General features: G+C 66.9%; 58 protein-coding genes (2 of these 58 running past the window's edge). 38 read left to right on the forward strand and 20 right to left on the reverse strand.

Annotation, left to right across the window (positions count from 1 at the left end; translation table 11 throughout):
* The 3 genes in view from FYJ91_RS13920 to FYJ91_RS13930 are tightly spaced (at most 40 nt apart) and all read right to left on the reverse strand, a layout consistent with a single transcriptional unit that may run on beyond the window.
* Positions 1-732, reverse strand: the 5' portion of a protein-coding gene (locus FYJ91_RS13920; RefSeq protein ID WP_149522869.1) for a patatin-like phospholipase family protein. 105 nt of this gene lie to the left of the window's left edge; the window shows 732 of its 837 coding nt (coding positions 1-732); its start codon is at positions 730-732; its stop codon lies beyond the left edge, outside the window.
* Positions 733-772: 40 nt separating this feature from the next.
* Entirely contained in the window at positions 773-2,203 is a 1,431-nt protein-coding gene (tldD, locus tag FYJ91_RS13925) for a metalloprotease TldD (protein ID WP_149522870.1), read from the reverse strand.
* A gap of 19 nt (positions 2,204-2,222) precedes the next feature.
* The gene (locus FYJ91_RS13930; RefSeq protein ID WP_149522871.1) at positions 2,223-2,432 is read right to left on the reverse strand and encodes a zinc-finger domain-containing protein; all 210 of its coding nucleotides are present in this window, start codon (positions 2,430-2,432) and stop codon (positions 2,223-2,225) included.
* A 228-nt stretch (positions 2,433-2,660) separates the two neighbouring features.
* Between FYJ91_RS13930 and FYJ91_RS13935 the strand changes: the two genes are divergently transcribed.
* The 3 genes from FYJ91_RS13935 (at position 2,661) to nadB (ending at position 6,428) form a co-directional block, all read left to right on the forward strand.
* On the forward strand, positions 2,661-3,527 hold the full coding sequence (locus FYJ91_RS13935) for an SPOR domain-containing protein (protein ID WP_149522872.1): 867 nt from the start codon (positions 2,661-2,663) through the stop codon (positions 3,525-3,527).
* Between the two features lie 367 nt (positions 3,528-3,894).
* Complete coding sequence (locus tag FYJ91_RS13940; RefSeq protein WP_149522873.1) at positions 3,895-4,818, forward strand: ABC transporter ATP-binding protein; 924 nt, start codon at positions 3,895-3,897, stop codon at positions 4,816-4,818.
* Between the two features lie 26 nt (positions 4,819-4,844).
* Entirely contained in the window at positions 4,845-6,428 is a 1,584-nt protein-coding gene (gene nadB, locus FYJ91_RS13945) for an L-aspartate oxidase (RefSeq protein WP_149522874.1), read from the forward strand.
* On the opposite strand, the gene FYJ91_RS13950 is transcribed toward nadB, so the two are convergent.
* Positions 6,425-7,858: an MFS transporter gene (locus FYJ91_RS13950; RefSeq protein ID WP_149522875.1), complete on the reverse strand. Its 1,434-nt coding sequence runs from the start codon at positions 7,856-7,858 to the stop codon at positions 6,425-6,427. The two genes, nadB and FYJ91_RS13950, sit on opposite strands and share 4 nt — an antisense overlap.
* Positions 7,859-8,008: 150 nt before the next feature.
* Between FYJ91_RS13950 and FYJ91_RS13955 the strand changes: the two genes are divergently transcribed.
* Positions 8,009-8,659, forward strand: a complete 651-nt coding sequence (locus FYJ91_RS13955; protein ID WP_149522876.1) for an OmpA family protein — start codon at positions 8,009-8,011, stop codon at positions 8,657-8,659.
* A 3-nt stretch (positions 8,660-8,662) separates the two neighbouring features.
* Here the strand turns inward: FYJ91_RS13955 and FYJ91_RS13960 are convergent, their stop codons facing one another.
* Positions 8,663-9,856, reverse strand: a complete 1,194-nt coding sequence (locus tag FYJ91_RS13960) for a phospholipase D-like domain-containing protein (RefSeq protein WP_149522877.1) — start codon at positions 9,854-9,856, stop codon at positions 8,663-8,665.
* 120 nt (positions 9,857-9,976) lie between these two features.
* Between FYJ91_RS13960 and nhaA the strand changes: the two genes are divergently transcribed.
* Entirely contained in the window at positions 9,977-11,146 is a 1,170-nt protein-coding gene (gene nhaA / locus FYJ91_RS13965) for a Na+/H+ antiporter NhaA (RefSeq protein ID WP_149522878.1), read from the forward strand.
* Here nhaA and FYJ91_RS13970 read toward each other — a convergent pair.
* Both FYJ91_RS13970 and FYJ91_RS13975 read right to left on the reverse strand, forming a co-directional pair.
* On the reverse strand, positions 11,118-11,639 hold the full coding sequence (locus FYJ91_RS13970) for a YceD family protein (protein WP_149522879.1): 522 nt from the start codon (positions 11,637-11,639) through the stop codon (positions 11,118-11,120). The genes nhaA and FYJ91_RS13970 overlap by 29 nt on opposite strands.
* The gene (locus FYJ91_RS13975; RefSeq protein WP_246152630.1) at positions 11,636-12,160 is read right to left on the reverse strand and encodes a ubiquinol-cytochrome C chaperone family protein; all 525 of its coding nucleotides are present in this window, start codon (positions 12,158-12,160) and stop codon (positions 11,636-11,638) included. Before FYJ91_RS13975 ends, FYJ91_RS13970 begins: the two co-directional genes overlap by 4 nt.
* Before the next feature lie 141 nt (positions 12,161-12,301).
* Here FYJ91_RS13975 and FYJ91_RS13980 point away from each other — a divergent pair, with 141 nt between their 5' ends.
* Positions 12,302-12,784 carry an outer membrane protein assembly factor BamE gene (locus FYJ91_RS13980; RefSeq protein ID WP_149522880.1) on the forward strand — a complete coding sequence of 161 codons (483 nt, stop codon included), beginning with the start codon at positions 12,302-12,304 and terminating at the stop codon, positions 12,782-12,784.
* Between the two features lie 39 nt (positions 12,785-12,823).
* On the opposite strand, the gene FYJ91_RS13985 is transcribed toward FYJ91_RS13980, so the two are convergent.
* A complete protein-coding gene (locus FYJ91_RS13985) occupies positions 12,824-13,813 on the reverse strand; it encodes an NAD(P)H-dependent glycerol-3-phosphate dehydrogenase (RefSeq protein WP_149522881.1) in 990 nt (329 codons plus the stop codon).
* A complete protein-coding gene (gene tsaD, locus FYJ91_RS13990; protein WP_149522882.1) occupies positions 13,810-14,844 on the reverse strand; it encodes a tRNA (adenosine(37)-N6)-threonylcarbamoyltransferase complex transferase subunit TsaD in 1,035 nt (344 codons plus the stop codon). Before tsaD ends, FYJ91_RS13985 begins: the two co-directional genes overlap by 4 nt.
* A gap of 117 nt (positions 14,845-14,961) precedes the next feature.
* On the opposite strand from tsaD, the gene FYJ91_RS13995 reads away from it, so the two are divergent.
* Genes FYJ91_RS13995 through FYJ91_RS14010 form a run of 4 tightly spaced genes read left to right on the forward strand, consistent with a single transcriptional unit; the run spans position 14,962 to position 17,999 of the window.
* On the forward strand, positions 14,962-15,471 hold the full coding sequence (locus FYJ91_RS13995) for an FxDxF family PEP-CTERM protein (protein WP_149522883.1): 510 nt from the start codon (positions 14,962-14,964) through the stop codon (positions 15,469-15,471).
* Between the two features lie 40 nt (positions 15,472-15,511).
* The gene (hemC, locus tag FYJ91_RS14000) at positions 15,512-16,468 is read left to right on the forward strand and encodes a hydroxymethylbilane synthase (protein WP_149522884.1); all 957 of its coding nucleotides are present in this window, start codon (positions 15,512-15,514) and stop codon (positions 16,466-16,468) included.
* Positions 16,465-17,154 (forward strand): uroporphyrinogen-III synthase, encoded by a 690-nt coding sequence (locus tag FYJ91_RS14005; protein ID WP_149522885.1) that lies wholly within the window; start codon positions 16,465-16,467, stop codon positions 17,152-17,154. Before hemC ends, FYJ91_RS14005 begins: the two co-directional genes overlap by 4 nt.
* 53 nt (positions 17,155-17,207) lie before the next feature.
* Positions 17,208-17,999, forward strand: coding sequence for a YbbN family protein (locus FYJ91_RS14010; protein ID WP_246152631.1), 792 nt, complete (start codon positions 17,208-17,210; stop codon positions 17,997-17,999).
* A gap of 28 nt (positions 18,000-18,027) precedes the next feature.
* Here FYJ91_RS14010 and FYJ91_RS14015 read toward each other — a convergent pair whose 3' ends face one another.
* The gene (locus tag FYJ91_RS14015) at positions 18,028-18,198 is read right to left on the reverse strand and encodes a DUF1674 domain-containing protein (RefSeq protein ID WP_149522887.1); all 171 of its coding nucleotides are present in this window, start codon (positions 18,196-18,198) and stop codon (positions 18,028-18,030) included.
* 70 nt (positions 18,199-18,268) lie between these two features.
* On the opposite strand from FYJ91_RS14015, the gene htpX reads away from it, so the two are divergent.
* The 5 genes from htpX to FYJ91_RS14040 all read left to right on the forward strand — a co-directional run bounded on the left by htpX (position 18,269) and on the right by FYJ91_RS14040 (position 23,703).
* On the forward strand, positions 18,269-19,201 hold the full coding sequence (gene htpX / locus FYJ91_RS14020; protein WP_149522888.1) for a zinc metalloprotease HtpX: 933 nt from the start codon (positions 18,269-18,271) through the stop codon (positions 19,199-19,201).
* A 40-nt stretch (positions 19,202-19,241) separates the two neighbouring features.
* Positions 19,242-20,531, forward strand: a complete 1,290-nt coding sequence (locus tag FYJ91_RS14025; protein ID WP_149522889.1) for an RsmB/NOP family class I SAM-dependent RNA methyltransferase — start codon at positions 19,242-19,244, stop codon at positions 20,529-20,531.
* Positions 20,532-20,540: 9 nt separating this feature from the next.
* Positions 20,541-21,218, forward strand: a complete 678-nt coding sequence (gene rpe, locus FYJ91_RS14030; RefSeq protein WP_149522890.1) for a ribulose-phosphate 3-epimerase — start codon at positions 20,541-20,543, stop codon at positions 21,216-21,218.
* A complete protein-coding gene (locus tag FYJ91_RS14035) occupies positions 21,215-22,948 on the forward strand; it encodes a heparinase II/III family protein (protein WP_149522891.1) in 1,734 nt (577 codons plus the stop codon). Before rpe ends, FYJ91_RS14035 begins: the two co-directional genes overlap by 4 nt.
* Positions 22,949-23,031: 83 nt before the next feature.
* On the forward strand, positions 23,032-23,703 hold the full coding sequence (locus FYJ91_RS14040) for a class I SAM-dependent methyltransferase (protein ID WP_149522892.1): 672 nt from the start codon (positions 23,032-23,034) through the stop codon (positions 23,701-23,703).
* Here FYJ91_RS14040 and FYJ91_RS14045 read toward each other — a convergent pair.
* On the reverse strand, positions 23,700-24,008 hold the full coding sequence (locus tag FYJ91_RS14045) for a DUF1272 domain-containing protein (RefSeq protein ID WP_149522893.1): 309 nt from the start codon (positions 24,006-24,008) through the stop codon (positions 23,700-23,702). The genes FYJ91_RS14040 and FYJ91_RS14045 overlap by 4 nt on opposite strands.
* A gap of 154 nt (positions 24,009-24,162) precedes the next feature.
* On the opposite strand from FYJ91_RS14045, the gene purH reads away from it, so the two are divergent.
* The 7 genes from purH (at position 24,163) to FYJ91_RS14080 (ending at position 30,051) form a co-directional block, all read left to right on the forward strand.
* On the forward strand, positions 24,163-25,734 hold the full coding sequence (gene purH, locus FYJ91_RS14050) for a bifunctional phosphoribosylaminoimidazolecarboxamide formyltransferase/IMP cyclohydrolase (protein WP_149522894.1): 1,572 nt from the start codon (positions 24,163-24,165) through the stop codon (positions 25,732-25,734).
* 31 nt (positions 25,735-25,765) lie between these two features.
* A complete protein-coding gene (locus FYJ91_RS14055) occupies positions 25,766-27,460 on the forward strand; it encodes an MFS transporter (protein WP_149522895.1) in 1,695 nt (564 codons plus the stop codon).
* Positions 27,457-28,125: a uracil-DNA glycosylase gene (locus FYJ91_RS14060; RefSeq protein WP_149522896.1), complete on the forward strand. Its 669-nt coding sequence runs from the start codon at positions 27,457-27,459 to the stop codon at positions 28,123-28,125. The genes FYJ91_RS14055 and FYJ91_RS14060 overlap by 4 nt, the downstream gene beginning before the upstream one ends.
* A gap of 153 nt (positions 28,126-28,278) precedes the next feature.
* Entirely contained in the window at positions 28,279-28,512 is a 234-nt protein-coding gene (purS, locus tag FYJ91_RS14065) for a phosphoribosylformylglycinamidine synthase subunit PurS (protein WP_149522897.1), read from the forward strand.
* 3 nt (positions 28,513-28,515) lie between these two features.
* The gene (gene purQ / locus FYJ91_RS14070) at positions 28,516-29,181 is read left to right on the forward strand and encodes a phosphoribosylformylglycinamidine synthase subunit PurQ (RefSeq protein WP_149522898.1); all 666 of its coding nucleotides are present in this window, start codon (positions 28,516-28,518) and stop codon (positions 29,179-29,181) included.
* On the forward strand, positions 29,178-29,591 hold the full coding sequence (locus tag FYJ91_RS14075; RefSeq protein ID WP_219822602.1) for a GFA family protein: 414 nt from the start codon (positions 29,178-29,180) through the stop codon (positions 29,589-29,591). Before purQ ends, FYJ91_RS14075 begins: the two co-directional genes overlap by 4 nt.
* A 130-nt stretch (positions 29,592-29,721) precedes the next feature.
* Positions 29,722-30,051: a YnfA family protein gene (locus FYJ91_RS14080; RefSeq protein ID WP_149522899.1), complete on the forward strand. Its 330-nt coding sequence runs from the start codon at positions 29,722-29,724 to the stop codon at positions 30,049-30,051.
* Positions 30,052-30,141: 90 nt separating this feature from the next.
* Here the strand turns inward: FYJ91_RS14080 and FYJ91_RS14085 are convergent, their stop codons facing one another.
* The 4 genes from FYJ91_RS14085 to FYJ91_RS14105 all read right to left on the reverse strand — a co-directional run bounded on the left by FYJ91_RS14085 (position 30,142) and on the right by FYJ91_RS14105 (position 34,534).
* A complete protein-coding gene (locus FYJ91_RS14085) occupies positions 30,142-31,890 on the reverse strand; it encodes a DUF885 domain-containing protein (RefSeq protein ID WP_181008514.1) in 1,749 nt (582 codons plus the stop codon).
* 288 nt (positions 31,891-32,178) lie between these two features.
* Positions 32,179-32,685: a L,D-transpeptidase family protein gene (locus tag FYJ91_RS14095; RefSeq protein WP_149522901.1), complete on the reverse strand. Its 507-nt coding sequence runs from the start codon at positions 32,683-32,685 to the stop codon at positions 32,179-32,181.
* On the reverse strand, positions 32,682-33,746 hold the full coding sequence (ribA, locus tag FYJ91_RS14100) for a GTP cyclohydrolase II (RefSeq protein WP_149522902.1): 1,065 nt from the start codon (positions 33,744-33,746) through the stop codon (positions 32,682-32,684). The genes FYJ91_RS14095 and ribA overlap by 4 nt, the downstream gene beginning before the upstream one ends.
* Positions 33,743-34,534 carry an exodeoxyribonuclease III gene (locus FYJ91_RS14105; RefSeq protein WP_149522903.1) on the reverse strand — a complete coding sequence of 264 codons (792 nt, stop codon included), beginning with the start codon at positions 34,532-34,534 and terminating at the stop codon, positions 33,743-33,745. The genes ribA and FYJ91_RS14105 overlap by 4 nt, the downstream gene beginning before the upstream one ends.
* Before the next feature lie 215 nt (positions 34,535-34,749).
* Here FYJ91_RS14105 and thyA point away from each other — a divergent pair, with 215 nt between their 5' ends.
* The 9 genes from thyA (at position 34,750) to FYJ91_RS14150 (ending at position 44,527) form a co-directional block, all read left to right on the forward strand.
* Positions 34,750-35,676, forward strand: coding sequence for a thymidylate synthase (thyA, locus tag FYJ91_RS14110; RefSeq protein ID WP_149522904.1), 927 nt, complete (start codon positions 34,750-34,752; stop codon positions 35,674-35,676).
* Positions 35,673-36,155 carry a dihydrofolate reductase gene (locus FYJ91_RS14115; protein ID WP_149522905.1) on the forward strand — a complete coding sequence of 161 codons (483 nt, stop codon included), beginning with the start codon at positions 35,673-35,675 and terminating at the stop codon, positions 36,153-36,155. The genes thyA and FYJ91_RS14115 overlap by 4 nt, the downstream gene beginning before the upstream one ends.
* 177 nt (positions 36,156-36,332) lie before the next feature.
* On the forward strand, positions 36,333-37,274 hold the full coding sequence (locus tag FYJ91_RS14120; RefSeq protein ID WP_149522906.1) for a bifunctional riboflavin kinase/FAD synthetase: 942 nt from the start codon (positions 36,333-36,335) through the stop codon (positions 37,272-37,274).
* A gap of 43 nt (positions 37,275-37,317) precedes the next feature.
* Positions 37,318-40,212, forward strand: coding sequence for an isoleucine--tRNA ligase (gene ileS / locus FYJ91_RS14125; protein WP_149522907.1), 2,895 nt, complete (start codon positions 37,318-37,320; stop codon positions 40,210-40,212).
* Positions 40,209-40,706 (forward strand): signal peptidase II, encoded by a 498-nt coding sequence (gene lspA, locus FYJ91_RS14130; protein WP_149522908.1) that lies wholly within the window; start codon positions 40,209-40,211, stop codon positions 40,704-40,706. Before ileS ends, lspA begins: the two co-directional genes overlap by 4 nt.
* Positions 40,696-41,127, forward strand: coding sequence for a DUF3035 domain-containing protein (locus FYJ91_RS14135; protein WP_149522909.1), 432 nt, complete (start codon positions 40,696-40,698; stop codon positions 41,125-41,127). Before lspA ends, FYJ91_RS14135 begins: the two co-directional genes overlap by 11 nt.
* A 144-nt stretch (positions 41,128-41,271) precedes the next feature.
* Entirely contained in the window at positions 41,272-42,195 is a 924-nt protein-coding gene (locus FYJ91_RS14140; protein ID WP_149522910.1) for an ABC transporter permease, read from the forward strand.
* Positions 42,192-42,980 carry an ABC transporter permease gene (locus tag FYJ91_RS14145; RefSeq protein WP_181008515.1) on the forward strand — a complete coding sequence of 263 codons (789 nt, stop codon included), beginning with the start codon at positions 42,192-42,194 and terminating at the stop codon, positions 42,978-42,980. The genes FYJ91_RS14140 and FYJ91_RS14145 overlap by 4 nt, the downstream gene beginning before the upstream one ends.
* The gene (locus FYJ91_RS14150; protein WP_149522911.1) at positions 42,977-44,527 is read left to right on the forward strand and encodes an ATP-binding cassette domain-containing protein; all 1,551 of its coding nucleotides are present in this window, start codon (positions 42,977-42,979) and stop codon (positions 44,525-44,527) included. Before FYJ91_RS14145 ends, FYJ91_RS14150 begins: the two co-directional genes overlap by 4 nt.
* A 12-nt stretch (positions 44,528-44,539) precedes the next feature.
* On the opposite strand, the gene FYJ91_RS14155 is transcribed toward FYJ91_RS14150, so the two are convergent.
* On the reverse strand, positions 44,540-45,313 hold the full coding sequence (locus tag FYJ91_RS14155; protein WP_149522912.1) for a LytTR family DNA-binding domain-containing protein: 774 nt from the start codon (positions 45,311-45,313) through the stop codon (positions 44,540-44,542).
* A 176-nt stretch (positions 45,314-45,489) separates the two neighbouring features.
* Between FYJ91_RS14155 and FYJ91_RS14160 the strand changes: the two genes are divergently transcribed.
* The 4 genes from FYJ91_RS14160 (at position 45,490) to FYJ91_RS14175 (ending at position 49,263) form a co-directional block, all read left to right on the forward strand.
* On the forward strand, positions 45,490-46,365 hold the full coding sequence (locus FYJ91_RS14160) for a transferrin-binding protein-like solute binding protein (RefSeq protein ID WP_149522913.1): 876 nt from the start codon (positions 45,490-45,492) through the stop codon (positions 46,363-46,365).
* A gap of 50 nt (positions 46,366-46,415) precedes the next feature.
* Positions 46,416-47,693 (forward strand): surface lipoprotein assembly modifier, encoded by a 1,278-nt coding sequence (locus FYJ91_RS14165; protein WP_149522914.1) that lies wholly within the window; start codon positions 46,416-46,418, stop codon positions 47,691-47,693.
* Positions 47,694-47,776: 83 nt separating this feature from the next.
* Complete coding sequence (locus FYJ91_RS14170; protein ID WP_149522915.1) at positions 47,777-48,178, forward strand: DUF427 domain-containing protein; 402 nt, start codon at positions 47,777-47,779, stop codon at positions 48,176-48,178.
* A gap of 2 nt (positions 48,179-48,180) precedes the next feature.
* Positions 48,181-49,263, forward strand: coding sequence for an acyl-CoA thioesterase (locus FYJ91_RS14175; RefSeq protein WP_181008516.1), 1,083 nt, complete (start codon positions 48,181-48,183; stop codon positions 49,261-49,263).
* A gap of 167 nt (positions 49,264-49,430) precedes the next feature.
* Here FYJ91_RS14175 and FYJ91_RS14180 read toward each other — a convergent pair whose 3' ends face one another.
* Positions 49,431-50,207, reverse strand: a complete 777-nt coding sequence (locus FYJ91_RS14180) for a TorF family putative porin (protein ID WP_149523372.1) — start codon at positions 50,205-50,207, stop codon at positions 49,431-49,433.
* Between the two features lie 310 nt (positions 50,208-50,517).
* On the opposite strand from FYJ91_RS14180, the gene FYJ91_RS14185 reads away from it, so the two are divergent.
* Positions 50,518-50,895: a hypothetical protein gene (locus FYJ91_RS14185; RefSeq protein WP_149522917.1), complete on the forward strand. Its 378-nt coding sequence runs from the start codon at positions 50,518-50,520 to the stop codon at positions 50,893-50,895.
* A gap of 128 nt (positions 50,896-51,023) precedes the next feature.
* Here the strand turns inward: FYJ91_RS14185 and metC are convergent, their stop codons facing one another.
* Positions 51,024-52,220 carry a cystathionine beta-lyase gene (gene metC, locus FYJ91_RS14190; RefSeq protein WP_149522918.1) on the reverse strand — a complete coding sequence of 399 codons (1,197 nt, stop codon included), beginning with the start codon at positions 52,218-52,220 and terminating at the stop codon, positions 51,024-51,026.
* A 219-nt stretch (positions 52,221-52,439) separates the two neighbouring features.
* Here metC and queF point away from each other — a divergent pair, with 219 nt between their 5' ends.
* Positions 52,440-52,892 (forward strand): preQ(1) synthase, encoded by a 453-nt coding sequence (gene queF / locus FYJ91_RS14195; RefSeq protein ID WP_149523373.1) that lies wholly within the window; start codon positions 52,440-52,442, stop codon positions 52,890-52,892.
* A 137-nt stretch (positions 52,893-53,029) separates the two neighbouring features.
* Here the strand turns inward: queF and FYJ91_RS14200 are convergent, their stop codons facing one another.
* Positions 53,030-54,556: a S10 family peptidase gene (locus tag FYJ91_RS14200; RefSeq protein WP_149522919.1), complete on the reverse strand. Its 1,527-nt coding sequence runs from the start codon at positions 54,554-54,556 to the stop codon at positions 53,030-53,032.
* Positions 54,557-54,755: 199 nt separating this feature from the next.
* On the reverse strand, positions 54,756-55,706 hold the full coding sequence (locus FYJ91_RS14205) for an isopenicillin N synthase family dioxygenase (protein WP_149522920.1): 951 nt from the start codon (positions 55,704-55,706) through the stop codon (positions 54,756-54,758).
* A gap of 207 nt (positions 55,707-55,913) precedes the next feature.
* Between FYJ91_RS14205 and FYJ91_RS14210 the strand changes: the two genes are divergently transcribed.
* Positions 55,914-55,954, forward strand: the start of a protein-coding gene (locus tag FYJ91_RS14210; protein WP_149522921.1) for a PspC domain-containing protein. 244 nt of this gene lie beyond the right edge of the window; the window shows 41 of its 285 coding nt (coding positions 1-41); the start codon lies at positions 55,914-55,916; its stop codon lies beyond the right edge, outside the window.

Consider the following 55,954-nt stretch of genomic DNA (forward strand, 5'->3'; position numbering starts at 1 on the left):
CTTGGTAAAGTCGTGTATGTCGACATGGCCGACCGGCAGGGTGAGCGCGAGATCGGGTGGATCGATCGCCAGCGACGCGCGCGCGAGTTCGGACATCAGCAGCATCGTCGACGCGCGCACCACCGCCATCGTCGAATGCGCACCCGCGGGCCGCTCGCGGATCGCCGAGACCCGCTTGCGCCCCGCATAATCGCCCTGAAGGTTCACCGACACGATCGGCAGGCCGGGCGCGATCGTGCGCGCCGCCGCGACGGGCACAGGCGCCACGACGCCGCCATCGACCAGGAAGCGACCGTCGCTGCGCACCGGGCGGAACAGGCCCGGGATCGCCATCGAGGCCATGATCGCCGGAACCACGAAGCCGCGATCGGCGATCACCGCCTCGCCGCTCGTCAGGTCGGCGGCGACGGTGGCGGCAGGCATCCACAGATCCTGAAAGCGCATCTCGCCGAAATGGAGTTCCAGTTCGCGCAATATCGTCCGCCCGCCGAGCAGCGCGCCGGGCTTCATGTGCAGATCGAGATAGGAAAGGACACGCAGCCAGCCGGCGGTGCGGGCGATATGCTCCAGCGTGTCGAGCCGACGCGCCGCGAAGCTCACCGCCGCAAGCGCGCCGATCGAGGTGCCCGCCACTCCGCCGACATCGACGCCCGCCTCCTCCAGCGCGCGCAGCACGCCGATATGCGCCCAGCCGAGCGCCGCGCCACCGCCTAGAGCAAGTGCTATCGGCATGCGTGCCTCACCGCCTCACGGGGTTGGGAGACATCGCGCCTCAGGCCGCCGTGCCACCCACGGTGAGGCCGGAAATCAGCACGGTCGGCTGGCCGACACCCGCAGGCACCGATTGGCCGCCCTTGCCGCAGATGCCCACGCCTTCGTCGAGCGCCATGTCGTTGCCGATCGCGGTCACCTTGGTCAGCACCGACGGGCCATCGCCGATCAGGGTCGCGCCCTTGATCGGCACGGTCAGCTTGCCATTCTCGATCTTGTACGCCTCGGTGCAGCTGAACACGAACTTGCCGCTGGTGATGTCGACCTGACCGCCGCCGAAGCTCTTGGCATAGATGCCGTTCTTCGCCCGCGCGATGATCTCGCCCGGATCGTCGTTGCCGCCATACATGAAGGTGTTGGTCATGCGCGGCATCGGCGCATGCGCATAGCTTTCACGCCGCCCGTTGCCGGTCGGGTCGACGCCCATCAGCCGCGCGTTGAGCCGATCCTGGATATAGCCTTTCAGGATGCCGTCCTCGATCAGGACGTTGCACTGGCTCGGCGTGCCTTCATCATCGATCGTGATCGATCCGCGCCGACCCTCGATCGATCCGTCGTCGACCACGGTGACGCCCGGCGCCGCCACCCGCTCGCCGATGCGGCCCGAAAAGGCCGAGCTGCCCTTGCGGTTGAAATCGCCTTCCAGCCCGTGGCCGATCGCCTCGTGCAGCAGCACGCCGGGCCAGCCGGGGCCGCACACCACGGTCATCTCGCCCGCGGGCGCCGCGACCGAATCGAGATTGACGATCGCCTGCTTGAGCGCCTCGTCGATCGCGCGGTTCCACGTCGCCGGCTCGAACAGCCGATCGTAGAGATAACGGCCGCCCAGCCCGAAGAAGCCGGTTTCGCGCCGGCCATTCTGTTCGACCACGATCGAGACGTTGAGGCGGACGAGCGGGCGCACGTCGAACGCGGTGAAGCCGTCGGGACGGACGATCTCGACCACGCTCCACGATCCCGACAGGCCGACCGACACCTGCTGGACACGCGGATCGCGCGCACGGGCGGCAGCGTCGACCTGCTGGCAAAGCTCGACCTTCTTGGCGAAGGGGATCAGGCCCAGCGGATCTTCGCCGGTATAGAGGCTGTTGTTCGTCCGGCGCGGCGGCGCGGCGCGGCTGCCCTTGGCGGGATCGAGCAAGGTCATCGTCTCGCCCGCGCGCAGGATCGCCGCTTCGCTCAGCTCGTTGGCATGGGCGAAGGCAGTCGTCTCGCCCGAAATGCCGCGCAGGCCGAAGCCCGCCTGGGTGTTGAAATCGGCGGTCTTGAGCCGCCCATCGTCGAAGCCGAAGCTCTCCGACGCCATATATTGGAGGTAAAGCTCGCCATCGTCGCAGCTCTTGAGCGTCTGCGCGGTCAGGCGAAGCGCTGCGTCGGGATCGAGCGCGTCGCGATAGAGGAAGCGGCGGGGATCGGCGGTGGTGATGCTCATGTCCGCCGATATAGGCCGATCAGTGGTGTTCGCCAGCCCCGACGCCCGCCGCAAGCACGAAACGGCGATCGCAATAGCCGCAATCGGCATAGCCGATCTCGCGATCGATCTCGATGAACACGCGCGGATGGCCGAGCGAGGCGCCGCCCGGAATGTCGCTCGCCCCGTCGCATGCGACGCGGGTCGAGTTGACGGTGACGGTTTCGGGCGAAGCGGGCTCGATGCTCATGCCGCGCGGATTAGCAAGGCTTGTGCGCCGCCGCAACGGCCTGTCCCGAGTCGGACTCGGACCGGCGCACGCGCGCCGATGGACTCTCGACACTCTCCACCCGCTCGTGTCGAGCGAAGTCGAGACACGTTGGCGTGCGAGACCGTGTCTCGACTTCGCTCGACACGAACGGAGTTGGGGAGAGAAGCTTTGAAAAGGTCGGTCGTCTTAGCGTTAGTGGTCACGGCCATGCTCGCCGCCTGCGCGAAAAAGAAGCAGGCGCCCGAGCCCACGCCGCCCCCGGCCCCAACGCCCGCCGCCCGCCCGCTCCCGCCCGGAGGCGCGCCGCCTACCTTCAAGCTGCCCAAATCCGACGGCAAGGGCGGTTGGGATACGCCGAACAACGGCATCGCCGATCCCGAAGCGATCTGGCACCTGCGATCCGCGCTCAACGTCGCCGCGCTTGCCTGCGATCGGACCGGGTCGAAGGGGATCGTCGCGGGCTACAACAAGCTGCTCACCGCGCAGAAGGCCGCCTTCGCCAAGGGCTATGCCGCCGAAGGCACGCGCCACGGCAAGGGCACCCCGCTCGATCGGCACGTCACCAGCGTCTATAATTATTTCGCTCAACCGCCCGCACAGGCAGGATTCTGCCCGGTCGCGGCCGATGTGCTGAAGGAAGCCGCGACCGTCAGCACCGCCGACTTCCCCGTTTATGCGCCAAAGGCGCTCGCGCGGTTGGAAGCCCCGTTCACCGCCTTCTACACCGCCTTCGCCGCATATGAGGTCGAACTGGCGGCGTGGGAGAAGGGGGGCGGATCGAAGATGGCCGCCGCCGAACCGATGCGCATGATGCGCGCCGCGCCCGCCGGCCCGCCCTGGCGAATCCAGCTCGGCGCCTATTCGGGCGACAAGGCCGCGCGCGAGGCGTGGGGCCGGATCAGCAAGCGGATGTCGAAGGCGGCCGATTTCGAGCCGCGTTACGAACCCGTCCCTGGCAAAACCCTGGTCCGCGTCCAGATCGGCCCCGTCACCGACCGTGACGAGGCCATCGCGCTCTGCGCCGCCGCCTCTGCCGCCGCACTCGATTGCTTCCCGGTGGCGCCCAAGCCCTGACTTATTCTCGCCCGTCAGGGGGAGGTGGCGCCGAAGGCGACGGAGGGGGAGGACACGAAACGTCCTGCTTGCCGCCGCCCTCCCCCTCCGTCAGCTAAAGCTGACACCTCCCCCTGGCGGGGGAGGATAAGTCAGGGCTTGACGGACAAGAACAAATCAAGTACAAACTCAACCATAGCGCATCGGCGCGTCGCTCTTTCTCATCGTTCGGCGGACGGCAATTCAGCGTAAGTCCTTTTGGGGAAGCGATTCCGAGCGTGACGTAGTGACAACTTCCACAACTTCCGACCCAGCGTGACGCTGTGAATCGCCTCATCCGCGCTAAGCTCTTTCGCCGCTTCGCCGCGCCGCCTATACCGCCAGCGCAATGACCGAAGCAGCCATCAGCATCCGGGGCCTTTCCAAGATCTACAAGGGCGGCAAGCAGGCGCTCCATGGGATCGACCTCGATATACCCCGTGGCCAGATATTCGGCCTGCTCGGCCCGAACGGCGCCGGCAAATCGACCACGATCAACATCCTTGCGGGGCTGGTGAACAAGAGCGCGGGCGAAGTCTCGATCTGGGGTTTCGACATCGATCGCGATCCGCGCAACGCCAAGGCGTCGATCGGCATCGTGCCGCAGGAGATCGTGTTCGATCCCTTCTTCACGCCGCGCGAGACGCTCGAGAATCAGGCGGGCTTCTACGGCGTGCCCAAGGCGAAGCGCCGCACGATGGAGCTGCTCGGCAAGGTCCATCTGATCGACAAGGCCGATGCCTATGCCCGCTCGCTGTCGGGCGGCATGAAGCGCCGCCTGCTCGTCGCCAAGGCGATGGTGCATTCGCCACCGGTCCTCGTCCTCGATGAGCCGACCGCGGGCGTCGACGTCGAACTGCGTCAGCAATTGTGGGATTATGTGCGCGAGTTGAACGCACTGGGCGTGACGATCGTGCTGACCACGCATTATCTCGAGGAAGCCGAGGAGTTGTGCGATCGCATCGCGATTATCAACCACGGCCGCCTGATCACCAACGAACCGACCCGCGATCTCGTCGGCCGCGCGCAGGAAAAGGCGGTCGAGGTCACGGTCGACCGCGATCTCGACGCCGCGCCCGATGCCCCCTGCTTCGACAAGATCGAGCTCAAGGGCACCCGCACCCTCGTCATCATCTATGACAAGAGCCGGGTGAATGCGGGCGAGGTTCTCGCCGCCGTCCAGAAGGACGGCCTCGGCATCGTCGACGTCTCGACCCGCGAAGCGGACCTCGAGGACGTGTTCCTGAGTTTGACGCGCTCGGCCAACGGCTGATCCGTCGGGCTGAGAAGAGGAAGCCCGTGGCCGCATATAATTTCGACGTCGTCATCATCGGATCGGGCGCGGCTGGGCTTACCGCCGCGCTCAACCTCGCCGAACATTATAAGGTGGGCGTGCTCGCCAAGGCGGGGATTTCCGAAAGCTCCACCGCGCAGGCGCAGGGCGGGATCGCCGCCGTGCTGGAGGCGGGCGACACGTTCGAAAGCCACATCACCGACACGATCGTCGCGGGCGCGGGCCTCAACGATCGCAAGACCGTCGAGTTCGTGGTCGAAAATGCGCCGCTCGCGGTCGAAAAGCTCGTCGGCCTCGGCGTGCCCTTCAATCCGGAAGGCAACAAGCTCCACCTGACGCGCGAGGGCGGGCACAGCCATCGCCGAATCGTCCATGTCGACGACGCGACCGGCCATGCGGTGCAGGTCGCGCTGGAGGCGGCGGCGGTCGCGCATCCGAACATCACCCTCTTCCCCGATCGTGCCGCGATCGACCTGATCACCAGCCGCCATGGCGAGAAATATTCGGGCGATGGCCATGTCTGGGGCGTCTATGCGGTCGATCGTGCGACGGGGACGATCGAGACCTTCACCGGCCGTGCGACTATCCTTGCCACCGGGGGCGCCAGCCGCGCCTATCTGTTCTCGACCTCACCGCGCGGCGCGACCGGAGACGGGATCGCGATGGCCTGGCGCGCGGGCTGCCGCGTCTCGAACATGGAATTCATGCAGTTCCACCCGACCTGCCTCTACAATCTCGACGTCAAGAACTTCCTGATCACCGAGGCGATGCGCGGCGAGGGCGGGCAGCTCAAGCTCCCCACCAACGGCCGCCGCTTCATGCCGCGCTTCGACAAGCGCGCCGAACTGGCGCCGCGCGATATCGTGGCGCGCGCGATCGATCATGAGATCAAGCGGCTCGGCCTCGACTATGTCCACCTCGACATCAGCCACAAGCCGGCCGAATTCGTCATGGAGCATTTCCCGACGATCTACGCCCGCCTGCTGCCGCTGGGCATCGACATCACCACGTCGCCGATCCCGATCGTGCCCGCCGCGCACTATACCTGCGGCGGCGTGCTGATCGATCGCGACGGGCGCACCGATTTGCCCGGCCTTTATGCGGCGGGCGAGGTGACGCAATCGGGCCTGCACGGCGCGAACCGCCTCGCGTCCAATTCGCTGCTCGAATGCTTCGTGTTCGGCGATGCGGCGGCCGAACATATCAAGGCGAACTTTGCGGACATGCCCCCGCCCCCGCCGATCCGGCCGTGGGACGAAAGCCGCGTGACGGACTCCGATGAAGAGGTGATCGTCCAGCACAATTGGCGCGAGATCCGCCGCTTCATGTGGGACTATGTCGGCATCGTCCGCACCACCAAGCGGCTGGAGCGCGCGGCGCATCGCGTGGCGCTGCTGCGGCAGGAAGTGGCCGACTATTACGGCAATTTCCGCGTGACACCCGACCTGATCGAGCTGCGCAACCTTGTCGACGTCGCCGACCTGATCGTGCGCTCCGCGCTCCACCGCAAGGAGAGCCGCGGCCTGCACTATACGCTCGACTTCCCCGACACGCTCGACGAGGCGAAGGATACGATCCTCGTCCCCTAATCGTCCTGCCACGACAGCGGCCGGGCCACATCCTCCAGCGGCCGCCGCTCGCTGTCGATGCCGAGCCACCAGGCCGCCGCGCCCGCCAGCGCCATAAGACCGGCCGCGAACAGATAGCCGCCCATCACCGCGCCGCGCGATCCGCTTTCGACCAGCACACCGAACGCCCACGGCGCGATGACCCCGCCGATCCCGGTACCCAGCGCATAGAAGATCGCGATCGTCAGCGCGCGAGTTTCCAATGGGAAACTTTCCGCGACCGTCAGATAGGCCGAACTTGCCGCCGCCGAGGCGAAGAAGAAGGTGATGCTCCAGCACAATGTCTGCGTCGTCGCATCGAGCATGCCTTCGCGGAACAGCCAGCCGGTCAGCGCGAGAAGCAATGCCGACATCGCATAAGTGAAGGCGATCATCCGCCGCCGCCCGATCGTATCGAAGAAACGCCCCAGCAGCAGCGGCCCTGCGACATTGCCCGCCGCAAAGGGCAGGACGTACCATCCGACCGCATCCGCCCGCACGCCGTAAAAGTCGGTCAGCATCATCGCATAGGTGAAGAAGATCGCATTGTAGCAGAATGCCTGCGCCGCCATCAGGATCAGCCCCAGCACCGCGCGCCGCGGATAGGTGCGCAGGATCACGGCGAACACGTCGCCAAGCGGCGTATGACTGCGCGCGAGCAGGCGGGCACGCGGGGCGGGACCGGTGGGTGCGTCCGATCGCCGCTCGATGTCGGCGACGATCCGTTCGGCCTCCTCCGTCCGGCCGTGAACGATCAACCAGCGCGGGCTTTCGGGGATGAAGCGGCGCAGGAACAGGATGACGACCCCGATCGCCGCACCCAGGAAGAAGGCGATCCGCCAGCCGAGATCGGGATCGAACAGAGCCGGATCGAGCAGCACGATGCTCCCCATCCCCGCAATCGCAGCGCCCACCCAGAAGCTGCCGTTGATCGCCAGATCGGTCCAGCCGCGCCGCCGTGCGGGGATCAATTCCTGGATGGCCGAATTGATCGCGCTATATTCGCCACCGATCCCCGCGCCGGTAATGAAGCGAAGCAACGCGAAGCTGGGCAGATCCCAGGCAAAGGCCGTCGCCGCCGTCGCGCTGAAGTAAACGGCCAGCGTGATCGAAAAGAGCTTCTTGCGCCCCAGCCGATCGGTGAGCCAGCCGAAGAACAGAGCGCCCAACACCGCGCCCGCCAGATAGGCGCTGTTGGCGAAACCGACATCCGCCGCCGAAAAGCGCAGCGTCGGGCTTTGCCGCAGCGCCCCCGCCACCGATCCGGTCAACGTTACTTCGAGGCCGTCGAGAATCCAGGTGATTCCCAACGCCACCACCACCAGCCAGTGAAAGCGGCCCCAGGGCAGGCGATCGAGCCGGGCGGGGACGTCGGTTTCGACGATCGTCGCGGGGGCGGTGCGGCGGGACATCGATATGCTAACCGTCCGCCCGCCATGCTGTTCCGCCTGTGCGCCACGGCACAGATTATCTTGGCCTCGACTCGCTATTGCTATCGCTGCAACTTGGGAAGCATAGTATTCGTAGCTGTCGGGGTGCCGTGAAACAGGAGGGTTGTTGCCGTGCGTATCAAGCTAGTCGCGCCGTTGGTTCTCATCGCTTTCGCCGCCGCGCCGCTCGGTGCGCAGCAGGCCCAATATAGCGTCGAGGACATTCAGAAGTCTTTCGCGGTCGATTGCTCGTCGGTCGATCCGGCCAACCCGCCCGCCGAATGCGCCGTCGACGAGGCCCCCGCCAAGGGACCGCGCACCAGCGCGACACGCGGCTTCTCTGTCGGCCGCACCAACAACAAGGGCGTGGGCGTGACGCCGGGCGGAAACCCCGCCGCCGCGGCCAAGCCGGTCAAGAAGACCTATGCCGCGCCCAAGCCGCTGCCGCCGGCGCGCAAGGATCTGCTGATCACCTTCGAAAACGCATCGTCGGCGCTGACCGCGCAGGCGATGGCCAATATCCGCGTCTTCGCCAAGGCGCTGCAGACGCCGGCGCTGTCGAGCATGCGCTTCGCGATCGACGGACACACCAATGCCGTCGGCAATCGCGAATATAACATCCAGCTTTCGAAGGAGCGCGCGCAGGCCGTTGCCTCGCTGCTCGGCGATCTGGGCATCGCCCCATCGCGTCTCGAAGTGAACGGCTGGGGCTTCGACAAGCCGGCCAATCCGTCCGATCCAGCGGGCGCCGCCAACCGCCGCGTCGAGGCGCGTCGACTCTGAAGATCAACGGGCGGGCTGTGCAAGCCCGCCCGTCCTCCAGCCGCCGATCTCGTGCTCGATCGTCGCCAGCCGTTCGAGCAATGTCACCGCGAACTGCGGGTCGCGCGACACCATCAACACTTCGTCGTTCAGCAGCCGTGAATTGCGGTTGTAGTTGATGCTGCCCGTGTAGCTGGTGAAGCCGCCATCGCGTTCGACGACGATGAATTTGGCGTGCATCGGCAGCCCGTCCGGATGGCGATATCGGCGAATATGGACGCCCGCCGCATTGAGCCGGCGCACCGACGATTCGGGCACGCGTCGCTCGGTATCATGCACCACCAGCAATATCTCGACCCTGCGCTCGGCCGCCCTGGCGAGCCGATCGACCATGTCGCCTTTCAGGTGCGATATCGCGGCCCATAGCCGATCACCGCGATCGAGCCGATCGACCTCATCCTCGACGATGTCGGCGCGTAGGCGGGGATAGAAATAGAGCCTGGTGTCACGGTCGCGGTAAATGCGGTTCTGGTGCGCATCGAACCGGTCGATCGAACCGCCGCGTTCGCCCAGCAGCCTGACCTGAGCGATCAGCGTATCGATCAGCCCGGGGCTGACGACATCGATCAGCATATTGTGCCCGCGATCCTGATCGCCGATCTCATCGAGCGTCGCCTTGTCGGTCCCCTCGTCACCCGAAGGATTGAAGGATCCGATCATCGCCACCCGCTCTCCCGGGGCATCGAACGCATAGATTTTCGTGTGGAGCTTTCCGCTGATCCGATCGAACGGCTCGATCGGTTCGGCACGGACGACCAATCCCTTCCCCAGCTTGCGCAGCACCGCGAGCGCGGCGTCGTTGGCGGTTTCCAGCCTAGGATCACCGTCGACGACCAACAGCACGCGCACTCCGCGCCGCTGCGCCGCGACCAAGGCCCGCGCCAGATCGCGGTCGCGAAAATAGTAGGTCGCCCAATAGATCGATCCGCCGGCCGGCATCGCCGCGATCCGCTGCGCGAGCAGGTTGCTCAGCGCACCCACCGGCTTGTCGGGGCCACCGAAATGCACCTTGCCCACCCGATCGCGCCCACCGCGATCGACGTTCACCACCGGCTCCGGCCGCGCGATGCAAAGAACGAACACCGTCCAGACGACAAAGATCGCCGCCGCCAACGTGGCCAATATCAGGGCCACCCGGCCGATCACCTGCTTGCGCACGCCACCTTCCTCAACACGAATTGCACGGTCGCTAGGAGGTGGCGACTGTCCTGTCCATTAATCTGGATGCCGCCGCCATCTTCGGTTGTCGCGAGCCACCCCGCTGGCTAGGTCGGTCCCATGCAGATCCGTCCCATTTCCGCGATCCGCCACTTCCTTCACACTGAAGCGGCCGGCGGCATCGTCCTGATCCTGTCGGCCGCCGCCGCGATGATCGTCGCGAACAGCCCGCTGGCCGAACCCTATTTCCACCTGCTCCACGCCAAAGCGGGGCCGCTGTCGATCCATCACTGGATCAACGATGCGGCGATGGCCCTGTTCTTCCTGCTGGTGGGGCTGGAGATCAAACGCGAATTCCTCGACGGCCATCTCTCGCAGTGGTCCGATCGCATCCTGCCCTTCGTCGCGGCCGGGGCCGGGATGATCGTGCCCGCACTCGTTTATCTGGGGATTGCAGGGTTCGATGGCGGCGCGGCGCGCGGCTGGGCGATCCCGTCCGCCACCGACATCGCCTTCGCGATCGGCGTGCTGGCCCTGCTCGGCAGCCGCGCACCCGCGTCACTAAAACTGTTCCTGACCACAGTCGCGATCGTCGACGATATGGGCGCCGTTGCGATCATCGCAGTCGCCTACACCCCCAGTATCAGCGGCCCGGCCTTGCTTGCGGCCGCCATCTGCGTGGCGGCGATGTGGGCGCTGAACCGGGCAGGCGTGCGGCGACTCTGGCCTTATCTGCTGCTCGCAGTGCCGCTTTGGATCGCAACCTATTTGTCAGGCGTCCATGCGACGATCGCGGGCGTTGTCGCTGCGCTCACGATCCCGCTGTCGCTATCGCCGGCCGCGCCCGAAGACGCCGCCTCGCCGCTCCACCGGCTCGAACATGCGCTGCACCCCTGGGTCGCCTTCGCGATCGTGCCCTTGTTCGGCTTCGCCAATGCCGGCGTCGCACTGGGCGGGATTGGCTGGGCGCAAGTCTTCGCCCCGCTGCCGGTCGCAGTGGCCTTGGGCCTGTTCCTGGGCAAGCAGGTCGGCATCTTCGCCAGCGTGCGCGCCGCCGTGGCGCTTGGATGGGCCGCCCGCCCCGGCGGGGCGAGCTGGACGCAGGTCTATGGCGTCGCCCTGTTGTGCGGGATCGGCTTCACGATGAGCCTGTTCATCGGCGGCCTCGCCTTCAACGATCCGATCCTGATCGACGAGGTCAAGATCGGCGTGCTGGCCGGATCGATCCTGTCGGCGATCGCCGGCTATGCCGTCCTGCGCTTCAGCCGAGCTTGTCCTTCAGCGCCTTGAGCGCCGCGAACGGGCCAGTCTCGCCCTCACCCAGCACCCCCGCCGCCTTCAACACTTCGTCGGCGTCGGGCGAGCGCGGGAAGGGATCGAGCGCGAGGACCATCGTCTCGGCGACGGCCTCGCCCAGATCGATGGCGCTGCCTTCATATTCGACGACGTCGCAATCGGCCTCGGTCAGCTCGATCTCGTCGTCGGCCGTGCCCGGGCCGGTGGCAGCGACGAACTTCAGCACGAACGGCTCGCGTACCGTCGCAGGCATCGGCGTGCCGCTGGCGACACAAGCCTGGACGACCACCGCGTCGATCGTGCCCTCGGCGACGATGACGCCGTTCTTCGTGCCGATCGACGCCTTGGCCGCGAGCCGATCGACCGAGATCAGGCCAAATCGAGCCGCCAGCTTGGCGCGTTCGGCCTCGTCGGCTTCGATCGCAACCTCGCGCGCGCCTTCGCCGAGCGTATCGATCCGGTAGGTGCGGGAAAATTCGGGGGTCATGCGGTCGGCAGTCCCTGATCACGCAGCGTCGGCCAATCGGTTTCGGCCAGCCGCGCGGCGAGCGCGAGCATCGCTTCGGCGACCATATCCGGCCGCGCCTCCGGTCCCGGCTCGCCCCGCCACAGGTTGCGAATCAAGGCGGGCTGAAGCCCCTCGTCCGCATTCATCGCCTCGCGATAGGCGGTCAGCCGGCCGCCGATCGCCGAGATCATCCGCCCGATCTGCTTGCCGACCACCACGTCGCCGATCCCGATCTGGCGCAACTGCCCGTCCATGTCGTCGATGAAGATCTCGGTCAGCCGCGCGACGGGCTCCAGCCCCGGATTGCCTTCCGCCTCCAGGCGCAGCAGCAGCAGCGAGAGGATCGCCGCGATCATGTCGAACCGGCCGTCGAGCGTGTCGGGCACGCCCGCCTCGGCATACCACCACGGCTGGCGCGCGGTCTGCACCACCGAATTGTAGAGCGGAACCAGCTGCGTTCGCGGATCACGCCGCGTCAGCAGCTTCTTCACCAAATTCACCAAGCACGTCCTTCTTGTCATCATGGTACGCGGCCATCTTGCCACGCCCCATCGGCGCAGCATATTGAGGCGCTTCGCGTCGGGCGCAATGGTTCGTGCGAAGAGTGTCGGTTTCCGTGTTCCGTTCCCAGGGAGTTTCGCATGTCCATCAAGCTGTCGCGCGCCGCGGCGATCTGCGCTGCGATCGCCCTCGCCGGCCTGTCCGGGGCATGCGCGCGGATCCGCGATCACAAGGGCTATGTCGTCGACAGCACGCTGATCGGCACGGTGCAACCGGGCGTCGACAACCGCGAATCGGTGTCCAAGACGCTGGGCCGTCCGAGCTTCGCGGGCCAGTTCGACGGCGACAAGACCTGGTATTATGTCGCCCGCGACACGCGCCAGATCGCCTTCCGCAACCCGCGCCCGATCGCCCAGACCACCCTGATCGTCCATTTCGACGCCAAGGGGAATGTCGCCTCGGTCGAACGTTCGGGGATCGAAAAGGTCGCGCGCGTCTCGATCTATGGCGAAAAGACGCCGACGCTGGGCCGCGATCGCGGCTTCTTCTCCGAACTGTTCGGCAATATCGGCCGGGTCGGCGGCGTAAGCCAGGGCGGCGGCACCGCGGATAACCCGAACTGATTTTAATCCTGCCCCGCCGGGGAAGGATAAAGACCAGCTTCAGGCGCCCTCGGCGCGGAGTGGTCGCGCCAATAGCTGATCGACCACCGCGCGCACGCTCGCTTCGCCGGCGAGCAGCGCGTTGACCGCGCCGACGATCGGCATCTCGACGCCGACCGCCTTCGCTGCCTGTGCCAGAACCGGCGCGGTCGAGGCGCCCTCGGCCACGGTGCGGCGATCGGCGAGCAGTTCGGATGCCGGGATGCCCTCGCCCAGCCCCTTGCCCAGCGAGAAATTGCGACTGCTGGTCGACGAACAGGTGAGGACGAGGTCGCCCAGGCCCGCAAGCCCCGACAGCGTTTCGACGCGCGCGCCCCGCGCCAGGCCGAAGCGGACCATTTCCGCAAAGCCCCGGCTGATCAGCGCCGCGCGCGCATTCTGCCCCAGCCCCGCGCCTTCGACGACGCCGCAGGCGATCGCGAGAACGTTCTTCACCGCGCCGCCAATCTCCGCGCCGACGACATCGTCGCTCGAGTAGGGCCGGAAGCCGGGCCGCGCGAGCCGGGCCGCAAGCGCGCGACCGAGATCGGCGTCGGCGCAGGCGAGCGTGATCGCGGTCGGCTGTCCCGCCGCCACTTCATGCGCGAAGGTGGGCCCCGAAAGAACCGCGATCGGCGATGCGGGCCGGACTTCGGCAGCGACTTCGGACATCAGCAATTGCGTGCCCGCCTCGATCCCCTTGGCGCACAGGATCAGCGGCGCGTCACCCGCAGGCAGCTCGGCCAGCACCGATCGCAGGAATTGCGCGGGCACGACGATGACCAGCGCGTCGCAATCCGCCAGATCGGCGAGCGCCGCCGTCGCGCGAATCTTCGGCGACAGCGGGATGACCGGCAGAAACAGCGGGTTGGCATGGCTGGCGTTGACCGAGTCGACCACCTCGGCCTCGCGCGCCCACAGCAGGACGTCCGACCCGTCCGACGCGATTACCTGCGCCATCGCGGTGCCCCACGCGCCGCCACCGATCACGCCCAGCTTTGTAAAGCTCATGCCTTCACCCCTGCTCCCCGCGCCTTTTCGGCCGTGGGATCGAGCGGCCAGCGCGCGCGCGGCGGCGTCTCCATCCCGTCGAACAAACCCGCCGCGAAGCGCTCTGCTCCCGCCCACGCGATCATCGCGCCATTGTCGGTGCACAGCCACAAGGGCGGCGCCACGAACCGCAAGCCATTGTCCCCCGCCAGCCCCGCGAGCGCGGTGCGCACGGCTTCATTGGCCGCGACCCCGCCCGCGACGACCAGCGCGGTCGCCCCCTCGGCGCGATCCAGCGCGCGGCGGGTGCGATCGACAAGGCAATCGACGACGGCCTGCTGGAACGACGCGGCAATGTCGGCAGACCGATGGATGCCGGCGTCGCGGGCGCGCAGCACCGCGCTTTTCAGGCCCGCGAAAGAGAAATGCGGTTCGGCGGTGCCGACCAGCGGGCGCGGCAGCTTCACCGCTTTCGGATCGCCCTCGCGCGCCGCCGCTTCGACCGCGGGGCCGCCGGGAAAGCCGAGGCCAAGCAGCTTGGCGGTCTTGTCGAACGCCTCGCCCGCCGCATCGTCGATCGTGGTCGCAAGGCGGGCATAATCGCCCACGCCACGCACCAGCAGCAGCTGGCAATGCCCGCCCGACGCCAGCAGCAGCAGATAGGGGAAGCGCAGGTCGCGATCCGCGAGGCGCGGCGACAGCGCATGTCCTTCCAGATGGTTGACCGCGATCAGCGGCTTGCCCGCCGCGTGGGCGAGCGCCTTGCCCGTCATCAGGCCGACCATCACCCCGCCGATCAGCCCCGGGCCTGCGGTCGCGGCGATCGCGTCGACCTGGCTCAGCGTCAGCCCCGCATCGGCCAGCGCGGCTTCGACCAGGGGGGTCGCCATCTCGACATGCGCGCGCGCCGCCAGCTCGGGCACCACCCCGCCGAACGGCCGGTGCGCCGCCTCCTGCCCCGCGAGGCGATGCGACAGCACCCGGCCATCGTCGCTCACCAGCGCGGCGGCGGTCTCGTCGCAGCTTGATTCGATGCCGAGGATGATGGCCATGCGCGCGCCTCTACCCGGTCGTGCCACGAATGTCGAAAACCGCGGAATTGATCCGATTTCGGAACAAAGTACGCAATCGTTAATTGTACGTTTACGACACAATAAGGGGTGGTGGTTTTGCGTCGATCCTTCGCGATCCTTTCGGCCGTGTTGATGGCCGTACCGATACCGGCTTCGGCCTCAACGTTTCTCAGCTTCAACGGCAGCACCGGCGTGTTCGGAAACGACCTGACCGACAGCCCAATGTTCTCCGACACGATCGATCTCGGCGCGTTGCCTGTCGGCTGGATGATTTCCGCCACGATCAGCTCGACCTATCAGGACGGGCTGCAGGGGGAGCAGGACATCGATTTCACCGGCGTCACGCTGAACGGGCAGGCATTCGATATCGGCTCCAGCGGGCAGAACGAATTCCGCTTCATCAACAATGCGGTCGCGCAGGGCACGACCAACCTGTTCCAGATCAGCGGGACCAGCGGCACCAATTCGAGCTATTCGGGCACGATCAACGTCGCGCCGGTGCCCGAACCTGCGACCTGGATGATGCTGATTTGCGGCTTCGGCATGATCGCGATGGCACTGCGCCGCAGCTGGCGCAAAGCGGGCGAGGTTTTGCAGGCGGTCTGACTCTTCCGCTTGGGGCCCAGCCCGCTTATGAGGCGGCGCAATGACTATATCTCCCCGCCCCGACCGTCCCCTGCGCCTCGGCACCCGCGGCTCGCCGCTTGCGCTTACCCAGGCGCGGATGGTGATCGCCGCGCTGCGCGATGCGCATGGCTGGGGCGAAGGCGCGATCGAGATCGTCGAAATCAAGACAAGCGGGGATCGCATCCAGGATCGCAAGCTGGCCGAGGTTGGCGGCAAGGCCTTGTGGACCAAGGAACTCGATCGCGCGCTAACCGCGGGTGAGATCGACTTTGCGGTCCATTCGATGAAAGACGTCGAAACGATCCGCCCGGCGGAGATCGCGATCGCCGCGATGCTCGAGCGAGCCGACGTGCGCGACAGGCTGATCGGCGTCGAATCGATCGCGAACCTGCCGCAAGGTGCGCGCGTCGGTACCTCCTCGCCCCGCCGTTCGGCCCAGATCCTGCGCGCGCGGCCCGATGCCGCGATCGTGCTGTTCCGGGGCAATGTCGATACGCGGCTGAGGAAGCTGACCGATGGCGAGGCGGACGCGACGTTGCTCGCCGCTGCGGGCCTCGATCGGCTCGGCCGCGACGATGTCGGCCATGTCGTGCGCGTCGACGAGATGCTACCCGCCCCAGCGCAGGGCGCCGTCGGGATCGAAACGCTGGCGGACAATGCCGAGATGCGCGCGCTGCTGGCCGCGATCGATCATGCGCCGACCCACGTCTGCGTCTCGGCCGAACGCGCCTTGCTTGCGGCCCTTGGCGGCGATTGCCGATCACCGATCGCCGCGCTCGCGATCGAGAGCGGTGGCGGCATTCATCTGCGCGCCGAAATCCTGACCGAAGATGGTCGCGAGCATGTCGCCGACGATGCGATGCTGCGTGTCGAAGAGGCGGAGGCCGATGCCCACGCCCTTGCCACCCGCCTGCTAGACCGCGCCTCCCCTGCCCTGCGTTCGCTGTTCGCCGGCCCTTTGGCAACCGAACAATGAGCCGCCCCGCGCTCATCATCCTGCGTCCCGAACCCGGCGCGACCCAGACGATGAAGCTGGCGCGCGAACAAGGTTGGAACCCCTATGTCTCACCGATCTTCCGCATCGAATCCGTCGCCTGGGATGCGCCGCCCGCCGCGGACTATGAGGCGCTGATCGTCACCAGCGCCAACGCCGTGCGCCAGGCGGGCAAGGCGCTGCGCCAGTATCGCGACCTTCCGGCTTATGCCGTCGGATCCGCTACCGCCCGCGCGCTCAAGGCCGAAGGCTTTCCCGATATCCACACCGGCCGGGGCGATGCGAATGCTCTGCTTGCCACGCTGGCCGAGGAAGGCGTGAAGCGCGCGCTGCACCTCGCCGGCGTCGAGCATCGCGACGCGGCCCACCCCGACGTCGTGGTCGATCGCCGCATCGTCTATGAAAGCGCGGCTGCCGGCCAGCTGGGCCAGGGCACACGCACCGCACTGACGGCGGGCGGCGCGATCGTGCTGCTCCATTCGGGCCGCGCGGCACAGCGCTTCGCCGAACTGGTGGATCAGGACGGGATCACCCGCGCCGGGATCGGCATCGCGGCGCTTTCACCCGCCATCCTGGCCGACGCCGGCACGGGCTGGGGCGCCACGATCACGGCCCCCAAGCCCGATGACATCGCGCTGCTGGCGGCGGCCGCGCGTCTGTGCCACTAAACACGCCTATGGCGACCGATCCCTATTCATCTTCCGCGCCGCGCCGCTCGGTGATGCCCATCTTGTTGATGGTGCTGTTCGCGTTGTTGCTGGGAATGGGTGCGATGGGATGGCTCGTCCATCGGTATGACGAGGTCGCCGATCGCCTGCACCCCCAGAAGCCTGTCGTCGTGCGCCAGCCGGTCGCCACGCCACGCGCCATCCCGACGCCCGCGCCCGCCGCGATGCCGATCCCGGCCGAGCAGGTCGACCAGCGGATCGAGACGCTGGAGGACAAGGTCGACCAGCTCGATCGCAAGACGCAGACCGCAACCGGCGAAGCATCCCGCGCCGAAGCGTTGCTGCTCGCCTTCGCCGCGCGCCGCGCGATCGATCGCGGCCAGCCGCTCGGCTATCTCGAAGGCTTGCTGCGCGAGCGTTTCGGCGGGGTCGAACCGCAGGGCATCGCCACCGCGATCAGCGCCTCGCGCCAGCCGGTGACGATCGAACAGCTCCGCCAGCAACTCGACGTCATCGCCCCGCTGACCCAGGGGCCGACGATCGAAGAAGGCTGGTGGGACGGCGTCCGGCGCGAGCTGGGCGAGATGATCCGCATCCGCAAGGCGGACGCTCCATCGCCGCTGCCCGTCGATCGGATCGCCCGCGCCCGCGATTATCTGGCGGCCGGCCGTGTCGACGCTGCGCTCGCCGAAGTCGCGCGCCTGCCGCAGCAGAAGGCCGTCGCCGATTGGGTCGCGCTCGCCCGCCGCTACGTTCAGGCCCGCGTCGCGCTCGACAAGATCGAAACGGCGGCGCTGCTACAGCCGGTGCCGGTGGTTCAGGCGATTGATACGACGGACGAGTAATCCTCTCCCAAGGGAGACGATCGAAACATCAAAAATCCACGGCGATCCCGTTCAGCTCATAGTCGCCATAGCGCGTGGGATCGGGACCCTTGCGGCCGCCGGCCTCAGGGGCGATGGGCACCTCCTGCGGTTCGGGCACCGGCGGGCTGGGCGACAGGTGCGCCGGGGGTTTGACATGATCGGGGCGCTTGCCAGTCATCGCACGTCCATCCGCAATTGAAGAAACCTCGTCTTCCCCCCACATTGGGCGGGAGAGGAGCAAAGGCAAGATGAACGCGATCCGGACGACCATGTTGCTGGCGGCGCTGACCGCTTTGTTCATGGCGTTGGGCTTTACGATCGGCGGCAAAGGCGGCGCGATGATCGCGCTCCTGGTCGCGGCCGGCATGAATCTGTTCACCTTCTGGAATGCCGACAGCATCGTGCTGCGCATGCATGGCGCGCGCGAGGTGGACGCCACCAGCTGCCCCGAATTCGTCGGGCTGGTCCACGGCCTCGCGCGGCGTGCCAACCTGCCGATGCCGCGCGTCTATGTGATCGACAGCGAACATCCCAACGCCTTCGCCACCGGACGCGACCCGGCGCATGCCGCCGTCGCCGCGACCACCGGCCTGCTCGCCATTCTCGATCGCGACGAGATCGAGGGCGTGATGGCGCACGAGCTCGCTCACGTCCGCAACCGCGATACCCTGATCATGACGATGACCGCGACGATCGCGGGCGCAATCTCGATGCTCGCCAATTTCGGAATGTTCTTCGGCGGCGGGCGCGATCGCGACGGCGGGCAGGTGCTCGCGACGATCCTCGCCGTCTTCGTCGCCCCCTTCGCTGCGATGATCGTGCAGATGGCGATCAGCCGGAATCGCGAATATGGCGCCGATCGCGGCGGTGCGGAGATTTCGGGCAAGCCCCGCGCGCTTGCCTCCGCCCTCGCCAAGCTTGCCAACGGGGCCAGCCGCAATCCCAGCCCGGTGGTGCGCGCCAACCCGGCCGCCTCCGCGCTCTACATCGTGCCGGGCAGCGGGCGCGACAGCATGTTTTCCACCCATCCGGCGACCGAGAATCGCATCGCCGAACTCGAAGCGATCGCCGATGACATGGGCCTGCTCACCGCCGCCCCGCGCCCTGCGGTCGTGGCGCACAGCTCGGTACCTAAGTCGCGTCGACGCGTCAGCGCGCTCGATCCGACCCGGCGGCGTTGATCGCCCTTCGCGGGAGCGCCGAAACTGCTAAGGGGTCGCGATGAACGACGATCCCACCGGAACGCCCACCCGCCGCGCCGCACTCAAGCTCCTCGATGCGGTGCTGCGCCGTGGCGTTCCGCTCGAGGCCGCGATGGACGCGGCATGCGGCGAACTCGATCGCGGCGACGACCGCGCTTTCGCCCACGCGATCGCCGCCGAGACGCTGCGGCGCCTGCCCGATCTCGACGCGCTGATCGACACCGCGACCGAGCGTGACCTGCCGCCCGATGCCAAGGCGCGCTTCGCGCTGCGCATCGCGCTGGTCCAGGCGCTCAGCCTCAACACGCCGCACCACGCCGCGATCAGCACCGTCCTGCCCCTGCTCGACGGCGGGCCGCGAAAGCTGGTCCACGGCGTTTTCGGCACCCTGATGAAGCAGGGCGTGGCCCTGCCCGATCCGCCGCGCCTGCCCGAAGCGGTCGAGGCGCGCTGGGCCGCCAGCTGGAGCAAGGATGCGGTTGAAGCCGCCCGCCGTTCGATCGCGGCCCCACCGCCCGTCGACCTCACCCTCAAGCCCGGCCTCGACACCGCCGAATGGGCCGCGCGGCTCGAAGGCGTCAGCCTTGCCCCCGGCCATGTGCGCATCCCCGCCGGCCGCCGCATCTTCGATCTCGACGGCTATTACGAAGGCGCGTGGTGGGTTCAGGATCTCGCCGCGACGCTTCCCGTGCGCCTGGTCGGCGAAGGCAAGGGCCGCCGTGCGCTCGATCTGTGTGCGGCCCCCGGCGGCAAGACCATGCAGCTCGCCGCCGCCGGCTGGAACGTGACCGCCGTCGACATGTCCGAACCGCGGATCGAGCGGTTGCGCGAAAATCTGGAACGGACCCGGCTGACCGCCGAGGTCGTGGTCCACGATGCCGAAACCTTCGCGGCGCCCGCCTTCGACGCGGTGCTGCTCGATGCGCCCTGTTCGGCGACCGGCATCTTCCGGCGCCATGTCGAGGTGCTGTATCGCGCCACGCCGCGCATCATCGCCGATATGGCCGCCCTGCAGGAACGATTGATCGATCATGCCGCCAGCCTCGTCGCGCCCGGCGGCACGTTGATCTACGCGGTGTGTTCGCTGGAGGCCGACGAGGGCGAGCAGATCGCCAAGGGCTTCATCGCCCGCAATTCCACCGATTGGGCGCTCGATCCGGTCGCGGCGGATGAACTGCCCACCGGTTTTGTCCCCGACAAGGTCGGCCGCGTCCGCGTGCGCCCGGGTGCCATCGCGGAACAGGGCGGTGCCGACGGCTTCTTCATTGTACGCTTCCGCCGCCTTGTCGGCTCATCGCGCGTTGGCTAATCGGGGTCGATGAGCAATCCTGTCCTGATCTCTCCGTCCATCCTGTCCGCCGACTTCGCCAAGCTGGGCGAGGAGGTGCGCGCCATCGATGCGGCGGGGGCGGACTGGATCCATGTCGACGTGATGGACGGCCATTTCGTGCCGAACATCACGATCGGCCCCGCCGTGGTGAAGGCGTTGCGCCCGCATTCGGCCAAGACCTTCGACGTCCATCTGATGATCTCCCCGGTCGATTCCTTCCTGGAGGATTTCGCCAATGCCGGCGCGGACATCATCACTGTCCATCCCGAAGCGGGGCCACACACCCACCGCACCGTCCAGCGGATCAAGGCGCTGGGCAAACGGGCCGGCATCTCGCTCAACCCCGCGACGCCCGCCAAGATGCTCGATTATCTGATCGACGATATCGACCTGGTCCTGGTGATGAGCGTCAACCCCGGCTTCGGCGGGCAGAGCTTCATCGACAATCAGCTGCGCAAGATCGAAGCGATTCGCAAGATGATCGACAAGACCGGCCGGCATATCGACCTTGAGGTCGACGGCGGCATCGACGTGAACACCGCGCCCCGCGCGATCGCGGCGGGCGCCAACGTGCTGGTCGCGGGCACCGCCAGCTTCAAGGGCGGGCCCGACCATTATGCCGCCAACATCGCGGCGCTGAAGCGCCGGGAGCCGCAACCCGCGTGAGCGAAAGCGGCCCGCCCGCTGCCGACGACGGAGTGGTGCCGGGAAAGCGGCTGATCCGCGTCGAGCATGACAAGGGCCGCTCGCTCGCCGAGCGGCTGGCGGGCGGGTTCAACATCCTCGCCTGGCGGTCCCCCATCCACGCCTTCCGCCTGCGCGGCCGCTATCCGCTCAAGCTGCTCGGCGTGCCCGTCGATCCGATCGAGGGGCTGGTGCGCGGCGGCGGCGCGATGCTCGATGGCGAGATCGTGTGGCAGGGCGAGAGCGTGGCGATCGCCGATTACGATTTCCGCCCGCGCAAGATGTCGCGCGCCTTCGCCGATTATCTGCAGAGCTTCGCCTGGCTGCGCGAGCTTTCCGCCGCCGGCCCGCGCACCCGCGTCGCGCCGATCGCCGAGATGCTGACCCGCCGCTGGGTCGACGCCTATGGCAAGCAGGTGCACGAGACCGCGTGGCGGCCCGACCTGTGGGGACGGCGCATCCTGTTCTGGGGGGCGCACGCGCCGCTGATCCTGTCGTCCGACGATGCCGCCTATCGCACCGCCGTGCTCAACGCGCTGGCCAAGGGCGCGCGGCATCTGGATGCGGAGGCGGACAAGGCGATGCCCGGCCTGCCGCGGATCGCCGCCTGGATCGGCGTGGTCGCGGCCGGCCTGCTGGTACCCGGCGGCGAGGAGCGGCAACTGCACGGCGAGCGCGGCCTTGCCCGCCTGCTCGCCGAACTGGTCCATGCCGATGGCGGCTTCGTCAGCCGATCCCCCGCCGACCAGACCGACCTGATCGCGCTGCTGAGCCAGCTCAAGCGCTTCTACGACATGCGCGACCAGCGCGTGCCCGCACCGATGACCGAGGCGCTTGCCCGCGCCGTGCCCGCCTTGATGGGGATCGCGATGGGTGATGGCGGCCTTTCGAGCTGGCAGGGCTGCGCTCCGATCGACGGCGGGCGGCTCGACGCGGTGATCGCGGCGACCGGCGTCCGCGCCCGCCCGCGCCGCCAGTCGCGCGAATGGGGTTATCAGCGGCTGGCGATGGGGCATGCCCGCATCGTCGTCGACGCCGCCCCGCCATCCCCCACCCGCTTCGCCACCGGCGCCTGCGCATCGACGCTGGCGCTGGAGATGTCGGACGGGCCGTGGCGGATGATCGTCAATTGCGGCGGCGGCACGGGCGCGACCAACGCGCTGCCCGAGGAGCTTTCGCATGCGCTGCGCAGCACAGCGGCGCATTCGACGCTGACGATCGCCGACAGCAATTCGACCGCGACCCACCCCGACGGGACGCTGGGCGCGGGCGTGACCCAGGTCGAGGTCGACCGCGACGAGGATGTGCGCGGCAGCCGGATCGACATGAGCCATGACGGCTATGTCCGCCGCTATGGCTTCGTCCACCGCCGCAGGATCGCGCTCAGCACCGATGGTCGCGAAGTGATGGGCGAGGATCTGCTGGAGCCGCAGGGTCGGCGTGGGCGCAGTGGCGCTGGCGACTATGCGATCCGGTTCCATTTGTCGCCCGACGTCGATGTGTCGCCGACCAGCGATGGCGCGGGCGCAGTGCTTCGGATCGCGCAGGGGGCGATGTGGCGCTTCCGCGCGATCGGCGGCGAGGTCGCGATCGAGGACAGCCTGTGGATCGACAGCCGCGGCCGGCCGCACAACACCCGTCAGATCGTGATCAGCGGCCCGGTGCCTGCCGAGGGTATAGCCGTGAAATGGGGACTGGCGCGATCGAATTAGCGACGGTGTAATCGTGAAAGCCACAAAGGTGCGGCTTTCACGGCCTTTGGTGATCGAGTCGGAAGGATTCAAAGAGGCGCGTGATGAAACCGACGAACGATAGAACAAAAGAGGAACATTATCAAGCATCGATCGCACGGTTCATTGCCGGGCGGCTGCCTCTGACGACTGTGCCCTTCGTGCCGGAACTGCAGGTGCACAAAGCCGTGCCGACGAGCGGGCTGCGCGAACTGGCCGAGCGCGATCCGGGATTCGACACCCCCTATTGGGCGCATCATTGGGGCGGCGGGCTGGCACTGGCCCGCTTCGTGCTGGATCGCCCCGAAACGGTGGCGGGGCGGCGGGTGCTCGACCTGGGGACGGGATCGGGGATCGTCGCGATCGCGGCGATGCTGGCCGGCGCGGGCGAGGTGATCGCAGCCGATGTCGATCCCTATGCGATAGAAGCGCTGCAACTGAACGCGGCGGCGAACGACGTGACGGTCACGCCCTGGTTCGGCGACATGACCACCGCCGGGGCGATACCCGACGTCGATATCGTTCTGGTCGGCGATCTTTTCTACGACAAGGGGACCGCGCGACGGGTGACCTCGTTCCTGACCTTGTGCCGCGCGACCGACATCGACGTGCTGATCGGCGACCCGCGTCGCGCCTTTCTGCCGCAGGGGCTGGAGGCGGTGGCGAGCTACACCGTGTCCGAAGCGAGCGGCGCGCAGGATGCCGACGCCAAGCCGAGCAGCGTGTTCCGCTTTTAACGCCGTTCGGGCGGGATATCGCGAACGCGCGCCGAGAGTTCCGCGATTTCCTGCGCGGTGAAGCTCAGGTGGACGCGCGCCGTCGACGCCGGGCATTGCGCGACCGAGAGACCCGGACGCCATTCGGTCGTCGGGCGAATCGGTCGGGGCGTGAAGCCGCCGCCGCAATTCGGGCAGACATTGTGGAGATGCGTCTCCACGCAATCGGCGCAGAAGGTGCACTCATAGGTGCAGATTCGCGCGTCGGTCGCCGCGGGCGGCAGATCCTTGTCGCAATATTCGCAGTTCGGGCGGAGTTCGAGCATGGGGCACAATCGCCATCGAGCCTGCTTCTGGCAACCGGCTTTTCGTCATTGCGAAGCGAAGCCGAAGCAATGACGAAGAGGGCGTGCGGCATTGATGGCCCGCCCGCCTTCCCCTAAGGCCGCGCGCGACTCTTCTCAGCTTCCGGGGCCAGACATGACCGAGATCGCGATCAAGCGCGCGCTGCTTTCCGTTTCCGACAAGGCAGGGCTCGTCGAGCTGGGCCAGGCGCTCGCCGCCAAGGGGGTCGAGCTGGTGTCGACCGGCGGCACCGCCAAGGCGCTGCGCGAGGCGGGGCTGACCGTGAAAGACGTGTCGGACCTGACCGGCTTTCCCGAGATGATGGACGGCCGCGTCAAGACGCTGCACCCGATGGTCCATGGCGGCCTGCTGGCGGTGCGCGACGATGCGGGGCATGTGGCGTCGATGCAGGAGCATGGGATCGGCGCGATCGATCTGGTCGTCGTCAATCTCTACCCGTTCGCGCAGACCGTCGCCAAGGGCGCCGAGCGTGACGAGATCATCGAGAATATCGATATCGGCGGGCCTTCGATGGTGCGATCGGCCGCCAAGAACCACGCCTTTGTCGCGATCGTGACCGACCCGGCCGATTATGCGCTGGTCGCCAGCGGCGTGACCACGCTGGAGGATCGCAAGCGCTTCGCCGCCAAGGCGTTTGCCGCGACCGCCGAATATGACGCGATGATCGCGAGCTGGTTCGGCTTCGGCGATCAGGGTCAGATGTTCCCCGACCAATTGTCCTTCCCGCTGCGCAAGGCCGAGGGGCTGCGCTATGGCGAGAATCCGCATCAGTCCGCCGCTCTCTATGTGCCCGCCGGCCCATCGGCGCGCGGCATCGCGCAGGCGGCCCAGGTGCAGGGCAAGGAGCTGAGCTACAACAATTATAACGACGCCGACGCGGCGCTGGAGCTGGTCAGCGAATTCCGCGACGGGCCGCCGACCGTGGTGATCGTGAAACACGCCAATCCGTGCGGCGTCGCGACCGGCGAGACGCTGATCGAAGCCTATAAAGCGGCGCTCGATTGCGACAGCGTGTCGGCGTTCGGCGGGATCATTGCGGTGAACCGCCCGCTCGACGGCAAGACCGCCGAGGCGATCAGCGGCATCTTCACCGAAGTCGTCGCAGCGCCCGACGCCGATGACGAGGCCAAGGCGGTGTTCGCCAAGAAGAAGAATCTGCGCCTGCTGCTGACGGGCGACCTGCCCGATCCGGCGCGCGGCGGATTGTCACTGAAAACAATCGCCGGCGGCGTCCTGGTGCAATCGCGTGACAATGGCCGGATCGACCGTGACGATCTGAAGGTCGTCACCAAGCGCCAGCCGACCGAGCAGGAATTGAAGGACTGCCTGTTCGCGTGGACCGTGGCCAAGCATGTCAAGTCGAACGCGATCGTCTATGCCAAGGACAATGCGACCGCCGGCGTTGGCGCGGGGCAGATGAACCGCCTCGAATCGGCGCGGATCGCGGCGTGGAAGGCCAAGGACGCCGCCGACAAGGCGGGCTGGACCACGCCGCGCACGATCGGCTCCGCCGTCGCCTCCGACGCCTTCTTCCCCTTCGCCGACGGCCTGCTGGCGGCGGTGGAGGCTGGCGCCACGGCGGTGATCCAGCCGGGCGGATCGATCCGCGACCAGGACGTAATCGATGCGGCCGACGAAGCGGGCCTCGCGATGGTCTTCACCGGAATGCGGCATTTCCGGCATTGACCCGAAAGCGTTTGCGCGCGTTTAGAGGGGAATGGCGGACGCGGGCATAGAGACGATCGGCAATAGCGGACCCGGCGGACCATTTGCGCCTTTACGCTGGCCGCTGTTCCGGCGAATCTGGTCGGCGTCGCTCTTTTCCAATTTCGGGCAACTGATCCAGGGCGTCGGCGCCGCATGGGCGATGACGCAAATGACCGGGCGGGCCGAGATGGTCGGCCTGGTCCAGTCGGCAACCTTTGCGCCGATCATGCTGCTGGCGGTGATCGCAGGTGCGGTGGCCGACGTTTATGATCGCCGCAAGATTGCGCTTTACGCGCTGTCGCTATCGCTGGTCGGCGCGGTGGGGCTGAGCCTCGTGTCGGCGGCGGGGCTGCTGACGCCCGGGCTGTTGCTGGTGTTCTGCTTCATCGTGGGCACAGGCGCCGCGATGTTCGCCCCGGCATGGCAGGCATCGGTGGGTGAGCAGGTGCCGCAGCGCGATCTGCCCGCCGCGATCGGGCTCAACTCGATCAGCTACAATATCGCGCGCAGCTTCGGCCCTGCGATCGGCGGCTTCCTGGTCGCGCTGGCGGGTGTGCTGGCGGCGTTCGGGGCGAATGCGCTGTCCTACATCCCGCTGATCATCGTGATGTATCTGTGGAAGCGCATGCCCGAAAAATCGCGCCTGCCGCCCGAAGGGCTGGTGCGCGCGGTGATTTCCGGCGTGCGATACGTCTTCCATTCGCCGCACATGCGACGGGTGTGCATCCGCACGATCATCCTGGCGACCGCAGGCACCTCCGCCTCGGCGCTGATGCCGCTGATCGCGCGCCAGCTGCTGGGCGGCGATGCGACCACATATGGCATCATGCTCGGTTGCTTTGGCATGGGCGCGGTGGCGGGCGCGCTGAGCATGGCCAAGGTGCGTGCGCGGATGAGCAACCAGCGGCTGATGGTGGCGTGCGCGCTGGTGATGGCGCTTTGCTATGTCGGCGTCGGGTTCAGCCGGTGGGCGGTGCTGAGCGGCCTGCTGCTCGCTATCGCGGGATCGGGGTGGATGGTGTCGATCGCTTTGTGCAACATCTCGATCCAGGTGGCGGCGCCGCGCTGGGTCACGGGCCGCGCGCTCGCTTCGTTTCAGACCGCGACGACAGGCGGGATCGTGATCGGCAGCTGGGGCTGGGGCCGCGTCGCCGAAAGCCACGGGACCGATATCGCGCTGATGGTATCGGGCGCGGCGCTGGTCGCGACGCTGGTGGTCGGGCTGTGGATTCGCATGCCCGAGGTCGACGAAGCCGACGAGCGCCTCGTCCACCAGCCGATCGACGTCGACCGCAAACTGGACCTGAAGGGCCGCAGCGGACCGATCGTCGTCACGATCGAATATCGGGTCGCAATGGACGATGCGCGCGCCTTTTACGGCGCCATGCAGAAGGTAGAGAAAATCCGCGCGCGCACCGGTGCTTATGGCTGGTCGATCGCGCGCGACATCGGTGATCCCGAAATCTGGACCGAGCGATATCATACGCCGACCTGGCATGATTATCTGCGCCAGCGCAGCCGACTGACCGAGACCGAACATGAGATGACCCAGCGCGCGACCGCCTTCCACCAAGGCGAGGAAAAGCCGCGCGTCCGCCGCAAGCTCGAGCGGCCGTTCGGTTCGGTGCGGTGGAGCGACGAGGCGCCCGATCGCGGCGATCCCGATATCATCATGCCGGTGTCGCCATCGCAGGCCAGCGGGTGACGGAGCTTTTCGAAGCACGCGCCGAACCGGGCCGCGATTGCCCGCTCTGCCCCCGGCTGGTCGACCTGCGCGAGACACTGCGCGCGCAACATCCCGACTGGCACAATGCGCCGGTGGCAAGCTTCGGCGATCCGCAGGCATGGCTCGCGATCGTCGGCCTGGCGCCGGGAATGCACGGCGCGAACCGGACCGGGCGGCCGTTCACGGGCGACCAGTCCGGCCCGCTGTTCTACGATACGCTGCTGAAGACCGGGCTGGCGCACGGCGAATATGGCGCGACGCCCGACGACGGGGTGGCGTTCGACGGCGTGATCATCATCAACGCGGTGCGCTGCCTCCCGCCCGCCAACAAGCCGACGCCCGAAGAGGTGCGGACATGCCGCCAGTTCCTGGAGCCTGCGCTGAAGGCGCTACCCAACCTCGAGATGGTCGTGGCGCTAGGGCAGATCGCGCACCAATCCGCCGTCAAGGCGCTGGGCGGGAAACTGCCCAAATGCCGCTTCGCCCACGGTGCCGAACATCGCGTGCCGCGCGGGACGATCCTGATCGATAGCTACCACCCGTCGCGCTACAACCAGAATACCGGGCGGATCACCGCGGAGATGTTCGAAAGCGTGTTCACGCGGGCGATCGAACTTCACAACCATTCGCCATTGCGAGCGTAGCGAAGCGATCCGGGCCCGAACCAAGCAAGGTTCGCGAGAATCGGCTTGGATTGCTTCGCCGCCTCCGGCTCCTCGCAATGACGAGGAAGGGTTGATAGCGCGCCCGCACCACGCCATAGGGGCGCCAATCCAATCCAGCTAAGGCCAGCGCCCATGAAGACTCGCGTCTATGTCACCCTGAAAGGCGGCGTTCTCGATCCGCAGGGCAAGGCGATCCAGAATGCGCTGGGCGGCCTTGGCTTTTCGGGCGTCAACGATGTCCGCGCGGGCAAGCTGATCGAGCTCGAGCATGACGACGACGTCACCGATGCGGCGATCGAGGATATGTGCAAGAAGCTGCTCGCCAACACGGTGATCGAGAACTTCCGGATCGAACGGAGCGCATAAGCCATGAAGAGCGCAGTCATCGTCTTCCCCGGATCGAACTGCGACCGCGATCTCGCCACGGCGATCCGCGACGTGACCGGCAAGCGACCGGAAATGGTGTGGCATCGCGACAGCGAACTGCCCGACGATGTGGGCCTGATCGCGGTGCCCGGCGGCTTTTCCTATGGCGACTATCTGCGATCGGGCGCGATGGCGGCACGTTCGCCGATCATGCGCGCCGTCGTCGATGCGGCGGGACGCGGCGTGCCGGTTCTGGGCATCTGCAACGGCTTCCAGATCCTGACCGAAGCAGGGCTGCTGCCCGGCGCGCTGATGCGCAATGCGGGCCTCGATTTCGTGTGCCGCGACGTGGGCCTGACCGTCGAGAACAGCCAGTCGATCTTCACCGCACGCTATGACCAGGGTGAGGCGATCACGATCCCCGTCGCGCATCATGACGGCAATTTCACCGCCGATCGCGAGACGCTGGACCGGATCGAGGGCGAGGGCCGCGTCGCCTTCCGCTATACCGAACAGGTCAACGGATCGTCGCGCAGCATCGCGGGCGTGCTCAACGATGCCGGCAACGTGCTGGGCATGATGCCGCACCCCGAACGCGTGATCGAGGCGGCGCATGGCCGCAGCGATGGTCGGCGGCTGTTCGAGGGGCTGCTGGAAACGGTGGCGTGACCTACGGAGCGGGCTGCCTCTGCGGCGCGGTCCGCTTCACGATCGACGCCGAGCCGATGGCGGCGCGGACCTGCTGGTGCCGCCTGTGCCAATATCTGGGCGGCGGCACCGCGACGGCCAACATCTGCTTCCCGAGCGACAAGGTCACGCGCACAGGCGAACTGACCTTTCACGACAGCGTCGCCGATAGCGGCAACACGATCCGGCGCGGCTTCTGCCCGACCTGCGGCACGCCGGCGACGAGCGAGGCGCTGAGCCGCCCGCACCTGATCTTCCTGCGCATCGGCACGCTCGACGACCCCGATCTGATGGGTCCGCAGGCGACGATCTGGACCGAAGCGGCGCCCGAATGGGCGTGCATCTCCAGCGAGATTCCCAACTACCCTGCGCAGGTGCCGCCGGTCGCGTGAGCGCAAAGAGCGCGCCTTTCCCCAAAGACTCGTCATTGCGAGCGGAGCGAAGCAATCCACTCCGAACTGCGGACTGGATTGCCGCGTCGCCTCCGGCTCCTCGCAATGACGAGAGAGGATATGGGGCCGCGTGAGCGGGGCCGGCTTCGCCATCTTCGCCGCCGCCGCGCTGTGCGAGATTGCGGGCTGCTTTACCTTCTGGATGTGGCTGCGGCTGGGCAAATCGCCGCTCTGGGCGGTTGGCGGCACCGTGATTCTGTGCGCCTTCGCCTGGTTCCTGACGCGGATCGAGGCTGCGTCGGCAGGGCGCGCGTTCGCCGCCTATGGCGGGGTCTATATCGTCTGCTCGATCGCATGGATGGCGGCGGTCGAGCGGGTGATGCCCGACCGCTGGGACTATCTGGGCGCCGCGATCTGCATCGTCGGCAGCGCCGTCATCCTGCTGGCACCGCGCGCTTAACAAACCCCGTTCGTGTCGAGCGAAGTCGAGACACGTTGGCTGAGCGCGTGTGAACGTGTCTCGACTTCGCTCGACACGAACGGATGAAAATCAATCCTCGATCTTCCAAGGCCCCTTGCCACCGTCGGCGATGAAGCGGTCGGTGCGCTGGGTGACGACGGGGAGCGGGACCGAGCCGAGCGACAGGATCATGTCGTGGAAGGCGCGGATGTCGAACTTGGTACCCAATGCCTTTTCCGCGCGCGCGCGTTCGGCCTCGATCTGCAATTCGCCGAGATAATAGGACAAGGCCTGCCCCGGCCATCCGATATAGCGATCAACTTCGGTCCCGATCTCATGATCGGACAGCGCGCTATTGTCGTGGAGGAAGGCGACCGATTGCTCGCGGGTCCAGCCCTTCGCATGGACCCCGGTATCGATCACGAGCCGCGCGGCGCGCCACATCTGGTAGCTGAGCATGCCGAAGCGTTCGTAGGGCGTGTCGTACATCCCCATTTCGACGCCCAATTTCTCGCAATAGAGCGCCCAGCCCTCGCCATAAGCCGAGATATAGGTGTGGCGGCGATAATCGGGGCGGTCCTCATTCTCCGCCGCCAGCGATCCCTGCCAGCTATGGCCGGGCGCGGATTCGTGGAGGGTGAGCGCGGTCAGCTGAAACAGCGGGCGCGAGGGGAGATCGTAGGTGTTGACGAGATAGGTGTCCTGCCCGCCGCGCCCGGCGGTGTAGAAGGGCGCGATATCGTCGGGCACCTTGATGATCGCAAAGCGGCCGCGCGGATTGCGCCCGAACCAGCGCGAGGCGACCGCGTCGAACCGCTTCGCCGTCCACGCCGCGCGATCGAGCAGAGCCTGCGGCGTCTTCACATAGAATTGCGGATCGGTGCGAAGGAAGTGGAGGAAGGCGGGGAAATCCCCCTCGAACTTTACCTGTTTCATGATGTCGGCCATTTCGCCACGGATCTTCGCGACCTCGGCGAGGCCGATCGCGTGGATCTCCTCCGGGCTTTTGTCGAGCGTGGTGTAGGCGCGGATCTGGGCGCGGTAATAGGCCTTGCCATCGGGCAATCCTTCGGCCGCCAGCCCTTTGCGCAGATGTGGGGCATAATCGCTGCGCCAATAGCCAAGCAGCTTGGCATAGGCCGGGATCACCTGCTTGCCGATCACGTCGACAGCCTCGGCGCGCAACGCCGCCTGCCGTTCGGGCGAGACGCCTGCGGGCATCGTCTTGAACGGGACGTACCAATTGGTGTCCTGCGGCGACTTCGCCTCGGCGACCGAGGCGATGCCGCGATCGCGCCCGCCCATGATCGCGGCGGGCGGGGTGAAGCCGCGTTTCGACCCCAGCTTCATGTTGGCGATCTGCTGATCGAAGTAGCGCGGGATATCGCGCATCAGCGAGATCAGGTTCACATAATCCCTCTCACGCTTCAGATTCTGCGCGGCGAAGGCGATGTCGGACCAGAAGGCGCTGTCCGAATTGAGCGGCTTTTCATAGTCGCGGAAGCGCTGGGCATCGACGAGCGTGGCGATCTGCTGCCGATAGACAAGGAAATCCTCGCGCTTGTCGGGCGAGAGTTCGGCCTGCGGCATCGCATCGAGTTTGGCGAGAACGTCGGCCCAATAGTCGAGGCGGACCTTCTGATTGGCGAGGCTTTCGTCGGGAAGATGCGCGGGCGTGCCACCCTTGGAATATTCGGCACTCTGAAAAGTGTCCTGCCGGTAAGCCCATTCCTTCGCGGCGAGCGCGTCGAAGGTGGCGTCGGCGGGGGTGGCGGCCGGCAGTGCCGTCGCCGCCAGGCAGATCGCCACCGTCATCATCGTCGCGAGCGCACGGCGCATGTCGAACCCCTTCGTGATTGTCATGCGCCCAGAAAGCGGAAAATCGCCGCGCGCGGAAGGGGGCGTGCGCGGCGATCCCAGATGCGTGAAGCCGGCTCAGTCGCCCAGCGTCATTACCGGCGCGAATCCACCATAGATCATCCGCTTGCCATCGAACGGCATGGGGTTCTTTTCGGGGTCCTTTGCCCCGGGCCGGTCCTGCGCTCCCTATCGCTGATCGGACGACGGGAACGGATTAGTGAATAACCCAATTGGTTCATTTTGTCAAGATATGTTCTTCACATGTTCTCAACGGATCGCGAGGGCATCCCCCGGCGCGAGCATCGGCAGGATGCGCAGCAATTCGGCCTTGTCGATTGCGACGCAGCCGGCGGTGCTGCGGTCCTCGAAACAATGGAGGAAGATCGCGCTGCCGAGACCTGGGACGGGTGGCGCATCGTTGTGACCGAGGATGACGATGACGTCGTACAGGCCGTCGTCGCGTTCGAGATGCTCGGCCGAGTGCGCGTGCGGGTGACGGACGGGGCGGTTATAGGCGGGATCGTCGGCGCCGTCGGACCAGCCATCCCCGGCGCGGATCCAGCGCCACGGCAGGCGCAGCCCCGGCGGGGGCGCGGCGCGGCCGGGGCGGAACAGGACGCAGCGGATCGGCCAGTCGCCCAGCGGGGTGCAGCCGTCGCCTTCGCGCTTGGCCTCCGCCGCGCAGGCGCCCGAGCGGCCGATCGTGCAGGGGATGACGCGGCCGTCGGGTGCGATGAGGGTGAACGCCGCCGTGTCGACGACGATGCGGCTCACAACAGGTGGCCCGTCCGATCGCGCTTGGTTTCGAGATAGGCGATGTTGTGCGGATTCTCGCCCATCTTGTGCGCGACGCGTTCGACCACCGTGACGCCCTGCGCCTCCAGCCCCGCGACCTTGTTCGGATTGTTGGTGAGCACGCGCACGCGCGTCTGGCCGAGGAGGGTGAGCATCCGCGCAGCCGTCCTGAAATCGCGCTGGTCGACGCCGAAGCCGAGGCGCAGGTTCGCGTCGACTGTATCGAACCCCTGATCCTGCAGCTGATAGGCGCGCAGCTTGTTGATCAGGCCGATGCCGCGCCCTTCCTGCCGGAGATAGAGGAGAATGCCCCAGCTGGCATGCGTCATCGCGTGGAGCGCGCCGTGAAGCTGCGGCCCGCAATCGCACTTGAGCGACCCCAGCACGTCGCCGGTCAAACATTCGCTGTGGAGGCGCACCAAAGGCGGGGTGCCGTCGGGCGTGCCGATGATCAGGGCGACATGTTCGGCCGCGTCGGCGGCGTGGCGGAAGGCGACGATCTCGGCCTTGGCATCCTCCGCCACCGGCAGGCGCGCGCGCGCCGCGACGACAAGGCTGGCGGGATCGTCATAAGCGTCGAGATCGGCAGGGGTGACGCGCGCCTCGACCGGGCCGTCCGCCCGCACGAACAGAGCCGGGAGCAACCCGGCGGCGCGGGCGAGGCGCAAGGCCGTCGCTGCGGCTTCGGGCGCGTCGACATGCTGCGCGAGGAACGGGCCTTTCAGCGGCGTTTCCAGATCGCGCGCAGGATCGGCGAGCGCGATCGCGGTCGGCAGATCGAGCCAGGGGACGCGGCCGATCAAAGCGGGGCAGTTCGGGCTCGCCGCCTCGCGCTGGTTCGCCAGCCGCAGGGTCGCGGCGCGCGCGGCGGAGAGGAGCAGGTCGGCAGGCGCCGCACCTTCGTCGAACGCCTCAAGGCTCGGCCCGTGCGCGGTTTCGACTGCGAGAACGTGCAGCACCCCATCCGGCCCGTCGACCGCGACCGGCCAGCCGCGCTTGAGCGCATCGATCGCACGCGCCGCATCGCGGGATGCGCTCATACGTCGAGAACCGTGACCAGCGGGATATGATCGGACGGCTTGATCCACGATCGGCACGGCTCGCAGATATAATGGCCGGTCGCCTTCTTCGCGAGATCGGGGCTGGCCCACATATGATCGAGCCGGCGGCCGCGATCGTTCGCGGTGAAATCGGGCGAGCGGTAGCTCCACCACGTATGGAGCCGCGCGGGCGCTGGATAGAAATGGCGGCCGAGATCGACCCAGTCATGGCTCGCCTGCAACCGGCCGAGCGTCTCGACCTCGATCGGCGTGTGGCTGACGACGTCGAGCAGCTGCTTGTGGCTCCACACGTCGCATTCGAGCGGGGCGATGTTGAAATCGCCGACCAGAAGCGTCGGCTCCTTCAATTCCGCCGACCAGGCGATCATGCGTTCCAGGAAGTCGAGCTTCTGCCCGAACTTGGTGTTGACCGTGCGATCGGGAATGTCGCCGCCCGCCGGGATATAGACGTTCTCCAACCGGATTCCGCAATCGAGCCGCACGCCGACATGCCGCGCCTCGCCATTGTCCTGCCAATCGTGGCGGCCGCTGTCGTGAAGCGGCAGTTTCGAGATGATCGCGACGCCGTGGTGCATCGGCTGCCCCTTGAGCTCGAAATGATCGTAGCCCAGCTCGCGGAACATCGTGAACGGGAAGGTGTCGTCGCGGACCTTGGTTTCCTGCAGGCACAATATGTCCGGCTGTTCCTGTTCCAGAAACTGGCGGACGATATCGATGCGCGCACGCACCGAGTTGATGTTCCAGGAGGCGATCTTGAGGCTCGACATGGAGCCGCGATGTAACACCTTCCCTTGTCCCTGCAAGGGAGGGCGCCCTTCTAACTCCCCTCCCTCTTAGGGAGGGGTTGGGGGTGGGTGCGAGCGCAGCGAGCATGCTCGCACGTCCCGTAAAGCTTCGCCTTCGGGCTTCGAGCCCTCGGCTGCGCCACCCACCCCCTTCCCCTCCCTTGAAGGGAGGGGGGATTGGGGGCTAGGCGTGGGGCATGACCACGCATCCCGAAACGCAATATCTCGATGCCATGCGCCGCGCCTGGGAAGAGGGCGATGAGCGCGTCGATCGCACCGGCGTGGGCACCCGCGCCTTGTTCGGCGTGACGATGCGCTTCGACCTGTCCGACGGCACGATCCCGCTGATCACGACCAAGAAGGTCGCGTGGAAGGTGGCGGTGAAGGAGCTGATCTGGTTCCTGTCCGGCGACACCAACATTCGCGAACTGGTGCGGCAGAAGGTGCATATCTGGACCGACTGGCCGATGGCCAAATATGTGAAGGCGACGGGCGAGCAGATCGACCGCGCGACCTTCGAACAGCGCGTGATCGACGACGATGATTTCGCCGCGAAGTGGGGTGATCTCGGCCCGGTTTACGGCAAGCAGTGGGTCGATTGGCCTCATTATACGCCCGTCGACGGCGGGCTGTTCCGCAAGGAAGACAAGGGCGTCAACCAGATCGCCGATCTCGTCACGATGATCCGCGACAATCCGACCTCACGCCGGCTGATCTTCACCGGGTGGAACGTGCCGCATCTGGGCGAGATGGCGCTGCCGCCGTGCCACATGACCTATCAATATCAGGTCGCGAACGGGCGGCTGCACGGCATCCTCTATCAGCGATCGTGCGATCTGGGCCTCGGCTTCCCCTTCAACATCCTGGAGGCCGCGCTGCTGATCCGGATGCTGGCGCAGCAGACGGGGCTGGAGCCGGGCGAACTGGTGTGGATGGGCGCGGACACGCATGTCTATTCGAACCACGGTCATCTGGTGGAGGAGCAGACGTCGCGCGAGCCGCGTGCCTTCCCGACGTTCAGCTTCGCGCGCAAGCCGGAGAGCATGTTCGACTACCGGCTCGAGGATTTCGTGATCGACGGCTACGATCCGCACCCGCACATTTCGGCGCCGGTGGCGGTGTGAAACCGGAAATCACCTTCGTCCTGGCCCGCGCGCGCAACGGGGTGATCGGGCGCGACGGGGATTTGCCGTGGCGGCTGCCCGCCGACCTCAAGCACTTCAAGGCACTGACGGCGGGCGCGCCGATGCTGATGGGGCGCAAGACGTTCGACAGCCTGCCCGGCCTGCTGCCCGGCCGCCGCCATATCGTGCTGACCCGCGATCCGGCGTGGCGCGCCGAGGGGGCCGAGGTGGTCCACACTATCGAAGCCGCGATCGCGGCGGCGAATGGCCCGCGCCTGTCGGTGATCGGCGGGGCGGAAATCTACGCGCTGATGCTGCCCCACGCCGACCGGATCGAGCTGACCGAGGTGGATGCGGCGCCCGAGGGTGATGCGATCGTCCCCGCGTTCGGCCCCGAATGGCGCGAGACGGCGCGCGAGGCGCACCCGGCCGAAGGCGACCGGCCGGGATATGCGTTCGTGACTATGGTTCGGGCCTGATTAGATCCTCCCCCGCCAGGGGGAGGTGTCAGCGCAGCTGACGGAGGGGGAGGACGCGAGACCTCCTGATCATCGCCACCCTCCCCCTCCGTCGCCTTCGGCGCCACCTCCCCCTGGCGGGGGAGGATTATCGGGGGGGCAATTGCGCCCGATCCCCCCTCTTCCTATAGGCGCGTCATGGAGCGGCTGACATGCGACACGCCGGTGCCCGATCATCTTCGGGGTGGCGTGGTCGCGCTGGGCAATTTCGACGGCTTCCACAGGGGGCATCAGGCGGTCGTCGGCGCGGCGGTCGCGCATGGCCGCGAGACCGGCAAACCGGTGCTGGTCGCGAGCTTCGATCCGCACCCGGTGCGCCATTTCCGGCCCGACGCCCCGCCCTTCCGCCTGACCACGCTGGATCAGCGCGCGCGGCTGTTCGCCGAGGCGGGCGCGGATGCGATGCTGGTCTTCCGCTTCGACGACGTGCTGGCGAACGTATCGCCCGAGACCTTCGTCACCGATTATCTGATCGGCCGCGCGGGTGCGACGCATGTGGTGACGGGCGAGGATTTCACCTTCGGCAAGGGCAAGGCGGGCAATGTCGCGGTGCTGGCCGAGACCGGCGCACGCCACGGCCTGACCACGCAGGCGATCGCGCATCTGAGCGACGATAGCGGCCCCATCTCGTCGAGCCGGGTTCGCGCGGCGCTCCAATCGGGCGAGTGCGAGGAGGCGGCACGGCTGCTCACCCGCCCCTATCGGATCGAGGGCGTCGTCCAGCATGGCGACAAACTGGGCCGCACGATCGGCTTCCCTACCGCCAACATCGCGATGGGGAATTATCTGCGCCCGCGCTACGGCATCTACGCGATCCGCGCGCGCCTTGATGACGGACGCGTGGTCGACGGCGCCGCGAATCTCGGCATCCGGCCGACCTTCGATCCGCCCAAGGAGCTGCTCGAAGCCTATCTCTTCGATTTCGCCGAGAGCCTGTACGATCGCACGGTCGAGATCGAGCTGATCAGCTTCCTGCGCCCCGAGGCCAAGTTCGACACCCTCGACGCGCTCACGCGCCAAATGGACGCCGATTGCATCGAGGCAAAGGCGCGGCTTGCCGCCCTTCCCCCCATAAACTAAGGCCGGCCCCTCACCCGGCACGACCGGGAACATGGATGAGATAATGGCCGAAGCACCCGACTACCGCGACACCGTCTTCCTGCCGACGACCGACTTTCCGATGAAAGCGGGCCTGGCGCAGAAGGAGCCGGCGATTCTGGCGAAGTGGGCGGCCGACGATCTCTACGGCCAGTTGCGCAAGGTCCGCGCGGGCCGCGAGCGTTTCATCCTGCATGACGGCCCGCCCTACGCCAATGGCGACATCCACATGGGCCATGCGATGAACAAGGTGCTGAAGGACATCATCGTCCGCAGCCAGACGCTCGCCGGCAAGGACGCGCCCTATGTTCCCGGCTGGGACTGCCACGGCCTGCCGATCGAGTGGAAGGTCGAGGAAGCCTATCGCGCCAAGAAGCTGAACAAGGATGAGGTCGATCCCGTCCAGTTCCGCGCCGAATGTCGCGCCTATGCCGAAAAGTGGGTCGGCATCCAGCGCGCGCAGTTCGAGCGGCTGGGCGTCATGGGCGATTGGGACGATCCCTATCTGACCATGAAATATGAGGCCGAGGCGGCGATCGTCGGCGAGCTGCTCAAGTTCGCCGAGACCGGCCAGCTCTATCGCGGCGCGAAGCCGGTGATGTGGTCCCCGGTCGAAAAGACCGCGCTGGCCGAAGCCGAAGTCGAATATGAGGACATCACGTCCACGCAGATCGACGTGGCGTTCGAGATCGTCGAGAGCGCGATCCCCGGACTGGTCGGCGCCTATGCGGTGATCTGGACGACGACACCGTGGACGATCCCGGTCAATCAGGCTTTGGCTTACGGGCCGGAGGTTCGATACGTCGTTCTCGAAGCAGACCGAAATTACCTGATTGCTGACGCTCTGGCAGAAAGCTTCATCGCACGAAGCGGTATCGAGGTAACGAAGCGTTGGGACTGGCTCCCGGGTGAAAGCCTCGCCGGCACGATAGCGCAGCACCCGATGCACAAGCTCGGCGGTTTCTTTGCGAAGCCGCGGCCGCTGCTCGCGGGCGATTTCGTGACGACCGATGCGGGCACCGGCCTGGTCCACATGGCACCCGATCATGGCGAGGACGACTTCTTCCTCTGCAAGGCGAACGGCATCGATCCGGTGTTCGCGGTCGAGGGCGACGGGAAATATCGCGCAGACTGGGCGTGGATGGGCGGACAGGGTTCGGTCATCAACCCCAAGTTCAACGGCCCCGAAGGCCCGATCTGCACCGACCTGCGCGAAGCGGGCGCGCTGCTGGCCGCGAGCGCGGACTTCAAGCACAGCTATCCGCATAGCTGGCGCTCGAAGGCCAAGGTGATCTTCCGCTGCACGCCGCAGTGGTTCATCCCGATGGATAAGCCCATCGCGGGAGGCCATGTCTCGACTTCGCTCGACATGAGCGGTGGTGGGGGTGATGGCGCCCAACAAACCCCGCTCATGTCGAGCGAAGTCGAGACATCTTCGTCGAACGGCCCCACCCTGCGCGGCATCGCGCTCGACGCGATCGCCAACACCCGCTGGGTGCCCGAAAAGGCCGAGAACCGCATCACCGCGATGGTCGCGGGCCGCCCCGACTGGGTGATCAGCCGCCAGCGCGCCTGGGGCGTGCCGATCGCGCTCTATGTCGACAAGGACGGCAATTATCTGCGCGACCCCGCCGTCAACGCGCGCATCACCGCCGCGTTCGAACAGGGCGGTGCCGATGCGTGGTTCACCGCCGATCATCAGGCGCTGCTCGGCCCCGATTATGACGCGGCCGACTATGAGCCGGTGAACGACATTCTCGACGTGTGGTTCGATTCGGGCTGCACCCATGTGTTCACGGTCGAGGCTCGCTATGGCGCGGGCGTTCGCGCCAACCTGTATCTCGAAGGATCGGACCAGCATCGCGGCTGGTTCCAGTCGTCGCTGCTCGAAAGCTGCGGCACGCGCGGGCGGGCACCCTATGACGCGGTGCTGACGCATGGCTTCGCGCTGGACGGCAAGGGCAAGAAGATGTCCAAGTCCGAAGGCAATGTCGTCGATCCGCTCAAGGTGATCGGCGAAAGCGGTGCGGACATCCTGCGCCTGTGGGTCGCCAGCACCGATTATTTCGAGGACGTCCGCATCTCGAAGGAAGTGCTCGCCGGCACGTCCGACGCCTATCGCAAGCTGCGCAACACATTCCGTTACCTGCTGGGCGCTCTGGATGGTTTTTCGGAGACCGAGAAGGTCGCGCCGGGCGAGATGCCCGAGCTGGAACGCTACGTCCTCAACCTGCTCGCCGAGCTCGACACCGAGCTGAAGGCGGCGACGGCGGCCTATGAGTTCAACCGCTATGCGCGCGCGCTGACCGACTTCGCGAACAACGATCTGTCGGCCTTCTTCTTCGATATCCGCAAGGACGTGCTCTATTGCGACGCGCCGGACAGCCCGACGCGCCGCGCCTATCGCACGGTGCTCGACACGCTGTTCCACGCGCTCGTCCGCTATGCCGCGCCGATCCTGTGCTTCACCTCCGAAGAGGTGTGGGGCACGCGCTATCCCGAGGGTGGATCGGTCCACCTGCTGGAGTGGCCCGAGGTCGATGCCGGCTGGACGGACGACGATCTTCGCATGAAGTGGGCGCTGATCCGCCAGCACCGCCTACGGCTCACCGGCGAGATCGAGCCGCTGCGCCGCGACAAGATCGTGCGATCGAGCCTGGAGGCCGATGCGACCGCGATCATCTATGACCCCGCGCAGGCGAGCCTGCTCCGATCGATCGACTTTGCCGAGATCGGCATCGTCGCGAAGGTGGATATCGTCGACGGCGATGCCGCGGTTGAAGCGCCTGCGGGCGAGAGCGTCCGCTTCGAAGTCGCCAAGACCGAGTATGAAAAGTGCGGCCGCTGCTGGCGTCACCTGCCCGAAGTGGTCGAGGACGGGGCGCTGTGCGCACGCTGCGAGGATGTGGTCGGCGCATGAACACACGCCTGATCGGCTATGGCACCGGCGTGTTGGTCTTCGCGATCGACATGCTGTCCAAATGGTTCATGACCGGGCCGATGAAGATGGAGGAGCGCGGGCTCGTCCACATCCTGCCGATCTTCGATCTGCGCTTCGTGCCCAATTATGGCGTGTCGATGGGTTTTCTGGTCGCGGGATCGGAGCGCGAGCGGTGGATGCTCGTCGCGATGACGGCCGCGATCGCGATCCTGGTCGGCGTGTGGTTGTGGCGCGAAAAGGCGCGGGCGGACGTGATCGCGCTGGGCCTCGTCCTCGGCGGTGCGCTGGGCAATATCGCGGACAGGGTGCGGCTGGGCTATGTGGTCGACTTCCTCGATCTGCATTTCGGCGACTGGCATCCGTTTTTGGTCTTTAACGTGGCGGACGCGGCGATTACGATCGGTGTCGTGCTGCTGGTGCTGCGCGCGCTGTTCGTGCGTGAAGCGCCCAAGGAGAATGGTAATGCGGTCTAAGCTTCTCATCGGTTCGGCGCTGGTCGCCATGACGGCGCTCAGCGCCTGTGGCGGCGGCGGCAAGGGCGGCGTGATGGCCGGCCGGGGTGCCGCGCCGGACGAGTTCGCCGTATCCAAGCGCGCGCCGCTGACCATCCCGCCCGATTTCGCGCTGACCCCGCCCAAGCCCGGTGCCCCGCGCCCGCAGGAGGCCGATTCGAGCCAGCAGGCGCTTTCGGCCATGTTCGCCGGCACCGCCGCGCCCAAGAGCCAGACCGAAAAGGACATCATCGGCCTGACCGGCACGCAGGCCGAACCTGGCATCCGCTCCGCCGTAGCCGAAACCAAGACCGTGCTGGTCGACAAGGGGCCGGTGACGCGCACGATTTTGGCGGCGGCCGACAAGCAGGATCCCGCGGCCAGCGTGTCGATGGGGAATTGATGCCAGGCGCGTCGTTCCTGCGCTGATGCAGCCACCCCGACGCTCTTTTTCATCGTCATCCCGGGCTTGACCCGGGATCCAGCTTCTTCTGCCGCCGACAAGGCAGCTGGACCCCGGGTCAAGCCCGGGGTGACGGGGTAGGCGGTGTTCCACCTCCTCCGCCGGCGCCTGTTCACCGCGCTGCCGACGCTGGCGGCGGTGATCATTCTCTCCTTCGGGCTGATGCGGGTGGCGCCCGGCGGGCCCTTCGACGGCGAGCGTCCGCTCGATCCCGCGACGCGCGACGCGCTGATGGCCACCTACGGCCTCGATCGGCCGCTGCCCGAACAGATCGGCCTCTATCTGTGGCGGCTTGCCCATGGCGATTTCGGGCCGTCGCTGGTCTATCGCGACTTCAGCGTCACCGATCTGATCGCCAAGGGGCTGCCCGTATCGCTCACCTTGGGCGGGTGGGCGCTGCTGCTCGCCTTCGTGCTCGGCCTCGCCGCCGGGATCATCGCCGCAGCGCGCAGCGGAACCGCGATAGACCGCGCGATCATGTTCGCGACCACCGTGCTGACCGCGCTGCCGAGCTTCGTCGTCGGCCCGCTCCTCGCCTTGCTGTTCGGTCTGCGGCTAGGCTGGCTGCCCGTATCGGGCTGGGCCGATGGCGATGCGGCGCATCTGGTGCTGCCCGTCATTGCACTCGCCCTCCCCTATGCCGGCGCGATCGCGAAGCTGGCGCGCGCGGGGCTCGCCTCGGTGCTGGCGCAGGACCATATCCGCGCCGCGCGGAGCCGGGGACTGTCCGCCACGCGCATCCTGATCGTCCACGCGCTGCGCCCCGCTTTGGTGCCGGTCGCCTCCTATCTCGGTCCGGCGGCGGCGGGGCTGCTGACGGGCGCGGTGGTGATCGAGACGGTGTTCGGCCTGCCGGGGCTGGGGCGCTACTTCGTGCAGGGCGCGCTCAACCGCGACTATCCGCTCGTTCTGGGCGTGGTCGTGATCTACGCGACGCTGATCGTGCTGTTCAACCTGATCGCCGACCTCACCTATGGCTGGCTCGATCCGCGGACGCGCGACGCATGAGGCTGTCGCTGCCCCTCTGCCTCGTCGCTTTGATCGCGCTGACGGCGTTGCTCGGCCCGTTCCTGATCCACTGGCCCTATGACGCGATCGACTGGAATGCGGTGCGCGCCGAGCCGTTCGCGGCGGGGCATGTCATGGGCACCGACAGCGTGGGGCGCGACCTGCTCGCCCGCACCCTTGTCGGCACGCGCGTGACATTGGGCGTCGCGACCGCGGCGGCGCTGGTCGCGCTCATCGTCGGCGTGGCGTGGGGGGCGGTGGGGGGCTGGTGCGGCGGGCGGATCGACGAGGCGATGATGCGCATTGTCGACGCGCTCTACGCCTTGCCGTTCATGTTCGTCGTGATCCTGCTGATGGTCGTGTTCGGCCGGTCGATCCTGCTCGTCTTCATCGGGATCGGCCTGGTCGAATGGCTGACGATGGCGCGGGTGGTGCGCGGGCAGGTGCTGACGCTGAAGAACCGCCCGTTCGCGCTGGCGGCCGAGGCGGCGGGCGCGCGGCCCTTCGCGATCGTAGCGCGCCATATCCTGCCCAATCTTGCCGGCGTCGCGATCGCCTATCTGCTGCTGACGGTGCCGCAGGTGGTGATGATCGAGAGTTTCCTGTCGTTCCTGGGCCTGGGCGTGCAGGAGCCGATGACGTCACTGGGCATCCTGATCAAGGACGGTGCCGACGACATGGACGTCGCGCCCCACGCGCTGTTCCTGCCCGGCATGGTTCTGATCGCGATCCTGGTCTGCCTGACGATCGCGGGCGAAAAGTTGCGCGATCGGATGACGGCATGACGGTGTTCGCCGCCGAGGGGCTGACCGTCGACATCGGCGGGCGGCGGATCGTCCACGGGATCGACTGCGCGATTCCCGCCGGCCGCTGCCTCGCGCTGGTCGGCGAATCGGGATCGGGCAAGAGCCAGAGCTGCTTCGCGCCCTTCGGCCTGTCGGTGGGTGTCGCGGGCGGATCTGCGATCCTCAACGGGGAGCAGTTGGTCGGCGCCAGCGAGGCTAGGTTGCGGCGCCTTCGCGGGCGCGACGTCGGCTTCGTCTTTCAACAGCCGCTGACCGCGCTGACGCCGCATCTGACGGTGGGCAAGATGCTGTCCGAGGCATGGCGACAGGCGGGTGCCCCACGCCCCGGCCGCGCCGAGATGGTCGCCGCGCTGGAACGGGTCGGCATCGAACAGGCCGCCGACCGGCTCGATCAATATCCGCACCGCCTGTCGGGCGGACAGCGGCAGCGCGTCGCGATCGCGATGGCGATCGCGCACCGCCCCAAACTGCTGGTCGCCGATGAGCCGACGACGGCGCTCGACGCGGTGCTGCGCGCCGACATGATGCGCCTGCTCGATCGGCTGCGCGCCGAGGAGGGTATGGCGATGCTTCTGGTCAGCCACGATCTCGCCAGCGTCGCCGATCATGCCGACGAGGCGCTGGTGCTGCGAGACGGGCGCATGATCGAGGCGGGGCCGGCGCCGATGCTGCTGCGCGCGCCGACCAGCGACTATGCGCGCGCGCTTATCGCCGCATCGCCGCGCCTGACCGATCCGCCGCCTCCGCTCGGCCCGGTCGGCCCGCCGCTGATCGAGGCAAGCGGCGTGTCGGTCAGCTTCGAGCGCCCCGGATGGCGGCGTGGGCGGGTGACGGCGGTGGACGATGCTGCGCTGACGATCGCGGAGGGTGAGGCGCTGGCGCTGGTCGGCCGATCGGGATCGGGCAAGTCGACGCTGGGCCGCGCCATCGCCCGGCTCGGGCCGATCGATGCGGGCGCGGTGCGGTTCGCGGGGGCGCCGCTGCCCGATCGCAAGGCGATGCGCCCCGCCGATCGCGCGGCGCTGCAGCCCGTTTTCCAGGATCCGATCGCCAGCCTCGATCCGCTGTGGCGCGTCGCCGATGTGATCGCGGAGCCGCTGCGCAACCTGCAGCCCGATCTCGATGCGGCGGCGGTGGCCGCAAAAGTGGCCGCGGCGCTGGCCGAAGTCGATCTCGATCCCGCGCTTGCCGACCGCCGGCCCGCCGCGCTGTCGGGCGGGCAGGCGCAGCGCATCGCCATCGCCCGCGCGCTGATCGCCAGCCCCAAGATGCTGCTGCTCGACGAGGCGACGTCGGCGCTCGACACGCTGGTGGCGGGAACGGTGCTCGACCTGCTCGGCCGGTTGCAGCGGACGCGCGGGCTTTCGATCCTGATGATCACCCACGACCTCGCCGTCGCGCGGCGGCTTTGCCACCGCGTCGCCGTGATCGATGCGGGACGGATCATCGAAGAAGGACCAATGGAGGCCGTGATCTCCGCGCCCCGCCACACGGTGACGCAGAAACTGGTCGCCGCGAGCGCTTAAGCGGGCGTTATCTTAAGCGGCCTGCCGCTCCTCGGCGAGCCAGCCGGCTTGGCGCAGGATCGCAACACGGTTGCGCGCAACCGGCACGCGCAGCCCGTTGACGAGGATCAGCGTCAGCGCGCGATCCTCACGATACCAGCCCTGCACGGCGTCGCGCGCGACCCACCACGAACGGTGAACCTGTGCACCATCGCGCGCCTCCAGCGCCTTCACCGCCTCGCGCATCACCGCGAAGTGAAGGAGCGAGCGATCCTTCAGATGGATGCGCACATAATGGTCCTCCATCTGGAGGCAGAGCGCAGCCTTCAGCATGTGATCGGGCAGGGGCACGGAGTCGCGATCGGCCCGCGGTTCGGCGAGCTCCTGCTTCCGGACATTGCGCAGTTCGAGCCAGGCCAACGCGGCGATGGCCGGAAGCGCCACGACGATCGTCAGCCCATACCAGTCGAGCGTCCGCATCCGTGCCGCATGGCTAGGCCAGAACAGCCAGGTCTCGAGCGCACCGATCGCGGCCAGCGGGACGCAGCCGATCAGGACGAGCGCGATGCCCGAAAAGACCGGCGGGAAACCCTTTCGCGGCCCAAGCCGGATCGCCGCGACCAGGCAGGGCCAGAGCAGCAGGCTGCCCACCCAGAACAACGCCGTCCAATAGATGATTCGCGCGAACGGATTGGCCGCGTAGCTGCCGAACGGCCCGATCAGCCCGAACTCCACCCCGGCGAGCGTGGCCCAGCCGAGGATGCTCGCCCAACGCGCCGGGCGGCCGAGAAGGGGATCGGAGAACATGGCGCCTCAATCTGGTCGAATCGCGCCGATCGAGCAAGACGTAACAGGCGCCGTAACGTCCGCTCGCCCGTTCGCCCATTGGCGAAACGGCCGTGGCCGCTCCCAACGACCGCGATCAGAAAGCGGCAACGCAATGGGACAGGGCAATGACATTGGGACTGATGCTTCGAAGGAGCTTGAACGCAGGTACGATCGCGTCGCTGACGCTGCTCGCCGGGTGCGGCGGGGGCGGCGGCGGTGGACTGGTGTCGACCCCGCCCCCGCCGGCTACGAACTACACCACCCTCGCCAACGCCACGTCGTCGACGACGTTGAGCACCAAGGCATCGGTGTACGAGTTCGAGCGGCTGAACAATGCATCCGCCCCGACGATCCGATCGGGCGCGACGAGCATTGAGGTCGTCTATGACAGCACGACCAAGACCTACACGCTGCGCGGTACGCCGATGATCGGATCGACCAGCCGCATCGAACAGAGCTTCGGCCCGTCCGACGCTGCGGCCGGGTTGCCATCCGGCAATTATGACAAGACGGCGGTAGCCAACGGCAACACCCAGGTCAGCCGGCTGCAGGTCGGCGCCCCCGCCAACCTGACATATGCCGGCTATGGCCATTGGACGGTCGGGTCGACCGTCGGCGTCGATCAGCGATTCGACGATGTCTATTTCACCTATGGCGTCGCGACGCAGACCGCCGACATGCCCAAGACCGGATCGGCCACCTACACGCTGGGCGTCGGCGGCCAGGGTGCAGCGCCGCTCGACGGGCGCGGGACGCTGAGCGCGAACTTCGGTGCGGGCACGGTGAACGTCAGCCTCGAAACCCAGTTCGTCTATCGCGCCAATCAGACCTTCAGCCCGTTCGCGACCTTGACCGGATCGGGCGCGATCAGCGCGAACGGCTTCAGCACCCAGCTGTCGGGCAATGGCTATACCGGATCGATCGACGGCCTGTTTTACGGGCCGGCGGCGGCCGAGGTCGGTGGCGCGCTGACGATCGCGAAGGACGGCGGGGTCGTCGCGGCCGGCTATCTGTTGGGCAGGAAGGACTGAGCACGGCGTTGCGACCCGACGTGCTCGGTTCCCGGCGGTGGCGTGGCGTGGTGGGCGTCGTTGCAGCAGCGACGCTCACGGCGCCCGCCGCCGCTCAATTGTCTGCGCCCGACATGCTGGGCCTTGCCGATCGCGCGGCAGCAGCGCAGCGCACCGACGAGGCGGAGACGATCTGGCGCGCGCTGGTGCAGGATCCCGATGTCGAGATCCGCACCGAGGCGCGCTTTCGCCTCGCCATGATGCGGATCGACCAACGCCGCCTGCGCGATGCCGCGATCCTGTTCCGCGCGATCCTGGACGAAAAACCGGATGCGAACCGCGTGCGGCTGGAACTGGCGCGTGTTCTGGCGCTGATGGGGGATGAGGATGCCGCGCGTCGGCAGTTGCGACAGGCGCAGTCGGCGGGCTTACCCCCGGATGTCGCGATCACGGTCGAACGCTTCGCCAGCGCGCTGCGCACCACGAAGCGCTTCGGCGGATCTTTCGAGATCGCGCTCGCGCCCGACAGCAACATCAACCGCGCGACGCGGGCGACGACGCTCGACACCGTGATCGCGCCGCTCACCCTGGATGATGATGCCCGCGCCAAATCCGGGCTGGGCGTGAAAGCGAGTGGCGAGACCTATGCACGCGTGCCGGTGGCGGACGGGGCGGCCTTGCTGCTGCGCGGCTTCGGCAGCGCGACATTCTATGGCGACAAAAGCTTCAACGATGTCTCGGTGGGCGCGAGCATCGGGCCCGAATGGCGATCGGGCGGTGAAAGGGTGCGCCCCGCGATAGGCATCGGCCGGCGCTATTATGGCGGCGATCTCTATGCGCGCACGACCAGCGCGACGATCAACTGGCTCCATCCCGTCAGCCGCCGCGACCAGATCGTCACCGAAGTTTCGGCATCGCGCGCGCGCTATCCGGTCAATCGGTTGCAGGACGGCGCGATCTATGACGGATCGATCGGCTTCGAACATGGTTTCTCGCCGCGCGCCGGGACCAGCGTGACCCTGTTCGCCAACCGGCAGACCGCGCGCGATCCGGGCTATGCGACGACGGCGGGCGGAGCATCGCTGCTGCTGTGGCGCGACGCGGGGGCGGCGACGCTTTACGCCACCGCGACGTGGCGCAGGCTCGAAGCCGACGCGCGGCTGGCGCTCTTCAACCGCCGCCGGATCGACGATTATGCGCGGATCGGCGTCGGCGCATCGTTCCGCAAACTCACGGTGGCCGGCCTCGCGCCGATCGTGCGGGTTGCCTACGAACGCAATCGATCGACCGTCGGACTCTACGCCTATCGCCGGCTTGCGGTGGACGTCGGGATCATCCGCGCCTTCTGATTCCGGAGTTTCGGAAGGCGCCCGGTTGTTTTGCGCTCCCCCGCCCCTGTGCCTATCGTCCCGACTAAAGAGGAGAGACGGGCATGAGCGAGGATGTGAGCGGCTATGGCGCGCGCTTCGACTATCGGGTCGATATCATGCGCCGGCGCAACCTGCTGACGGCGACGAGCAAGGCGGGCGTCGAACTGGCGCGCAGCGAGCGGGCGTTGCTGGTCGACGAGCAGAATCACGGCCTCGTCTTCTATTTTCCGGAAGGCGACGTCGATCTGGCGAAGCTGGCGCGCATCCCCGATCGGACGAGCTATTGCCCCTATAAGGGCCACGCATCCTATTGGGGCCTGGCGGGCGAAGAGGGCGAGCCGGTCGCCTGGGCCTATGAGACGCCGTACCCCCAAGTCGCCCAGATCACAGGGCATATCGCTTTCTATCAGAATCGCGTGACCGTCTCGATCGGGATCGCGGCGGCATTGGTGAAGGGGGCATGACGATGGGCGATCAATTTCCGATCAAGGGCCGGGTTTCGGCGTGGGATGGCGACACGCTGATCGCGGAGAGCGAGGCGGCGGTGGCGACCGACACGGTCGAGGCGAATGGCGGCATATTGATCCCGGCGGCGGACGGATCGCTGACAAGCCACGATCCGGAGGCGCTGCGCATCGAGGTGGAGGATCGCTGGCCGAACGGCGGCGGGACCACCAACCGTTTCCCGCGCTGGGGCGATGTCGACGATCTGCTGCGGCTGATCGACGTGCAGCCGGCAGGCGATGGCGCCTTCACCGGACCGACCTATGGCGACATTCGCCGCAACGTCGTCGAGGGCGGGCAGCTGCTGGCCATGTCGATGGTCGCAGCGGCCAAGAGCGCGCCCGACAAGCGCGTCGTCAACGCGCATATCGTGCTGGAACGCCCCGCCGTGTTCGACAAGCCGATCGACCTGACCGTCGATCGGCAGCGCGTGGGGCGGCAATTCGCGACCCTGGGCGTGCGCGCGACGCAGGGGGGCAAGCCGGTCTCCTGCTCGCTGATCCTGCTCGACCACGGATCGCCCGATCTGATCACCGGGCAAATCGCGATGCCGGAGGTGAAGGGGCCGGAGGACTGCCCCGCGCATGATTTCGGCCTGCTCGGCCGCGACGTGCGCTTCGTGAACGGCGATTATGATCCCGATCCCGACCGGATCGGCCCGCCCGAACTCCATTGCTGGATTCGCCACCGCGATGCGCCGAAGGAGCTGTATCTGCAGCAGGCGTTGCTCGCCCAGCCGGTGACGCATTTCACGATCGCGGCGGCGATGCTGCCGCATCCCGGTTTCGGCGAGGCGCAGGCGCATTATACTTTGTCGACGGGTGTGCTGACCGCGACGATCGCATTGCATGGCGAGCCGGACCTGACCGACTGGTTGCTCTACACCAATCCCGCAATCCATGCCGGACGTGGTCTCGCGCAGGGACAAGGGCATGTGTTCACCCGCGACGGGCGGCTCGTCGCCTCCTACACCGTCCAGGCGATGATCCGCGAGTTCGCGGCGAGCGCCAATGAAAGCGGGCTCGATTCGACGCGGATCATGTAGGTCGTTCGCGCGCCCAATTTCGTCATTGCGAGCGTAGCGAAGCGATCCATTCCGCAGTTCGGAGTGGATTGCCGCGTCGCCTTCGGCTCCTCGCAATGACGAAGTTAGTAGGGTAGAAAAGGGGCCGCGACAGCGTCGCGGCCCCTTTCTGGCGATCCGTTGAGGGATCAGAAGGCGTAGGTGACCGAGCCGACGACGCCGGCCTTGCCGACATTCTTGCCGGCGGTGCCGACGAACTCGCCCTTCTTGGCGTCGGTATCGACATAAGCGATCCCGAAGGTCGCGTTCCTCCAAGTGTATGTCGCGCCCAGATTCCAGTCGACATAGTTCTTGAGATTCGCGGTCAGGAAGCTGCGGCCCTTCGAATATCCGACATGGCCGGTCAGGCCGAAGCCCGTATCGGGAATTGTATAACCGGCTTCGCCATAGAGATAGAGATTGTCGTTCTTGGTGTTCGCGCCGCTGGCGAGGCCCTTCTGCTTGGGATCATAAGCGAAGCCGCCCTTCACCGTCGCGGGGCCGAACGCGCCCTTGGCCGAACCGTAGATTTCGAGAAAGTCGGTGTTGGCCGCCTTGTCCGCGCTGGGATAGACATAATAGAGCAGGCCGCCGTCGAGCGTGACGTTGTCGATCGTCTTCGAATAGCCCGCGATCAGATCGAGCTCGGCATCGGCGCCGGCCGCGACATAATCATCGATCGTCGACGACCAGAAGCTCGCATAGAGGCCCGAACTGTGGGTGATCGTGGCGCTCGCCTGCGGCGCGATGTGCAGGTTCGTCTGCGAGACGCCGCGAAAGCGATAATCGCTGACGAGAGCCGCCGAGCCGGTGAGCGTGAAATCGGACGCGGGCGCGTCCTGAGCGAGCGCCGGCGTGGCGACAGCCGTCAGCGCGAGGGCCGAGCCCATAGTGAGAGCCAAGCGGCCGATCAGGGTGGAGCGCATCAATTTATACCCCTTGAACGTGGTTTCCACGTTCCCCCTGCGCTGCCCGGGGCATGACCTCTGACCTTGCGGCCGGGCACGCTTCCCTGACGAGACATGTGTCTATTGCGCCTCGCTATCGCAGCGCACAACGCCAAATTACATCATTTATTGCTAGATCATGACTACTGTTGCGGCAGAGCAACAGTAGTTCTGGCGCTGTAGACCGTGTTTTGAAGGCGCTCAGCGCTCCTCCTGGGCCGACTTCACGCGATTTTAACGGAGGTCGGGCGATATCGTCGTGATCGCCCCGTTTTCAGAAAGCGCGTCCGTGTCGTTCCTGTCGAAGATCGAAATCGCCCCCGTTCAGGCTGACGACGCCGCACCGCGGCATGATGCGCTGTTCGATACGCTTTCGGTGCTGTCCGATATCGGCCGCGTCACCGGCGGGCAGGCGGCGACCCAGCCGAACCGGTCACGCCCGCACGAAATCGCCGCCCGATATCACGCGGCAGGATCGTTGACGCGCGTGACGGTGATGCGGATCGCCGGCGATGCCGAGCGGATGGCGGCGGCGGGCCTGCGCGCCGTGCTGGCCGATCGGGCGGGCACACCATCGACCGCGGCGGCGGCGCGCCTCCTGGCCGACTCGATCGGCGCGGCGTTCAGCCGGATCGATGCGCTGCTGCCCCAGGCCGAACTCTCGTAAGTCCTCCCCCGGCGGGGGAGGTGGCAGTCCATAGGACTGACGGAGGGGTATTTGCCGGCAGCGATGCCACAAGCCTCTAGCTACCCCTCCACCGGCTACGCCGGTCCCCCTCCCCCTCCGGGGGAGGATCAGAGGGCGGCGGCGTAACGCGCCAACCCCGCTTCGAGATCGGCGATCAGATCGTCGGGATCTTCGAGGCCGATATGGAAACGGATCGCCGGCCCTTCCGCCTGCCACTTCGTTGCCGATCGCACCGGCGAAGGATCGACCGGCAGCGCAAGGCTTTCATAGCCACCCCAGCTATAGCCGATCCCGAACAGAGCGAGCCCATCGATCAGCGCCGATCGCGCCTTGTCGTCACCCCCCTGCATCACGACGGAGAACAGCCCCGACGCGCCCCTGAAATCGCGCTTCCACAGATCGTGGCCCGGGCAGGACGGCAAGGCAGGATGCAGGACGCGTGCGACCTCGGGCCGCGCTTCGAACCAGCGCGCGATCTTCAGCGCGCTTTCCTCATGCTGGCGCAGGCGAACCGCCAGCGTGCGCAGGCCCCGCGCGGCCAGATAGGCGTCGTCAGGACTGACGCACTGCCCCAGCGAATGCGCGGTGCGGCGGATCCTGTCGAACCAGGCCGCATTGGCGGTGGCCGATCCCATCATCACGTCCGAATGGCCGACGATATATTTGGTGCAGGCGAGGATCGAGATATCGACCCCCATGCCGATCGCGGGCAGCAGCAAAGGCGTCGCCCAGGTGTTGTCGATGATCGTGGCGATGCCGTGTGCCTTTGCGACTTCGACGATCGCGGGCACGTCCTGCACCTCGAACGTCAGGCTGCCGGGGCTTTCGAGGAAGATCGCCTTCGTCCTGTCCGTGCACAGACCGGCGATGCCCGCGCCGATCGCGGGATCATAATAGGTCGTGGTGACGCCGATCTTCTTCAGCACATTGTCGCAAAAGGCGCGGCTCGGCTCATAGGCGCTGTCGACCATCAGCAACTCGTCGCCCGGCTCCAGCACCGCGAGCAGCACGCCCGCGATCGCGGCGACGCCCGACGGATAGAGCATCGTGCCCTCCGCGCCCGGCTCCAGCTCGGTCAGCGCATCGGCGAGCGACCATATGGTCGGCGTGCCGCGCCGACCATAATAGAGGCCGTCATTGGGCCGCCGGGTCGAGGCACGCAGATGCGCGACGTCGTCGAACAGGATCGTCGATGCGCGCCAGACGGGCGGATTGACGATGCCCTGCGTCCATTCCTTGCGCCGTCCGGCGGTCGCGACGCGGGTGGCGGGGCGGAGGCGGGTGCGGTCCTGTTCGTCGTTCATGGGCGTGGGATGGCGCGTGACAGCCTCGGTAGCAAGAGCACGCCACCGTTCAATCCTCCCCCGCCAGGGGGAGGTGGCGCCGAAGGCGACGGAGGGGGAGGATGCTAGGCGCCTGTTGGCCGCCGCCCTCCCCCCTCCGTCAGCTGCGCTGACACCTCCCCCTGGCGGGGGAGGATCATCGCGTTGGCGCAGTCCGCTACGCATCGCTATATCGCGCGCATGGACACCACACCTTTGCATCTGGGCCAGACGAGCGCCCTTCCCGCGACGCCGGAAGAGGCCGTGCTCGATTATGTGCCCAATCCGCGCGCCGGCACGCTCTATCTCGTGCGGTTCGCCGCGCCCGAATTCACCTCGCTCTGCCCCGTCACCGGCCAGCCCGATTTCGCGCATCTGGTGATCGATTATGCCCCCGGCGACACGATCGTCGAATCCAAGTCGCTGAAGCTGTTCCTCGGATCCTTCCGCAACCATGCGGGCTTTCACGAGGATTGCACCGTCGGCATCGGCCAGCGCCTGTTCGACGAGATGAAGCCGAAATGGCTGCGCATCGGCGGCTATTGGTATCCGCGCGGCGGCATTCCGATCGACGTTTTCTGGCAATCGAGCGCACCGCCCGAGGGGCTGTGGCTGCCCGATCAGGGTGTCGCGGGGTACAGAGGGCGGGGGTGATTTAGATCCTCCCCCGGAGGGGGAGGGGGCCCGCGAAGCGGTGGAGGGGTATTGGCCGGCAGCGAACCGCTTGTGGCGAATACCCCTCCGTCAGTCCTGCGGACTGCCACCTCCCCCGCCGGGGGAGGATTTTAGGCTTACCGCCCCGTGCCACCCTGCCGAATGAACGCCTTCACGTCGCTCGACAGCTTATGCAGATCCTCATCGCGGACGTACATCATGTGGCCCGCGTCGTAATAATGGAACTGGATGCGTGACGGGTCGAAGCCCGGGCGGTTCATCGAATATTCGGCGGCGAAGAAGGGGGTGGCGAAATCGTACCAGCCCTGCCCGACGAACACGCGCAGCCCGCTATTTTCGCGCAATGCCTGCCCCAGATACGGCGCGACGTTGACATAGACGTCGCCGTCGCGGCCGCGTTGATCGTCAAGCTTCCATTCCCACGGGCCGACCGGGCCGATGGTGACGTAGCGCCGCTCCATCTTCAGCTTCAGGTCATCGCGCAGATAGGCGTTGATCGCGGCCGAATAGGCGCCGTCGATCGCGTAGAAGCTGGGATCGTTATCCGGCTCCTCACCCGCGCGATCATAATCGACGCCCTTGTAACGAGTGTCGAGACGGCCGGTGGAGAAGCCGTCGGCGCGCAGCAGCTCCTTGTAGAAGCGGCCCGGCACGACGCGCAGATTGGCGGTCTCCAGATATTGCTCGCTCAGGCCCGTATAGCGCGACAGCTGGGTGCGGACCTGCGCGCGTTCCTCGGCGGGCAACGTGTTGCCTTTGAGCAAGGCCGACGCATAGGGGCCAATCGCGAAGGCGCGCGCTTCGGCCGCCATCGCCGCCGCGCTGGCGGGCGGATTGGGCACCTTGTGATGATACCAGGCGGTCGTCGCCATCGACGGCAGGTTGAGGATGTAGGGCATTTCATTGCCCTGCACCTCGGCCGTCGCCCCGAAATCGAGGATCGACGAGATCAGGATGATCCCGTTGAGCGACACGTCATTATATTGCCCCTCCAGCTCATGCGCGACCGCGACCGAGCGGGTGGTGCCATAGCTTTCGCCGCCCAGATATTTGGGCGAATTCCAGCGGCCATTGTCGTCGAGCCACTTGCGGATGAACTCGGCGACCGACTTGGCATCCTTCGACACGCCCCAATAATCCTTGGGATCGGTCTTCCCCAGCGCATGCGCGAAACCGGTGCCGACCGGATCGATAAAGACGACGTCGGTGACGTCGATCAGGCTGTCGGGGTTGTCGACGATCGGGAAGGGCGGCGCGCCGTCATCGCGCGCGTCCGACGGGATCACGACCCGCTTCGGCCCGAACGCGCCCATGTGCAGCCATACCGACCCCGAACCGGGGCCGCCGTTGAACAGGAAGGTGATCGGGCGCCTGGTGGGATCGGTCAGCCCGTCCTTGACGTAGCTGGTGGAGAAGATGGCGGCGAGCGGCTTGCCGTCCTTGTCCTTGAGATAGGTCTCGCCGGTCGTCGCGGTGTAGGCGACTGCCTGCCCGCCGAACGTGCCCCGGTGCTTGGTAACCGAGACGAGCGGCGGCGGAATCGGTGCATCCGCGGGCGCATCGGGCTTCTTCTCGTCGGCGGCGAGGGCAGCGATCGGGCTGAGCGCGAGCGCGATGGCCGCGAGGGAGGTGGTGAAACGCAATGTCGGTCCCCTTTTCGGTATGCGGGGACGCTAGCGGAGGCTGTGTTAGGGGGTCAATACGCCGATCTTTTCCTCCCCCGCCAGGGGGAGGTGGCGCCGAAGGCGACGGAGGGGGAGGATACGAGGCGCTCGTTAGCCGCCGTCCTCCCCCTCCGTCAGCTGCGCTGGCACCTCCCCCTGGCGGGGGAGGATGAAAAGGTCAGATCAGCTTGATCTCCTCCAGCCGCTCCTGGAGGAATCCGTGCGCGGTGATCGGCGTGGGGAACAGGTTGGGCCGGCCCTCACTCATCGTTTCCGGCAGCGTCTCGATCAGGAAATCGGGGCGGAAGTGGAGGAAGAAGGGCATCGAATAGCGCGGCAGGCCGCGCCGTTCGGGCGGCGGATTCATCACACGGTGGCTGGTCGACGGCAGCACCTTGTTGGTCAGCCGCTCGAGCATGTCGCCGATGTTCACCACCAACTCGCCCTGCCGGATCTTCACCGGGATCCAGTGGCCCGATTTGTCGAGCAGCTCCAGCCCGCCCTCTTCGGCGCCGAGCAGCAAGGTGATCGTGTTGATGTCCTCATGCGCACCCGCGCGGATGCCGGGCGCGTCGGGGCCGATCGGCGGATAATGGAGCAGGCGCAGAACGCTGTTCCCGTCCTTCACCGTGTCGACGAAATAATCGGGCGCGAGGCCCAGATAGCGCGCGATCGCCTCCAATATGCGAAGCCCCGCCGTGTCGAAGGCGGCGAACAGCTGCTGATAGGTTTCGCGGAAGCCGGGCACTTCGTCCGGCCACACGTTCGGCGCCATCTCGTCGGAGAATTTGTGGCCGGCGGGCAAATCGCGCCCGACATGCCAGAATTCCTTGAGATCGGGCTTGTCGTTGCCCTTGGCGGTCTCGATCCCGAACGCGGTATAGCCGCGCGCGCCGCCGCTGCCGGGGATCAGATAGTGGCGCTTCGTCTCGGTCGGCAGCGCGAAAAGCGCCTTGGACAGCTCTTCCGCCTTTGCGATCAATTCGGCGGGAATGCCGTGATCGGCGACGACGGCGAAGCCGAACCGCTCGAACGAGCGGCCGATATCCTGCGCGAAGCCTTCGGGATCGCGATCGGCATCTTGCAACGAAACGCTGGGGACGGTGTCGAGGTCTGCAATGTCGGTCATGGCACGAATATAGGCCCGCAAGACCGGCTCGTCACCCTCACGAAGCAGTTGGCGAATTCCGCCAAACTTTGGTCGAAACCTCTCGCGCGTTCGTCGATCCTTCAGCCAAAATTCAGGAAAACCGGGGCATGAGCGATCTGGCACGGTCCATGCTGAGTAAACGGCATGACGGCGACGTAGGGTCGCCATGACCTTGGGGATTTCGAGATGGAACGCGCGAACGGCAAATATTTCGACCGGGCCGACAC

Origin of the sequence: Sphingomonas montanisoli (assembly GCF_008274695.1) — a bacterium.
Taxonomy (GTDB): domain Bacteria; phylum Pseudomonadota; class Alphaproteobacteria; order Sphingomonadales; family Sphingomonadaceae; genus Rhizorhabdus; species Rhizorhabdus montanisoli.

Coding starts and splice junctions, on each gene's coding strand:
- tldD (WP_149522870.1), bottom strand. CDS start 2,203: ATGAGCATCACCACCGCCGATCCCCGCCGCTTCCTCTATCGCGACGCG.
- FYJ91_RS13930 (WP_149522871.1), bottom strand. CDS start 2,432: ATGAGCATCGAGCCCGCTTCGCCCGAAACCGTCACCGTCAACTCGACC.
- FYJ91_RS13935 (WP_149522872.1), top strand. CDS start 2,661: ATGCTCGCCGCCTGCGCGAAAAAGAAGCAGGCGCCCGAGCCCACGCCG.
- FYJ91_RS13940 (WP_149522873.1), top strand. CDS start 3,895: ATGACCGAAGCAGCCATCAGCATCCGGGGCCTTTCCAAGATCTACAAG.
- FYJ91_RS13950 (WP_149522875.1), bottom strand. CDS start 7,858: ATGTCCCGCCGCACCGCCCCCGCGACGATCGTCGAAACCGACGTCCCC.
- nhaA (WP_149522878.1), top strand. CDS start 9,977: ATGCAGATCCGTCCCATTTCCGCGATCCGCCACTTCCTTCACACTGAA.
- FYJ91_RS13970 (WP_149522879.1), bottom strand. CDS start 11,639: ATGACCCCCGAATTTTCCCGCACCTACCGGATCGATACGCTCGGCGAA.
- FYJ91_RS13980 (WP_149522880.1), top strand. CDS start 12,302: ATGTCCATCAAGCTGTCGCGCGCCGCGGCGATCTGCGCTGCGATCGCC.
- FYJ91_RS13985 (WP_149522881.1), bottom strand. CDS start 13,813: ATGAGCTTTACAAAGCTGGGCGTGATCGGTGGCGGCGCGTGGGGCACC.
- tsaD (WP_149522882.1), bottom strand. CDS start 14,844: ATGGCCATCATCCTCGGCATCGAATCAAGCTGCGACGAGACCGCCGCC.
- hemC (WP_149522884.1), top strand. CDS start 15,512: ATGACTATATCTCCCCGCCCCGACCGTCCCCTGCGCCTCGGCACCCGC.
- FYJ91_RS14005 (WP_149522885.1), top strand. CDS start 16,465: ATGAGCCGCCCCGCGCTCATCATCCTGCGTCCCGAACCCGGCGCGACC.
- FYJ91_RS14010 (WP_246152631.1), top strand. CDS start 17,208: ATGCCCATCTTGTTGATGGTGCTGTTCGCGTTGTTGCTGGGAATGGGT.
- FYJ91_RS14015 (WP_149522887.1), bottom strand. CDS start 18,198: ATGACTGGCAAGCGCCCCGATCATGTCAAACCCCCGGCGCACCTGTCG.
- htpX (WP_149522888.1), top strand. CDS start 18,269: ATGAACGCGATCCGGACGACCATGTTGCTGGCGGCGCTGACCGCTTTG.
- FYJ91_RS14025 (WP_149522889.1), top strand. CDS start 19,242: ATGAACGACGATCCCACCGGAACGCCCACCCGCCGCGCCGCACTCAAG.
- rpe (WP_149522890.1), top strand. CDS start 20,541: ATGAGCAATCCTGTCCTGATCTCTCCGTCCATCCTGTCCGCCGACTTC.
- FYJ91_RS14040 (WP_149522892.1), top strand. CDS start 23,032: ATGAAACCGACGAACGATAGAACAAAAGAGGAACATTATCAAGCATCG.
- FYJ91_RS14045 (WP_149522893.1), bottom strand. CDS start 24,008: ATGCTCGAACTCCGCCCGAACTGCGAATATTGCGACAAGGATCTGCCG.
- purH (WP_149522894.1), top strand. CDS start 24,163: ATGACCGAGATCGCGATCAAGCGCGCGCTGCTTTCCGTTTCCGACAAG.
- FYJ91_RS14055 (WP_149522895.1), top strand. CDS start 25,766: ATGGCGGACGCGGGCATAGAGACGATCGGCAATAGCGGACCCGGCGGA.
- purS (WP_149522897.1), top strand. CDS start 28,279: ATGAAGACTCGCGTCTATGTCACCCTGAAAGGCGGCGTTCTCGATCCG.
- purQ (WP_149522898.1), top strand. CDS start 28,516: ATGAAGAGCGCAGTCATCGTCTTCCCCGGATCGAACTGCGACCGCGAT.
- FYJ91_RS14085 (WP_181008514.1), bottom strand. CDS start 31,890: ATGCGCCGTGCGCTCGCGACGATGATGACGGTGGCGATCTGCCTGGCG.
- ribA (WP_149522902.1), bottom strand. CDS start 33,746: ATGAGCGCATCCCGCGATGCGGCGCGTGCGATCGATGCGCTCAAGCGC.
- FYJ91_RS14105 (WP_149522903.1), bottom strand. CDS start 34,534: ATGTCGAGCCTCAAGATCGCCTCCTGGAACATCAACTCGGTGCGTGCG.
- thyA (WP_149522904.1), top strand. CDS start 34,750: ATGACCACGCATCCCGAAACGCAATATCTCGATGCCATGCGCCGCGCC.
- FYJ91_RS14120 (WP_149522906.1), top strand. CDS start 36,333: ATGGAGCGGCTGACATGCGACACGCCGGTGCCCGATCATCTTCGGGGT.
- ileS (WP_149522907.1), top strand. CDS start 37,318: ATGGCCGAAGCACCCGACTACCGCGACACCGTCTTCCTGCCGACGACC.
- lspA (WP_149522908.1), top strand. CDS start 40,209: ATGAACACACGCCTGATCGGCTATGGCACCGGCGTGTTGGTCTTCGCG.
- FYJ91_RS14135 (WP_149522909.1), top strand. CDS start 40,696: ATGCGGTCTAAGCTTCTCATCGGTTCGGCGCTGGTCGCCATGACGGCG.
- FYJ91_RS14145 (WP_181008515.1), top strand. CDS start 42,192: ATGAGGCTGTCGCTGCCCCTCTGCCTCGTCGCTTTGATCGCGCTGACG.
- FYJ91_RS14150 (WP_149522911.1), top strand. CDS start 42,977: ATGACGGTGTTCGCCGCCGAGGGGCTGACCGTCGACATCGGCGGGCGG.
- FYJ91_RS14155 (WP_149522912.1), bottom strand. CDS start 45,313: ATGTTCTCCGATCCCCTTCTCGGCCGCCCGGCGCGTTGGGCGAGCATC.
- FYJ91_RS14170 (WP_149522915.1), top strand. CDS start 47,777: ATGAGCGAGGATGTGAGCGGCTATGGCGCGCGCTTCGACTATCGGGTC.
- FYJ91_RS14175 (WP_181008516.1), top strand. CDS start 48,181: ATGGGCGATCAATTTCCGATCAAGGGCCGGGTTTCGGCGTGGGATGGC.
- FYJ91_RS14180 (WP_149523372.1), bottom strand. CDS start 50,207: ATGCGCTCCACCCTGATCGGCCGCTTGGCTCTCACTATGGGCTCGGCC.
- metC (WP_149522918.1), bottom strand. CDS start 52,220: ATGAACGACGAACAGGACCGCACCCGCCTCCGCCCCGCCACCCGCGTC.
- queF (WP_149523373.1), top strand. CDS start 52,440: ATGGACACCACACCTTTGCATCTGGGCCAGACGAGCGCCCTTCCCGCG.
- FYJ91_RS14205 (WP_149522920.1), bottom strand. CDS start 55,706: ATGACCGACATTGCAGACCTCGACACCGTCCCCAGCGTTTCGTTGCAA.